General features: G+C 72.6%; 33 protein-coding genes and 1 tRNA gene. 16 read left to right on the top strand and 18 right to left on the bottom strand.

The window, feature by feature from the left end; all coding sequences use genetic code 11:
- Positions 1-354 precede the first annotated feature (354 nt).
- The 5 genes from KUM39_RS24450 (at position 355) to KUM39_RS24470 (ending at position 3830) form a co-directional block, all read left to right on the top strand.
- Entirely contained in the window at positions 355-645 is a 291-nt protein-coding gene (locus KUM39_RS24450) for a hypothetical protein (protein ID WP_217787929.1), read from the top strand.
- Between the two features lie 161 nt (positions 646-806).
- Positions 807-1307: a DUF5949 family protein gene (locus tag KUM39_RS24455; protein WP_217787930.1), complete on the top strand. Its 501-nt coding sequence runs from the start codon at positions 807-809 to the stop codon at positions 1305-1307.
- A 363-nt stretch (positions 1308-1670) separates the two neighbouring features.
- Complete coding sequence (locus KUM39_RS24460) at positions 1671-2183, top strand: hypothetical protein (protein ID WP_217787931.1); 513 nt, start codon at positions 1671-1673, stop codon at positions 2181-2183.
- 107 nt (positions 2184-2290) lie between these two features.
- Positions 2291-2980, top strand: coding sequence for a tyrosinase family oxidase copper chaperone (locus tag KUM39_RS24465; RefSeq protein ID WP_372455808.1), 690 nt, complete (start codon positions 2291-2293; stop codon positions 2978-2980).
- The gene (locus tag KUM39_RS24470) at positions 2964-3830 is read left to right on the top strand and encodes a tyrosinase family protein (protein ID WP_217787932.1); all 867 of its coding nucleotides are present in this window, start codon (positions 2964-2966) and stop codon (positions 3828-3830) included. Before KUM39_RS24465 ends, KUM39_RS24470 begins: the two co-directional genes overlap by 17 nt.
- An 86-nt stretch (positions 3831-3916) precedes the next feature.
- On the opposite strand, the gene KUM39_RS24475 is transcribed toward KUM39_RS24470, so the two are convergent.
- Complete coding sequence (locus tag KUM39_RS24475) at positions 3917-4186, bottom strand: chaplin (RefSeq protein ID WP_217787933.1); 270 nt, start codon at positions 4184-4186, stop codon at positions 3917-3919.
- Positions 4187-4377: 191 nt separating this feature from the next.
- Between KUM39_RS24475 and KUM39_RS24480 the strand changes: the two genes are divergently transcribed.
- On the top strand, positions 4378-7686 hold the full coding sequence (locus tag KUM39_RS24480; RefSeq protein WP_217787934.1) for a type ISP restriction/modification enzyme: 3309 nt from the start codon (positions 4378-4380) through the stop codon (positions 7684-7686).
- A gap of 26 nt (positions 7687-7712) precedes the next feature.
- On the opposite strand, the gene KUM39_RS24485 is transcribed toward KUM39_RS24480, so the two are convergent.
- A complete protein-coding gene (locus tag KUM39_RS24485) occupies positions 7713-8117 on the bottom strand; it encodes a hypothetical protein (RefSeq protein WP_217787935.1) in 405 nt (134 codons plus the stop codon).
- Positions 8118-8935: 818 nt separating this feature from the next.
- Between KUM39_RS24485 and KUM39_RS24490 the strand changes: the two genes are divergently transcribed.
- Both KUM39_RS24490 and KUM39_RS24495 read left to right on the top strand, forming a co-directional pair.
- On the top strand, positions 8936-10066 hold the full coding sequence (locus KUM39_RS24490) for an AbeC-like domain-containing protein (RefSeq protein ID WP_308288227.1): 1131 nt from the start codon (positions 8936-8938) through the stop codon (positions 10064-10066).
- Entirely contained in the window at positions 10063-10458 is a 396-nt protein-coding gene (locus KUM39_RS24495; RefSeq protein WP_217787936.1) for a hypothetical protein, read from the top strand. Before KUM39_RS24490 ends, KUM39_RS24495 begins: the two co-directional genes overlap by 4 nt.
- 70 nt (positions 10459-10528) lie before the next feature.
- Here KUM39_RS24495 and KUM39_RS24500 read toward each other — a convergent pair.
- A tRNA-Arg gene (locus KUM39_RS24500) sits at positions 10529-10601 on the bottom strand.
- Between the two features lie 273 nt (positions 10602-10874).
- Between KUM39_RS24500 and KUM39_RS24505 the strand changes: the two genes are divergently transcribed.
- The 4 genes from KUM39_RS24505 (at position 10875) to KUM39_RS24520 (ending at position 17544) form a co-directional block, all read left to right on the top strand.
- The gene (locus tag KUM39_RS24505) at positions 10875-12491 is read left to right on the top strand and encodes a dynamin family protein (RefSeq protein WP_217787937.1); all 1617 of its coding nucleotides are present in this window, start codon (positions 10875-10877) and stop codon (positions 12489-12491) included.
- Positions 12492-13016: 525 nt separating this feature from the next.
- Positions 13017-14882, top strand: a complete 1866-nt coding sequence (locus KUM39_RS24510) for a YfjP family GTPase (protein ID WP_443732243.1) — start codon at positions 13017-13019, stop codon at positions 14880-14882.
- Between the two features lie 367 nt (positions 14883-15249).
- Positions 15250-15804 (top strand): single-stranded DNA-binding protein, encoded by a 555-nt coding sequence (locus tag KUM39_RS24515; RefSeq protein ID WP_217787939.1) that lies wholly within the window; start codon positions 15250-15252, stop codon positions 15802-15804.
- Between the two features lie 324 nt (positions 15805-16128).
- Positions 16129-17544, top strand: a complete 1416-nt coding sequence (locus KUM39_RS24520) for a TQXA domain-containing protein (RefSeq protein WP_246620670.1) — start codon at positions 16129-16131, stop codon at positions 17542-17544.
- 136 nt (positions 17545-17680) lie between these two features.
- Here KUM39_RS24520 and KUM39_RS24525 read toward each other — a convergent pair whose 3' ends face one another.
- Complete coding sequence (locus KUM39_RS24525; protein ID WP_308288228.1) at positions 17681-18559, bottom strand: SGNH/GDSL hydrolase family protein; 879 nt, start codon at positions 18557-18559, stop codon at positions 17681-17683.
- A 350-nt stretch (positions 18560-18909) separates the two neighbouring features.
- On the opposite strand from KUM39_RS24525, the gene ettA reads away from it, so the two are divergent.
- From ettA to KUM39_RS24540, 3 genes are read left to right on the top strand one after another with little or no spacing between them, the layout of a single operon-like run.
- On the top strand, positions 18910-20574 hold the full coding sequence (gene ettA, locus KUM39_RS24530; RefSeq protein ID WP_217787941.1) for an energy-dependent translational throttle protein EttA: 1665 nt from the start codon (positions 18910-18912) through the stop codon (positions 20572-20574).
- 6 nt (positions 20575-20580) lie between these two features.
- Positions 20581-21000, top strand: a complete 420-nt coding sequence (locus KUM39_RS24535; RefSeq protein WP_217787942.1) for an acyl-CoA thioesterase — start codon at positions 20581-20583, stop codon at positions 20998-21000.
- A complete protein-coding gene (locus KUM39_RS24540; protein WP_217787943.1) occupies positions 20997-21677 on the top strand; it encodes a DUF8010 domain-containing protein in 681 nt (226 codons plus the stop codon). The genes KUM39_RS24535 and KUM39_RS24540 overlap by 4 nt, the downstream gene beginning before the upstream one ends.
- A gap of 99 nt (positions 21678-21776) precedes the next feature.
- Here KUM39_RS24540 and KUM39_RS24545 read toward each other — a convergent pair whose 3' ends face one another.
- Positions 21777-22184 (bottom strand): globin, encoded by a 408-nt coding sequence (locus KUM39_RS24545; protein ID WP_217787944.1) that lies wholly within the window; start codon positions 22182-22184, stop codon positions 21777-21779.
- Between the two features lie 80 nt (positions 22185-22264).
- Entirely contained in the window at positions 22265-23209 is a 945-nt protein-coding gene (locus KUM39_RS24550; RefSeq protein ID WP_246620671.1) for an acetoacetate decarboxylase family protein, read from the bottom strand.
- A 170-nt stretch (positions 23210-23379) separates the two neighbouring features.
- On the opposite strand from KUM39_RS24550, the gene KUM39_RS24555 reads away from it, so the two are divergent.
- The gene (locus KUM39_RS24555) at positions 23380-24345 is read left to right on the top strand and encodes a methyltransferase domain-containing protein (RefSeq protein WP_217787945.1); all 966 of its coding nucleotides are present in this window, start codon (positions 23380-23382) and stop codon (positions 24343-24345) included.
- An 18-nt stretch (positions 24346-24363) separates the two neighbouring features.
- Here KUM39_RS24555 and KUM39_RS24560 read toward each other — a convergent pair whose 3' ends face one another.
- The 12 genes from KUM39_RS24560 to KUM39_RS24615 form a co-directional block, all read right to left on the bottom strand.
- Positions 24364-25389, bottom strand: a complete 1026-nt coding sequence (locus tag KUM39_RS24560) for an FHA domain-containing protein (RefSeq protein WP_217787946.1) — start codon at positions 25387-25389, stop codon at positions 24364-24366.
- A 92-nt stretch (positions 25390-25481) separates the two neighbouring features.
- Entirely contained in the window at positions 25482-26816 is a 1335-nt protein-coding gene (locus KUM39_RS24565) for a vWA domain-containing protein (protein WP_217787947.1), read from the bottom strand.
- 248 nt (positions 26817-27064) lie between these two features.
- The gene (locus tag KUM39_RS24570) at positions 27065-28438 is read right to left on the bottom strand and encodes a PP2C family protein-serine/threonine phosphatase (RefSeq protein ID WP_217787948.1); all 1374 of its coding nucleotides are present in this window, start codon (positions 28436-28438) and stop codon (positions 27065-27067) included.
- 3 nt (positions 28439-28441) lie between these two features.
- Entirely contained in the window at positions 28442-30889 is a 2448-nt protein-coding gene (locus KUM39_RS24575) for a serine/threonine-protein kinase (RefSeq protein ID WP_217787949.1), read from the bottom strand.
- Positions 30886-32175, bottom strand: a complete 1290-nt coding sequence (locus KUM39_RS24580; protein ID WP_217787950.1) for a hypothetical protein — start codon at positions 32173-32175, stop codon at positions 30886-30888. Before KUM39_RS24580 ends, KUM39_RS24575 begins: the two co-directional genes overlap by 4 nt.
- A gap of 196 nt (positions 32176-32371) precedes the next feature.
- Positions 32372-33427 (bottom strand): glutamate ABC transporter substrate-binding protein, encoded by a 1056-nt coding sequence (locus KUM39_RS24585; protein WP_246620672.1) that lies wholly within the window; start codon positions 33425-33427, stop codon positions 32372-32374.
- 41 nt (positions 33428-33468) lie between these two features.
- Positions 33469-34818: a GlnX family signal transduction membrane protein gene (locus KUM39_RS24590; RefSeq protein ID WP_217787961.1), complete on the bottom strand. Its 1350-nt coding sequence runs from the start codon at positions 34816-34818 to the stop codon at positions 33469-33471.
- 520 nt (positions 34819-35338) lie between these two features.
- Complete coding sequence (locus KUM39_RS24595) at positions 35339-36331, bottom strand: N-acetylglucosamine kinase (RefSeq protein ID WP_217787951.1); 993 nt, start codon at positions 36329-36331, stop codon at positions 35339-35341.
- The gene (locus tag KUM39_RS24600; protein WP_217787952.1) at positions 36322-37587 is read right to left on the bottom strand and encodes a 6-phospho-beta-glucosidase; all 1266 of its coding nucleotides are present in this window, start codon (positions 37585-37587) and stop codon (positions 36322-36324) included. Before KUM39_RS24600 ends, KUM39_RS24595 begins: the two co-directional genes overlap by 10 nt.
- 8 nt (positions 37588-37595) lie before the next feature.
- The gene (locus tag KUM39_RS24605) at positions 37596-38489 is read right to left on the bottom strand and encodes a carbohydrate ABC transporter permease (protein ID WP_217787953.1); all 894 of its coding nucleotides are present in this window, start codon (positions 38487-38489) and stop codon (positions 37596-37598) included.
- 2 nt (positions 38490-38491) lie between these two features.
- Positions 38492-39433, bottom strand: a complete 942-nt coding sequence (locus KUM39_RS24610; protein WP_217787954.1) for a carbohydrate ABC transporter permease — start codon at positions 39431-39433, stop codon at positions 38492-38494.
- 2 nt (positions 39434-39435) lie between these two features.
- A partial coding sequence (locus KUM39_RS24615) for an ABC transporter substrate-binding protein (protein ID WP_217787955.1) occupies positions 39436-40710 on the bottom strand: 1275 nt, incomplete at its 5' end.

Below are 40710 nucleotides of genomic sequence, written 5' to 3' on the forward strand. Positions count from 1 at the left end.
CCGGGGGGGGGGGGGCCGGGGCGGTCCGGGGGGGGCGGGGGGGGGGGGTGGGGGGGGGGGGGGGCGGGGGGGGGGGGGGCGGTCGGGGCCCGCGTGGGTGGGTTGGTGGGTGCGGAGGTGCGGGGCGGGTGTGAGGGCCCGCGTGGGTGGGTTGGCGCGAGGCGGGCGAGGCGGGCGTGGCGGGCGTGGGGACGTGCGGTGGCGATGACGGTGACGGTGGCGGGGAATCTCATATGTCTTCTCGGTGCGGGGTTTCCGGCCGGTTCGGGCGTCGTTAGGCACGGCGTCACCGGCCGGACCCGGCAAGGGCGCCGACCGGTGACGAGTCGCCGAGTTGCCGAGGAAAGGAACCCGATGAAGTCCCTGAAGGCCGCCGCTGTCATGGTCGGCTCCGTGGCTCTCGCCGGTGCCGCCGCGCCCGCGTTCGCCCAGAACGCCGCCGAGCTGACGCCCACCAGCCTCAATGGCGCCGTCAACACGCTCACTTCGCACCCCCTCACCCTTGAGGACGCGATGCCGCTCCGGCACCAGTCCGACGCGCTGGACACCGAGAACAAGGACTCCGTGCTCAGCACCGTCAAGGGCACGACCACCGCCCTGAACCAGCACAACCAGCTCCTCGGTGGACTCCCGCTGCAGAGCTGAGCCCTTCCGGGGCCGCATCAGGGCCGGTACCGCACAGCGCGGGACCGGCCTCCGGTGTTTCCGGTGCCGCTTCGCTCGATCGTGTGGAGCGGCACCGGGCACTGGTCCGTAAGGGTGAGAAGCCGCCGGGGCCCGCGGCGCGCCGTCGATATGGTCGCGCGGTGACCTCAACCACAAGCGAAGCCCGCCCCTTCCGCCCCGCCGATCTCGGCACGCTCGTCGTCCTGGCCTGGAGCGGCGAGGCGCCCGACGGCACCGACATGCCGTACCTGCTGGCCTACTCCCTCGGGGACACCGAGGGCGGTCCGGAGGCCACCGGCGCCGCGGTCGAGCACCTGCTCACCAGCAACGGCCTGCCGGTCGGCGGCGAGCTGGTGGACGGCACCACCAAGCCCAGCCTGCCGGTGACACTGCTGGTCGAGGCCGGTCAGGCCGTGGTCAACATGCCGCAGTTCGTCGCGCAGGCCGACGCCCCGCCGGAGTGGCTCGCCGCCGTCGGCCGCCGCGGTTACGCCTACCTCGTCTTCACCACCCTCGCCTGGCCCGAGGGCCGCCCCGGCAAGGTCATCGAGGCCGGGGAACTCGCCGCGTTCGCCGGTGCGGAGGAGACCCTGAAGTCCGCCGCGCACATCGTCCTCCCGGCCCGCAGCCTGCGTTCCTGAGCGCCCTGAGTGCCCGGGACGCCCGGGCGCCGTGGGTGGTGCCGCGACCCCGCGGGCCGGTGCGTGGTCCGGGCCCGCGGGATCGTACGGGCCGATCGTCGCCTTGTCCGACGACCGTTCGTACGACGACCTTTTATGCGACCACCTTTCATGCGATGACCGTTCGTGCGACGACCCGCTGTACGACAAGGTGCTGTACGACGAACGAAAAGCCCATGAGTGATGAGTCGATGAACCGGTGGGCCGATGGACGATCAGCCGACGATTGCTGCGACCGGAGGAATTGTGAACGGGTCGCGTTTTCCGGCTCGTTGGGCGGTACGGACGTGAACCTCCCGCAATCCGAAAGGGACCGTACCTGACATGAAGTCCACCACCCGAGGAACCCTTGCCGCCGTCGTGACGGGCGTCGCGGCCACCGTGGGCGCCGCCGTGCCCGCCGCAGCCGTCGGTTCGGTGCCCGTCCCGGTGCCGCTGGACGGCGTCTCCCAGTCCCTGAACATGGAGGTGCCGAAGGTCGCCCTCGATGTGCCGCTGCTGACACCGGGCGCCCCCGACGGCCCGCGCTACGTCACCGGCCGACTCGTCCCGGACCGCACCCTTCCGCAGCTCCCGCTGACCGGTGCGCTGCCCGGCGCGGACGTGCGGGCGCCGCTGCCGCGCGTCCTCGGCGACGACTTCGACCACGTCGGCGTGGACGCCCCCGCCTCCGACCTGCACACCCTCGCCCCCGGGCTCTCGGTGGACGCTCCGCTCACCCAGCCGAACCCCGACAACTACGGCCTGCCGGACCTGAAGCTGCCGCAGGTGGGCGTGCTCACCCCGATGTTGCAGACGGTGCCGGGGGCGGACCTGGGCATGGGTCCGGGGCTCTGATCCACGGGCTGTTTTCGGGAGCCGGGTGACCCCGGCCGCTCTCCGCCGTTACCGGTACGGACATCCGGTTCCCCGCGACCGGATCCGTACCGGACGAGGAGTGAGACATGGGCGTGGGAACCGGTGAGGGCCCGGCGGTGACCGGTGAGGGCCGAGCGGTGACCGGTGAGCGGCGCGGACCCGCCGCCCGGCACGTACGCCGCCGGGAGACGGTGCGGGGGCTGCTGGCGGCCCTCGCCGCCCTGGTGGGCGCGCCGCTGCTCGGGGCCTCCCGAGCGGGACCGGCACGGGGGGCGGAGCCGGGGGCGCCGGACGTGTGGCCCCCACACATGGGTTCGTCCCACATGGGGGCGTCCCACATGGACGCTTCGCACATGGGGTCGTCGCACATGGGTGCCGGGGAGCACGGTGGTGTTCTGCCGGAGGGCCCGGAGCGGGCGGTGCCGTTCGAGGAGACCTACCGGGGCCGTCGGCTGCGGGGCGGGCCGGTGCGTGACGCCGCCGGGCGGTCCACGGACGAGGGCGCGTGGGAGATCACCGTGGACGGGCGCCCACTGCACCTGATGCGACGGGCCGACGGCACCTGGCTCAGCATGGTGGACCACTACACCTCGCACCCGACACCGCTCGGCGCGACGCGGGCGGCCGTGGACGAACTGGGGCCCGGCCGTCGGCTGCGCGACCTGATGTCCGGCCCGGCCGGGCACCGGCATGGGACGCCGGACACGGGCGGCACGGCGGCGACGGGCACGGGGATGACCAACGGGATGGGGGCGGACAGTGGCGTACGTACGTAAGAACGTGGGAGCGCTCGGCGCGAGCGAGCGGCGGCGGTTCGTGAACGCGCTGCTGGAGGTGAAGCGGCGCGGGGAGTACGACGACTTCGTGCGGCTGCACCTCGACCACTACACCTCGGACGGCGAACGCGGCCTGCGCAGCGCGCACATGACCCCGTCGTTCTTTCCCTGGCACCGCGCGTTCCTGCTGGAGGTGGAGCGCGCGCTGCAACGGGTGGACTCCTCGGTGACCATCCCGTACTGGGACTGGACCAGGGACCGTACGCGTACCTCGGTGCCGTGGACCGCCGACCTGCTCGGCGGCGACGGGCGGCGCTCCGACCGGCAGGTGACCACGGGGCCGTTCGCGTACGGCACCGGGAACTGGACGCTCACCGTCGGCGTCACCGACGCCAGGTTCCTGACCCGCGACCTCGGCCGCGCCGCGTCCCCGATCGAACTCCCCACCGAACCGGACGTGAAGACGGCCCTGGACGACCCGGTCTACGACGTACGCCCCTGGGACTCGACGGTGAAGAGCGGGTTCCGCAACCGGCTGGAGGGGTGGGGGACCGGCAGCGGCAGCGCGTCCTGGCGGAACCACAACCGGGTGCACCGCTGGGTCGGCGGCGCGATGATGGGCGGCGCGTCCGTCAACGACCCGGTGTTCCTGCTGCACCACTCCTTCGTCGATCTCCTCTGGCAGCGCTGGCAGCGCGCCCACCGCGAGCACCGGTACCTGCCCGCCAACCCGCCGCCGCTCGGCGATCTCCAGCACGGCCGGATCGTCTCCCGCCACGAGAAGCTGCCGCCGTGGGACATGACACCGGACCAGCTGGAGGACGTGGCGCGGATCTACCGCTACGCCTGACGTTCCGGGACGGGGGGAGCCCCGGCGCTTCGTGGCGCCGGGGCTCCCTTTTCGTACCGTGCGTCTGCCGCGCGAGTGGGGCGTGGTCAGCTGCCGTAGCCGTAGTCGCCCTGCTCGCCCATGTTGGCGCAGGTGTTGCCGAAGGCGGGGTTGAGCAGGCCGATCACATCGACCGTGTTGCCGCACAGGTTGACGGGCACGTTCACCGGGACCTGGACCAGGTTGCCCGAGCCGACACCGGGCGACCCGGCCGCCGCACCCTGGGCACCCGCGTCCGCGAGGGCCATACCGGCCCCACCGAGCATCACGGCACCCGCGCCGAGCGCGACGACGGCCGCCTTTGCGATGCGAGACATCACGTTCTCCTTCGTTACTGGAAAGCACGACGACAGGACCAGCCGCCGCGCTGCCCCTTCAACGGCGGGGTGTGGGGGGTGGTCACGGGGGAGGCCGGGCGGGCTTGCCGGGAGATCCGGCTCACGCGCGGTCTTCTCACGATGACTTTGCGTCCGTACGATCGCTGGTCTGACGCGATCCAGGGGGGAAGATGTCAGGGGGGACGGACGGCTGGCTTCTCGCCGCTGTCGCGGAGTTCGGGCGTGCCTGCAAAATCAAACTCGCCGGTGGGGGAAGCCAGGAAGCCGCGATCCGGGCTCCGCTGGAGGCGTTGCTGCGGGCGGTCGGAACGCATCACTCGCGGCCTGATGTCTCGTGGCACGACGAGTACGCGGTGCCCGATCTCGGAGTGCGCCCGGACTACGCGGTTCGCACGGGCGGCGAACTGACCGGGTACATCGAGCTCAAGAAGCCAGGACTGGCCGTGAATCCCGAGACCTTCGGGAAGGCCAACCGGGAGCAGTGGGAGAAGCTCAGGAATCTCCCGAATCTGCTGTACTCCAACGGCACCGAATGGCGACTGTTCCGGGACGGGCAGCAACTCGGTGAGGCGGTCTACTTCAGCGGCTCGCTGCGCACGGCGGGTGACAGGCTGGCGCCCGCGGTGCCGGAGGCGTTCGACGCGCTGCTCAAGCAGTTCCTTCTGTGGACTCCGCCGGACATCACCCGCGTCGCGCGACTCGTCCAGCACGTGGCGCCCCTGTGCCGTCTGCTCCGTGGTGCCGTACTCGAACAACTTGCGGCCGAGGCACGATCGTCGAGCCGGGACGACGACATTCATGCCCGTCCCTTCACCGGGCTGAAGAACGACTGGCGTCGGATGCTGTTCCCGTCGGCCGACGACGAGACGTTCGCCGACGGTTATGCCCAGGCTGTGACCTTTTCCCTGCTTCTCGCCCGTTCCGAGGGCATCCTCCGGAGCGGGAACGACGGCCTCCACGAGATCGGCCGACGGCTGGACGCCGATCACGCCCTCATGGGGAAGGCGCTGCAACTCCTCACCGACAATGTCAACGAGCGTTTCGGCGTCACCCTCGAACTCCTCCGCCGCACGATCGCCAAGGTGGACTGGCCGGCCATCCGCGCGGGCAACCGTGACGCCTACCTCCACCTGTACGAGCACTTTCTCCGGGTCTACGATCCGGAGCTGCGGCAGCGGAGTGGTTCGTACTACACGCCGCACGAGGTGGTGCTGGAGATGGTGCGCCTCACCGAGGACGTACTGCGCACCCGGCTCGGGCAGGAGGCGGGATTCGGCAGCGACGGTGTACGAATCGTCGATCCCGCGATGGGCACCGGGACCTTCCTCAGCACGGTCATCGAGCGAGTCGCCGAGCAGGCCTCCGACAGCTCCGGTCCCGCGATGGCCGCGGACGCCATATCGAGGCTCGCGCCCCGCCTGTACGGCTTCGAACTCCAGATGGGGCCGTTCGCCGTCGCGGAACTGCGTGCGTCCGACCTCCTCAAGCGGTACGGGGCCGTGCCGCCGGACGGCGGCCTCAACCTCTTCGTCACCGATACGCTCGACAACCCGTTCGTCGAGGACGAGTATCTGGCGTCCACGTACGGCGCGCTGTCCGATTCGCGGCGGCGTGCCAACGATGTCAAGGCCAATGTCCCCGTCACCGTCGTCATCGCCAACCCGCCCTACGACGACAAGGCCGAGGACCGCGGCGGCTGGGTGGAGAAGCGGGCCGACCGGCGGGATGTGCCGCTGCTGGACGCCTTCCGCCTTGCCGGGAACGGGCGTTACGAGCACGTACTCAAGAACATGTACGTGTACTTCTGGCGCTGGGCCACCTGGAAGGTCTTCGACGCGCATGACGGCGAACGGCACGGGGTGGTCTGCTTCATCACCCCGTCGGGCTGGGCGACGGGGCCCGGCGGGCGGGGGATGCGGGAGTATCTGCGGCGCACCTGCGACGAGGGCTGGATCATCAACCTGTCCCCGGAAGGGCACCGTTCGGACGTGGCGACCCGCGTGTTTCCCGGAGTCGCCCAGCCACTGGCCGTCTCGATCTTCGTCCGCAGAGCCGGAGTCGAGCGTGCCGACGACCATCGGGCGAGGGTGCACTACCGCGCCGTCGCGGGACGCCGGGCGGACAAGTTCGAGCAGTTGCGCGACATCGGCATCGACGACGGCGGCTGGCGCGAGGCCCACTCCCTGAGCCCGCGGCCGTTCACCCCGCGCAGCCAGTCGGGCTGGGAGGAGTTCCCCGCACTCCACGACCTCTTCCCCTGGGGGAGTTTGGGGGTGACGCCCAATCGGGCGTGGGTGACCGATCCGTCGATGGAGGTCCTGCGTCAACGGTGGACCACGCTGATAAGGACCGACGATCCGCTCGTCAAGGCGGAGCAGTTCAAGGAGACCCGCGACCGCGACATGCGGGCGAGGAAGGAACCCTTGCCGGGCCGGGCCGCTCATTCGGGCCCGATGTCCCAGGAGCGGGACGTCCGCCCGGACCTCATACGCACCGCGCTGCGCAGTTTCGACCGGCAGTGGCTCATAGCGGACCAGCGTGTACTCGACTATCCGCGCCCCGACCTCTGGGCCTCTCTTCAGCGCGGACAGATATTCCTCAACCAGCAGTCGGCGCACGAGATCGATTCCGGTCCGGCCGTGGTGGCCACTCATCTCATCCCGGACACCCATCACTTCAACGGCCGGGGCGGCCGCGTACTGCCGCTCCTGCACCCCGACGGATCGCCCAATCCGCCACCCGCGCTACTCGATCACGTGGCCCGTCATACCGGACAGGACTCCGTGACGCCGCTGGATTTCGCCGCCTACGTCATGGCGGTCGCCGGACACCGTGCGTTCACGGAGAAGTTCGCGGAGGAGCTGCTCACGCCAGGGGTACGTGTGCCGCTGACCTGCGACGGTGCTCTCTGGGAGCGGGCCGTCGCGTCCGGCCGGGAAATCCTCTGGGCCTCGACCTACGGCGAGGTACTCGCGGACCCGGCCGCGGGAAGACCTGCCGGGGACGTGCGGTTCCCGAAGGGGGACACGCGGCAGGTCCGTTACCTCACCCACATCGGCGGCGGGATTCCCGATCGGCTCGATTACGACCCCGCCACGCGGACGCTGCGTCTCGGAGCGGGGTCGTTCTGCCCCGTCCCGGAGCCGGTCCGTTCCTACGACGTGGGCGGGATGAACGTCGTCGGCAAGTGGTTCGGCTATCGCAAGGCCAGGCCCACCAGCAAGCGGACGAGTCCGCTGGACGACATTCACGCCGGGACCTGGCCGCACGAATGGACGACGGAGCTCGTCGAACTCCTCTCCGTACTGCGCCGCCTCACCGATCTCGCGCCCGTCCAGGCGGATCTTCTGGAGGAGATACTCGCGGGCCCGGTGATCACCGAGACGGACCTGATCGGGAGCGGGGCGCTGCCCGTGCGGGCCGCCGCGCGCAAGGCCCGGCACGCCGCCGCGTCCGACACCCTCTTCGGCGTCGTGTGAAGGACCGGCGCGTGAGTACGGGTGCTTCAGCCCCGGCCCAGGTCGGCGAGTGCCTCCGCCAGGGTGCGCGAGCCGTCCGACAGCATGCGGACGGCCTGCGCGAAGCCCGGGTCCTTCGCACCGCCCGCCTCGGCCAGTCGTGCCACCTCGCTCAACCTGAGCTCGGCGGCTTCGTACACGGCACGGAAGTGCATCGCGGCGCCCAGGTCGGTGAGACGGAGCGCCTCGCCCGTCACGACGACCAGTTTCATCCAGCGCAGTGTCGGCAGGGCGTCCCTGGCCAGGTCGGCGTCAGTGCCGTCCACGGCCAGCGCCCGGGTGAAGGCCGGACGGTCCGACGGGTCGGGGAGAGGGCCGTCGGAGAGGCGGGCCAGCAGTTGCCACTGCATGTCCGTCAGATCCAGGTGGGGCAGATGTGCCGCAGGGTGCATGAGGCCATGCCTAGCATGCCGGGCCGACAGCGGGCTGAATTCGGCCAATCCTCGCCAGGGTGGCGAGGTGCGCACGCCATGTCGTGTTGGTGATCTGGCCGCCGCCGTTGTTCACGACAATGATGCCCGCCGTACCGGAGAACGGGGGCGACGGCATGAGACTGGGGCGGGGGCCGGGTGTACGAGGGCGCGGGGAGAACGAGGCGGGAGGGTTTCCGGGCATTCCGGTCCAGGCGGGGCCGCCGACAGCGGGCGCCGATGGCGCGGACCAGGTGGATCCCGGTTCGTCGGAGGTGACCCGGCTGCTGTGCCAGGGCGTCTATGCCCGTCCGGACCGGGTGAAGCCACTCGGCGCATGGTGGCGCGCGATCCGGGGCCGAGGCGGACAGCCCGACAGGCCGCGCCGCAGCGCCCGCAGGCGTATCTATCTGGAGGGCAGTGACGACTGTCCGCCGCTGGGTGAGCCGATGGCCCAGTGGGTCGTCGATCACGTACTGCACGGGCCTCCGCTGCCTGTCCCGTCGTACGGGTTCGACGTGGTGCCGGTGGCCGCGCACGGGCTTCGCGCACGGCGTCGTCGATGGGCACGGCGTCTGGCGATGCTCCTGGTGGTCGTGGCCCTCGCCTACGCCGTTCCGTGGGCTGCCGCGGTCTGGGGCGGTGCCGTGCTCGTGGCGTTGCTGACGCGTTGGGCGGCGGCTCGGGCGGCACGTCGCCCCAGGAGATCCCGGTTGGCTCCAGCACCACGTGTCGCCTATCTGGCCCTGTGTGTCCCCTGGCTGTTGGCCGCCCTTCCCTTCACGCCGGTGGACGGCGAAGTGACAAGCCCACGAGTCGAGTTGTCGCTGCTGCCGTTCGCCCTGCTCGTCGGTGGCGCGCTGGTGTGCTCCGTGGACAGGCTCGCGGCTCGCACGGCCCTGAGCCGTCTGGCCGGGGGAGAGGTGGCGTCTGGCCGACTGCCGTGGACGGCCGGAAGGGGTGCGCGTCGGCTGGCTTTCCTGGCAGAGGCGCAGACCCGACCCGAGCTTCCCTACGACGATCCGGAGCGTTTCGTCGGCGCCGGGCGCTACGTGTGGGGCATCGCCGACATGAACGTCCCACTGCGGCCCAAGGATGCGGAGGCGTCGGTCAAGTCCTTCGAGGACGAGGAGTTGCTGCGCCGGATGGGCGTGGCGCTGCGCGACCTGGGCCGAGGCGCACGGGAGATCACCGAACCGCTCCCCGGTTTCTCGGTCGCTCAGGTGAAGGGCCTGCCGTCGGCCCTGTGGCTTCGCCGTACGCGGGTGGCGAAGCCGGCGGACCCGGATCTGCGGGGGCGCGGCCGGCTCTCGCCGTCGAGCGTGCCCGATCGGCTGTACTTGCGGGCGCAGTGCGTGAGCTGGGACGGGCAGGTCGTCGTCAGCGTCTTCGTCCATGCGGCGCTGGAGGCGGGGGAACTCCATCTGACGGTGCGGCCCCACGTCATGACCCCGCTGTACAACGAACTGCGTGTGACCGAGGCCCCGTTGGCGCGTCGGGGCGCCCGTCTGGCGGCCTGGCTCGGCGTGCAGTCGCTACTGGACGCCGCGGCGGGCCCCCTGGCGCTGTGGCGGTTCGCGGCCCGGCTCGGGCGGGGCCTCTCGGAGCGACCGGAGGAAGGCGGCGTCGGCCGGGGCGAGGAGAAGGACCCGGTGAGCGTGCGGGACCGCTACTCCGTCGAAGAGGTCACCGACATGCACCAGAGCGACGACGCGAAGAGACACGTCGTCCTCATGCAGACCTGCGTCTTCCGGACCGTCTCGGCGTACCTGGAGGAACTCGGTGTCGATACGGCGGCGTACGAACGTCAGGTGGCCGCGGTGATCACCAACATCCAGGTGTACGGCGACAACAACGCGCCGATCCAGAGCGTCGCGGGCAACAACATCGCCGGCGTGGGCCAGCACAACACTTCCCAAGGAGGACGATGATGATCGGTGGACGTCGCCCGGAGCCGATGCCCGGACACGGCTCGGGCACCAGCATCGGCGGGAACAACAACGCTCCCGTCCAGAACGTGGTGGGCCAGAACATCTCCCACGTCCATCAGTCGGCGTCGGTCCGTGGCACGACCGATGTCGAGGCCGTGCGCGGCCTGCTCGTCGCGTTCCGCGCCGACCTGGACCGCCACCGGGGAGCCGTAGCGACCGAGCCCGCGCTTCGCGGCATGACAGACGCGATCGACCATCAGCTTGCCCTCCCGGCACCTGAGACGAACGCCCTGCGCCAGATGGCCCGGACGCTTCCGGCGCTGGTGCTGGGGACGGTGGTCCAACAGGGCGGTGAGGCGCTCGCGGACGCGCTCACCGGGTGGCTCGGCTGAGAGTGCCGGGGCGACCGGCGAGACCGTCCGGACGACGAGAGGCCCTCCCGCCCGGGAGGGCCTTGACGCGCGCCCCCGGCAGGACTCGAACCTGCGGCCAAGCGCTTAGAAGGCGCCTGCTCTATCCACTGAGCTACGGGGGCCAGGTGCGGGACAAGGATAAGGGTCTTGGTTCCTCGGCCCTGTCGCTTCGCCTCCGTGGCTCGATGTGGAGGTTCGGTGAAGCGGTCTCGATAATCGCAGGCAGGTGCGAATCGCGCACCGCTTTTGGCCCGCGCGGCACAGGGTGTTGTGCACTCGTTACGCGCCTGGACTACGGGGGTGTCCCGGTCGCCCTTTAGGTCGGTTGTGTCCAATCGGCACGCAGAGATGTCCATATGCTTCAGAAATCCCCTAAAATTGGGCATTCTTCGCATGTGGTGACCTTGGACGTACGGCCTCAGTTGATCGACACACTCTCCGCGCTGCGCGACCGTGTCGCCGCCGCACGCTTTCCGCTGCCCCTGGCCGGGGCCCCACGCGCGCGTGCCAACCGCGACGAACTCCTCGCGCAGCTCGACGACTACCTCGTCCCCCGGCTGCGAGATCCGGGGGCGCCGCTGCTGGCCGTCATCGGCGGCTCCACCGGCGCGGGCAAGTCCACCCTGGTGAACTCCCTGGTGGGACGCCGGGTCAGCGAGGCCGGTGTGCTCCGGCCGACGACCCGTACCCCGGTCCTCGTCTGCCACCCGGAGGACCACCACTGGTTCAGCGACCTGCGCGTCCTGCCCGGCCTCGCCCGTGTGTGGGAACCCCGGCGGGACGGCGGCGACGACCTCGCCGTGCCGGGCGGCGACCGCGAGGAACCCGGCGGCGCGCTGCGCGTGGAGACCGCCGACAGCATCCCGCCCGGACTCGCGCTGCTCGACGCCCCCGACATCGACTCCCTGATCGCCGGGAACCGTGTCCTCGCCGCCGAGCTGATCTGCGCCGCCGACGTCTGGGTCATGGTCACCACCGCCGCCCGCTACGCCGACGCCATCCCCTGGCATCTGCTGCGCGCCGCCAAGGAGTACGACGCCACCCTGGTGACCGTCCTCGACCGGGTGCCCCACCAGGTCGTCGCCGAGGTCTCCCGGCAGTACGGCGCCCTGCTCACCAAGGCCGGGCTCGGGGACGTCCCCCGCTTCACCGTGCCCGAACTGCCCGAGTCCGCCTGGGGCGGCGGGCTGCTGCCGATGAGCGCCGTCGCCGCGCTGCGCACCTGGCTCGTGCACCACTCCCAGGACGCCCCCTCCCGCCGCCAGGTCGTCTCCCGCACCGTCTACGGCCTCCTCGACTCCCTGAAGTCCCGGCTCCCCGAGCTGGCCGCCGCCTCCGCCACGCAGTACTCGGCGGCGCTGCGGCTCACCGCCGCCGTCGAGGGGGCGTACGACGCGGAGTACGCCCGCGTGCGCGCCCGGCTCCAGTCCGGTGCCGTGCTCTCCGGGGACGCCCTCAAGCGCTGGCGTGCCTTCCCGCTCGACTGCACCGCGGGCGAACTGCTCGACGCGCTGGTGGAGTCGCTGGCCTCGCTGCTGGTCTGCTCGGTCACGGCCGCCGACGAACGGGTCGCGGAGGCGTGGCGGCACGAACCCGCCGCCGAGGCCACCGGACTCGCCGCCGGTGACGCCGCTCCCGAGACCGCCGAGCACCGCATCGGCCTCGCGGTACGGCGCTGGCGGCGCGAGCTGGAGGAGTACGCCGAGGACGAGGTGCGTGACCTGGAGCGCAGCACCGCTCCCGACGCCGAGGCCGTCGCCGCCCAGGTCGCCACCGCCCTGCTCGGCGGGCGCCGGGCGCGCGGCGCGGGCGAGTCCCTCGCCGACCGGCTCGGCGCCCACGGCGCGCTCCGGCTGCGCGACCGCGCCGGGCGCCTGCTGGACGACCTGGCCGACCGCGCCGTGCAGAGCGAGCGCGAGCGGCGCCTCGCCCCCATCGACGCCCTCGACGTGCACGCCGACCACCAGGCCGAACTCATCGCCGCGCTGTCCGTACTGCAGAAGGAGAGGTGACCGGTGAACGCCGTCACTGACCAAGATCACACGGATCACCCCGATCAGACGGATCACTCTGATCACGGGGGTCTCCCCGGGTACAGGGGTCGCCCCGATCACGAGGGTCGCCCCGATCACGAGGGCTGGGCGGATCACGGCGGCCGGGCGGATCAGGCGGGTCACTCCGATCGCCCCGCCGATCGCCATTCCGGGCAGCACGTCGAGCAGAAGTCACAGCAGTCACAGCAGTCACAGCAGTACCGGCGGCAACAGACGGGTCGAGCGGGTCGTATGGACGACATGGAACACACCGGGCGGGTGGAGCACGGCGCGGCGGAGGCCGGGGGGACGGTGAGTGAGGGGCGGCCGGGCACGGAGGCGGGCGCTCCGGGCGGCTCCGTCACGGCCGAGATTCCGGCGGGGCGGACGCCCATCTCCGCGGCGGCCCCGGAGCCGCGGGTTCCGTCGGCTCAGTCGTCATCGACGGTCCAAACCTCCCGAGGCTCTGAGATCACCCCGGTTTCCGGGGCCGGGGCGTCGGGGGTGGAGCGCTCCGCTCGGGGGAAGGGCGGCGACAACTCCGACACGCCGGCCGCTTCCCGTACGGGAACCCCTGAGAGCAACGGCACCGGCACCGGCACCCCCACCGGCACCGGCTCGGGTGCCCACGCCGGAGCCGAGGGGGCCGGTGAGGTCTGGGGCGACGGCCTGATCGCCCGCCGCGTCACCGAGAGCAGCGCGGCAGCCCTCGCCGCCGAGCGGGCCGCCGTACTGGAGACGCCGTCGCGCAGCCCCGTGGGCGTGTCGCCCGCGCCGCTCGCGTACGACGGGCCGCTGCGTTCGCGCCTCGACGCGCTGCGCGAACTCGTCGGGCTGTCCCGCGCGCGGCTGGACGGCCGGACGCTCGCGGAGGCCGGGCGGGTGCTGGACGAGGCGGCGGCCCGCCGCAAGCTCTCCGGACGGCACACCGTGGTCGCCATCGCGGGCGCCACGGGCAGCGGGAAGTCGCAGCTGTTCAACACGCTCGCAGGGGTGCCGATTTCGGAGACGGGCGTACGGCGTCCCACTACGGCCGCGCCGATCGCGTGCAGTTGGAGCGACGGAGCGGCGGGCCTCATCGACCGGCTCGGCATCCCCGGACGGCTCCGGCGCCGCCCCCTGCACAGCGCCGAGGGCGACGGACAACTGCGCGGCCTCGTCCTGATCGACCTGCCCGACCACGACTCGGCCGCCGTCGAACACCGCGTCCAGGTGGACCGCATCCTCAAACTGGTCGATGCCGTCATCTGGGTCGTGGACCCCGAGAAGTACGCGGACGCCATGCTGCACGAGCGGTATCTGCGGCCGATGGCCGGGCACGCCGAGGTCATGTTCGTCGTGCTCAACCAGATCGACCGACTGCCCGGCGAGGCCGCCGACCAGGTGCTGGACGATCTGCGGCGGCTGCTCGACGAGGACGGCATCGCGCTCGGTGAGTACGGCGAGCCCGGCGCGACCGTGCTCGCGCTGTCCGCCCTCACCGGCGACGGGGTCGGTGATCTCCGCGAGTCCCTGGGCGACTTCGTCGCGGAGCGTGGGGCCGCCGCCCGGCGGGTCGCCGCCGACCTGGACGCGGCGGCGGCCGAGCTGCGGCCCGTGTACGCCAACGGCCGCACCACCGGGCTGGCCGAGGAGGCGCGCGAGGAGTTCGCCGCGCGGCTCGCGGACGCCGTCGGGGCCACGGCGGCCGGTGACGCGGCCGAACGCGCCTGGCTGCGCAACGCCAACCGCGCCTGCGGCACGCCCTGGCTGCGGCTGCTGCGCTGGTACCAGGGCCGGGGCGAGCACGGCGGCACCGGCAAGATGGTGGTGCGGGCGCAGGAGGACGCGGAGACGACCGCCCGGCAGCGTGTCGAGCAGGCGGTGCGTTCGGTGTCCGAGCGGGCCTCGGCGGGGCTGCCCACACCGTGGGCGCAGGCGGTGCGCGAGGCGGCGACGCGGGGTTCGCAGGGGCTGTCGGAGGCGCTGGACGAACTGGCGGCCGAGGCGGGACTGCCGCCGGGCCGCCCGCCCCGGCCGGGCTGGTGGCCCGCCGCCGTACTCGTCCAGGCATCAATGACCCTGCTCCAGATCGTCGGCGGGCTGTGGCTGGCCGGGCAGATCGCCGGGGTGATGGCCCCCAACCTGTGGGTGCCGGTGCTGCTGATGATCTGCGGCATCGTCGGCGGGCCGCTGGTGGAGTGGAGCTGCCGGATGGCCGCGAAGGGGCCCGCGCGGCGGTACGGGCTCGACGCGGAACGCCGGCTCCGGGAGGCGGCGGCGAGTTGCGGGCGGGCCCGGGTGCTCGATCCGCTGGCCGCGGAGTTGCTGCGCTACCGGGAGGTCCGGGAGCAGTACGGGAGGGTGGTCCGGTCGGGGGTTTCGTTGTAGGGGGCGCGGTACGGGGTTTCCCGTACGGGTTCGCCGCTGTACGGGGCCGCCGCTCTACGGGTTCGCCGCTGTACGGGGTCTCCCTGCGGGTTCGTTGTTCCGGGACCAGGTCCGCCACTCGATCGGGTGGCGGACTTTTCCACAGGTACGGGGGTCGTCCACAGCGTCCGGCGCGATCGGCGGGGCCGGGGCACTCTGCATGCACGGCGACCGCGTCGGGGGTTCGTGAACCGGGGTGGCGTCGGCGGTGCGTGCGGTGGGTGTACGGGGATTCCGTGCGGGCCCGCGTATCGGAGCGACCGCCGTGCGGGAGGGGCCCGTGCGGGATTCCGCCCGGTGTTCGGGGCGGGCGAGGGAGGGGTTCGGGATGAACGAGACCGTGGTGTGTGTGGTGGGGAACGTGGCGACACCGCCCGCGTACCGGGATCTGCCCACGGGGCCGTCGGCGCGGTTCCGGCTGGCGGTGACCGCGCGGTACTGGGACCGGGAGAAGAACCTGTGGACCGACGGGCACACCAACTTCTTCACGGTGTGGGCCAATCGGCAGCTCGCCGGGAACGTGATGGGCTCGGTGGAGGTGGGGCAGCCGGTGATCGTGCAGGGGCGGCTGAAGGTGCGCGCGGAACAGCGCGAGGGGCAACCGGCCTGGGCCTCGGCGGACATCGACGCGGTGACGATCGGGCACGACCTGGCCAGGGGGACGGCGCTTTTCCGGCGGACGCCGCGGATGGACACGGTGGGGATCGGGGGTGCGGCTCCGGGGGTGGCGGGGGCGTCGGGGGTGGCGGGAGCTGTGGGTGCGGTGGGGGCTTCGGATGCGCGGCCGGAGCCGGTCTGGGAGACGCCCGCCGCTGCGGACGTGCCCGACGCGCCGCCGGGGAGGCCGGTGGCCGGGGTGGCGCGGGAACCCGTACTGGGGTGACGTGACGTGGGAAGGGACCGCGCGGGGAGACAGGGTGCGGGGGCGTGCCGGGGCCGGGGCCGGGGAGGAACCGTGGAGACCCTGTTACCGAACATCCTTACGGGGCAGTGGCTTTATCGACACCGTCGGCTCAAGTCCCGTCCTGGCGATAACGATTGCGGATCGGATCGTCCGTCGGATGATCCGACCGGCCGGGGGAGCTTGGGGTGGTCCATAGGATGCCGGTCATGCCCTGTGGGGCTGCTGATTCTGCTGGTGGGACCGCCCCCCACGTCCAACGGGTCCTGCTCGGAGGGGAATTCTGTGCTTACTGCGTTCTCTGGGTTGTCACGTTCCGTTCGGCCGGTCAGGGTCGCGGCCGTCGTGCTGACCTCCGGTCTGGTGGCCGCCGGGGTGCTGTCCGGTGCGGGTACGGCCGCGGCCGACGACGGGACGGGGACCCAGGACGGGAGCGGTGCCACGGCCACCGTCAACGGGCTGAAGACGTACGGCGAGGCCGTGTTCCACGAGGAAGGCGGAGCCGAACAGCGCCTACAGGCAGGGCTGTTCGAGATGTCCGTGGACGGCGGCGGCACCCTCCAGACGTACGGCGTGGATCTGCGCGCCCCCACCCAGCGGGACGCGCACTACCAGGAGACCGCCTGGAGCGGGACCTCGCTCGGCACCAACAGGAACGCCGGAAAGATCGGCTGGATTCTGCGGAACTCGTACCCGCAGGTGAACGACCTGGCGACGCTCGCCCGGAGGGCCGGGGTGAGCGGGCTGACCGAGCAGGACGCGGCGGCCGGTACCCAGGTGGCGATCTGGCGGTACTCGGACGGCGCCGACGTGGACGCGGTCGGCGCGCGCGCCGAGAAGCTCGCGGACTACCTGGAGAAGAACGCGCGCGGTTCCGCCGAACCCCCCGCCTCGCTGCGGCTGGACCCGCCGGTGCTCTCCGGGCGGCCGGGGGACGTGCTCGGGCCGGTGACCGTGCACACCAACGCGGGCAGTGTGACGGTGAGCCCGCCGGTGGACGCCACCGACGACGGGGTGCGGATCATCGACCGTACCGGCAAGGTGATCACGTCCGCGCGGGACGGCGGCCAGTTGTACTTCGACATCCCCGAGGACGCGGCGGCCGAGGCCGACGGGGCGGGGGCGGGGTCGGCGCGGATAGCGGTGCAGGGTTCCACCACCGTGCCGGTGGGCCGGGCCTTCGTCTCCGAGAGCCGCAGCCAGACCCAGATCCTGGCCGGGTCGAGCGAGTCGTCGGTGTCGGCGACGGCCGGTGCGACCTGGACGGCCGCGGGGACGGTGCCCGCCGTGTCCGCCCGGACGGACTGCGCCAGGGGCGGGGTGGACGTCACCGCCGTCAACACCGGTGACCTGCCCTTCACCTTCACCCTGCTGGGTGCCGAGCACACGGTTCCCGCCGGAGCGTCCCGGACGGTGCCCGTCCCGCTGGCGGAGGACCGCCCCTACGACTTCGCCCTGACCGGCCCCGGAGGATTCGACCGCCGCTTCACCGGGGTGCTCGACTGCGCGACGCGTGACGCGGTCACCACGAAGTCCACGCGGACCCTCACCGGGCCTGCCACCGCGCTGCCGGTCGTCTCCCCGGCCCCCCTGGACACCGACCTCGCGGCCACCGGCGGTTCCGCGATCACCCCGATGATCGCCGGACTGGCGATCGGGCTCGTGGTGATCGGCGGGACGGTGCTGGTGGTGCTGCGCAGGCGCGAGGAGCTGGGGGAGTAGCCGAGGGCCCGTCGGTCCGGAGCGGTGGCGGACCGGCTCCGGGAGCGGTGGCGGGCGTGGCTCGGGAGCCGGGCTGTCGCTCCGGACCGGTGGGACCCGTGACCCAGGTCACCGGCCCGGAGCGGGGACCCGTCCGCTACCAGAGGTGGCGGACGCAGCGCAGGGCGCGGTCCACGGCGGCGGACATGGCCTGCTCGCCCCGCGCGTTGGGGTGGGCGGGCGCGACCGGGGGAGCGGTCACCAGCGGCTCGATCCAGCGTCGGCCCTCGGGCTGGCACATGTCGTGGCCGATGCTCGGGGTGTAGGTGTCCACGTACCGGGCCCCGGCGGAGCGGGCCTGCCGCGCGAGCATGCCGTTCAGCTTCTTGGTGGTGTCGCGCAGGTAGGCGAAGTCGCCCATCGCCAGTGGCACGGTGCCGCTGGTGCAGCCGGTGCCGTCGTCCGGGAAGAGCGCCGGGTAGCCGACGACGAGGATCTTCGCGTGGGGCGCCCGGCGCCGCACGTCGCGCAGGACGGAGGAGACCTTCGGACCGGTCTGGTCCACCAGCTCGGCCAGCCGGTCGGTGCCGTCGGCCGTGAAGTGCGTCTTGCAGGGTGCGCCCGCCGGATCGGACGAGGTGAGTCCGGCGCACGTGGCGAGATCGTCCGTGAAGTGGATGTCGTTGCCGCCGATGGTCACGCTGACCACGTCCGTACCGGCGTTGACCGCGTCGAGCTGCGGCGCGAGCCCGTTCTGGGAGCCGGTCAGGTCGGCGGTCGTGGCCCCGGAGCAGCTCACGTCCGTCAGCCGCCAGCCGTGGCTCCTGGCCGTGAGGGACGGGTAGTTGCCGTCCGACCGTCCGCACGCCGCGTCCACCACCGAGGGCACACCGGGAGCGGCGGCGTACGAGTCACCGAGCGCGGTGTAGTCCACCGCACGCACCGACGCCTGTGCCGTCCCCGGCAGCCCCAGCGCCAGTGTCCCCGCCACCGTCGCCACCGCCCCGACGGCCAACCGCCTTGATCTGAAGCCCACGTGAACCTCCTGCTCGCCATGATGTGAACGGGCTGCGCAGACCCGCCTGTGACACGGGGACGGGGAGGGAAAGGTTCACACCACGCCGAGCCCCCCAGGAACCCCCCGGCCCACCCGGAGCCCCGGCACCCCGGAACCCCGGAGTCCCGGCCCCCCCCCGGAGCCCCGCGGACCACCCGGAGTCCTCGGACTGCCCGTCGGTGACCCGTGGCCACGGGTGGGCAGCAGGCCGTAGCCGCGCGGCCCGGTCGGCGGGCTCGGAACGCACGGGTTTCCCCCCAGCCCTGGCCGTCAGGCAAGATGGGGTGTATCTGCCCACTGCCAGATTTCAAGCTGCCGGACGGTTTCTCTTGGCTGAGTTCATTTACACCATGCGCAAGGCGCGCAAAGCGCACGGCGACAAGGTGATCCTCGACGACGTCACCCTGAACTTCCTGCCGGGAGCGAAGATCGGCGTCGTCGGCCCGAACGGTGCCGGTAAGTCCACGGTGCTGAAGATCATGGCGGGTCTGGAGCAGCCGTCGAACGGCGACGCCTACCTGTCGCCCGGGTACACCGTGGGCATCCTGCTGCAGGAGCCCCCGCTGGACGAGAGCAAGACGGTCCTGGAGAACGTGCAGGACGGGGTCGCCGAGGTCAAGGGCAAGCTCGACCGGTTCAACGAGATCGCCGAGCTGATGGCGACCGACTACTCGGACGCCCTGCTGGACGAGATGGGCAAGCTCCAGGAGGAGCTGGACCACGCCAACGCGTGGGACCTCGACGCCCAGCTGGAGCAGGCGATGGACGCCCTCGGCTGCCCGCCCGGCGACTGGGCGGTGCCGAACCTCTCCGGTGGCGAGAAGCGCCGTGTCGCGCTCTGCAAGCTGCTCCTGGAGCAGCCCGACCTGCTGCTGCTGGACGAGCCCACCAACCACCTGGACGCCGAGTCGGTGAACTGGCTGGAGCAGCACCTCGCCAAGTACGAGGGCACCGTCGTGGCCGTCACCCACGACCGGTACTTCCTCGACAACGTGGCTGGCTGGATCTGCGAGGTGGACCGCGGCCGTCTCCACGGCTACGAGGGCAACTACTCCAAGTACCTGGAGACCAAGGCCGCCCGCCTCAAGGTCGAGGGCGCCAAGGACGCCAAGCGGCAGAAGCGCCTCAAGGAGGAGCTGGAGTGGGTCCGCTCCAACGCCAAGGGGCGCCAGGCCAAGTCCAAGGCCCGTCTCGCGCGGTACGAGGAGATGGCCGCCGAGGCCGACAAGATGCGGAAGCTGGACTTCGAGGAGATCCAGATCCCGCCGGGCCCGCGCCTGGGCAGCGTCGTGGTCGAGGTCAGCAACCTCGGCAAGGCGTTCGGTGACAAGGTCCTCATCGACGACCTCAGCTTCACCCTGCCGCGCAACGGCATCGTCGGCGTGATCGGCCCGAACGGCGCGGGCAAGACCACCCTGTTCAAGATGATCCAGGGCCTGGAGACCCCCGACTCGGGCTCCATCAAGGTCGGCGAGACCGTCAAGATCTCGTACGTGGACCAGAGCCGCGCCAACATCGACCCCAAGAAGACGCTGTGGGCCGTCGTCTCCGACGAGCTGGACTACATCAACGTCGGCCAGGTCGAGATGCCCTCGCGCGCCTATGTCTCCGCGTTCGGCTTCAAGGGCCCGGACCAGCAGAAGCCCGCCGGGGTCCTCTCCGGCGGTGAGCGCAACCGCCTCAACCTCGCGCTCACCCTCAAGCAGGGCGGCAACCTGCTGCTCCTCGACGAGCCGACCAACGACCTGGACGTCGAGACCCTGTCCAGCCTGGAGAACGCGCTGCTGGACTTCCCCGGCTGCGCCGTCGTCGTCTCCCACGACCGGTGGTTCCTGGACCGGGTCGCCACCCACATCCTCGCCTACGAGGGCGAGTCCCGGTGGTTCTGGTTCGAGGGCAACTTCGAGTCGTACGAGAAGAACAAGATCGAGCGGCTCGGCGCCGACGCCGCCCGCCCGCACCGCGCCACCTACAAGAAGCTGACGCGAGGCTGATCCGTCTTGCGCCACACCTACCCCTGCCCCCTGCGCTGGGCGGACATGGACGCGTACGGCCACGTCAACAACGTGGTGTTCCTCCGCTATCTGGAAGAGGCCCGCGTCGATCTCCTGTTCCGCCCGGACCAGGTGTTCCGGCGGGGGTCGGTGGTGGCGCGGCACGAGATCGACTACAAAAGGCAGCTCGTCCACCGGCACACCCCGGTGGACGTCGAGCTGTGGGTCACCGAGATCCGCGCCGCGTCCTTCACCCTGGCCTACGAGGTGAAGGACGCCGACCTCGTCTACGTACGGGCCTCGACCGTCGTCGTGCCGTACGACTTCGAGGCGGCCCGTCCGCGCCGTCTCACCCCGGACGAGCGGGCCTTCCTGGAGAAGTACACCGAGGACGCCACGGGGGCCGAGGGGGCCGTCGCCGCATGACGGTGCTGCATCTCGCCGACGAGCGGGAGGCCGCCGACCTCGCCGCGTTCCTCACCCGGCTGCTGCGCTACGACCGCGCCGCCGCCGTACGGCTCCAGGCGGCCGGTACCGCCCTAGCCGTCTTCGGGCGGCCCCCCTCCTTCGAGGTGCTGGCCGTCCGCACGGCCGCCCTCGCCAAGCCGTACGAACGCGGGCTCGACGTCACCCTCGACGCGACCGTCTCGGCGGGCGAGCTGCTGGAGTCCCTGGATGAACGCGCGGCCACCGCCGCCGTACCCGCCGTCGTCACCGGACCACCCTGGGCCGGGGTGCTGCCCCCGCGCACCGGCTGGCGGCCCGAGCCCGGCCTGCCCGCACCGGACGCGCTGCGCGCGGCGGTTGGCGCCGCCGTCACCGAATTCCGGTCCCGCACCGAGGAGTTGGTGCCCGAGCAGCGGGGGCGGGCCCAACTCGACGCCATCGGGCGGGACATCTGGTCCCGTCAACTGGGCGGCACCCGGCTGCCGTTGCGGGCCGCGCACGCCGCGTACGCGCTCGGCTTCCTCCGCCCCGGCACCGGCCCGGACGACACCGGGCTGTACTCCGCCGGCCCCTGGCTGCGGCTGCGCACGCCCTACGGCTCCGTCGCCGTACGGCACGCGGCACCGGGACTCGGGCTGGGTGTCAGCGTGCGCTGAGCCCCGGCAGACCACGGCACCCCGGTCCGGCGGACGCGGCCCGCGCGGACCCGCGGGACGGATGCCCGGTGGCCTGCCGCCCGGCCCTGCCGTGCCGCCCTACCGCTCCGCTGTGTTGATCATCGAAGCCGCCGCGTACTCCAGGTAGTTCCACAGGGTGCGCTCGTGCTCCTCGGAGAGGGCGAGTTCGTCCACGGCCGCGCGCATGTGCGTCAGCCAGGCGTCGTGGGCGGCGCGGTCCACGGCGAAGGGGGCGTGGCGCATGCGCAGGCGGGGATGGCCGCGGTTGTCGCTGTAGGTGGTGGGGCCGCCCCAGTACTGGATCAGGAACAGCCGCAGCCGCTCCTCCGCCGGTCCGAGGTCCTCCTCGGGGTACATCGGCCGCAGCAGCGGGTCGCCCGCCACGCCCTGGTAGAAGCGGTGGACCAAACGGCGGAACGTCTCCTCCCCGCCGACCTGCTCGTAGAACGTCTGCTCCTGAAGCGTCCCGCGCCGAATCTCTTTCACCCGTCCATGTTCTCAGACGGGACGGCCCAGTACCGAGGTCCTAGGACCGCCCCGCATCAAGCCCCGGCCGAGATCTCCCGTCAGCTCTTGGGAGCGTCCGGGCCGGTGAGGATCTTGAGGTCGGTGACGGTGTAGGAGAGGGAGCCGCGGAAACCGGCGCCGGTGCGCTGGATGGCGAGGTCGGCGAGTTCCTCGCCGGGGACGGGGAGGAACTCGAGCTTGCCGGGGCCGGACCAGCACTCGGCGACGCGGGGGGTGTCCAGGATGGACATGGTCAGCTCGTGCACCGCCGGGTCGTCGTAGCGGCCGGCCAGCAGGCGGGGGAAGTGGCGCAGGTTGACGATCGGGCGGCCGAGGGCGGGCAGGGTGCTGATCGTGTGGTCGAGGGTGACCTGGGCCTGGGACAGCAGGCGTCCCGCGACCGACGCCGTACCCGCGAAGGTGCCGCCGGCCGCCACCGAGGGCGCCGCCTCACTGGGCACCGGGAAGGCGCGGGTCTGGTGGATGCTGCCGAGCTTCTTGGGGAAGCCCTGGAACCAGCCGCGGGCCAGGGCCGCGTCGTTGTCCACGTAGATGAACGGGCACCAGGCGACCGGTGAGCCCTGCCAGCGGGCGTCCAGCAGGATCAGGAACTCGGCGTACTGGCTGCGGACCGGGTCCAGGTACTCCTGGTCGCTGCCCGCGAACTGCCAGTCGATGAAGAGGGCGTAACCGTGACCCGCGGTGTCCGGGTCGGGCGTGAGGCCGGCGGGCAGCGCGCGGGCGGCCGCCTCCGGGGTGGTCCAGAACTCGACCCCGACCACGGTTCCGGCGTAGTGCCAGGGCGGTGCGCCGACGATGTTCGCCGTGCCGCGCGCGCTGAGCGGCAGGCTGTACCCCTTCAACTCGCCCGCGGGCACGAGATTCCCGGTGCCTGCGGGCCCTCCGGTGTGCTCCGCCGCGAACGCGGCGGGTGCCACTCCCGCCCCGGCCAGCGCCCCCAGGCCACCGGCGAGCACTCCGCGTCTTCCCATGTCCTTGGCCATCTGCTTCCGGTCCTCCCACTCGTCCCGTACCGAACCCGCACGGGCCCGGTGTGTCACCTTTTACACGGATGCGGCTCGGGCGGAGTTCAGGCGTACGGCGCGGTCCCGGCGTGCGGCGCCGGGAAGTCCGCCGCACCCCCCGGACACCCCGTCCCGCCTACGCTGGACCCATGACCCCCGCCCGCCCCGACCTCGAACTCCTCGCCGCCGAGGCGCGGGCGGAGCTGGTGCGGGGGATCGGGGGCGAGGGGGTGTGGGAGGGGGAGCCGGAGTGGCGGGCGGCGTTCGCGGCGGTCCCCCGGCATCTCTTCGTGCCGTACTACCAGGTCGGGTGCGAGCGCAGGTGGGGTGAGGACCCGGACGCCCGTGCGCGGGAGCGGTGGGTGCGGGGGGCGTACGAGGACGTGCCGCTGGCCACGCGGATACGGGACGGGGAACTGGTGTCGTCCAGCAGCCAGCCCTCGCTGATGGCGCGGATGCTGATCGCGCTGGACGTGCGGGACGGCGCCCGGGTACTGGAGATCGGCGCGGGCACCGGGTACAACGCGGCGCTGCTCGCGCACCGGCTCGGGGACGGGGGCCTGGTCACCACCGTGGACCTGGACCCCGAGATCACCGAGTCCGCCCGCCGCCATCTCACCGCCGCCGGGTACCGGCCCGTCGTCGTCACCGGCGACGGCGCGCGCGGGGTCCCCGAGCGGGCGCCGTACGACCGGATTCTCGCCACCTGCGAGCTGCCCACCGTGCCGCGCGTCTGGACCGCCCAGTGCGCGCCCGGCGCCCGTATCCTCGCGCCCGTCGCCACCGGGCTGCTCGACCTCGCCGTGGACGGCGGCCACCGCGCCGAGGGCCGGTTCCTGCCGACGGCCGCCTACTTCGTCCCGCTGCGCGGCGCCGGTCGCGCCACGGAGCCCGGCGAGCCGGGGGACGAGGTGCCCGCCGGGGTGCGCGAGCAGGACTCGTACCGCTTCCTGCTCGCCCTGGTCCGCGGCGCGCTCACGCCGCGCGAGGCGCACGCCCTGTGGGAGCGCGCGGGCCGCCCGCGCCGCGAGCGCTACGGCGTCACGGTCACCCCCGACGGCACCCGCGCCTGGCTGGACGCCCCGGAGGGGCCGGACACCTGGCCGCTGCCGTGACCGCCGGGCGTCCCGCCGTCAGCCGCGCCGGACCGTGATCGTCGTCCACGCCCCCACGTGCACCCGGTCCCCGTCCCGCAGCGGGACCGGGACGAAGGGCCGGATGGGTTCGTCGGAGCCGTTGACCGTGGTGCCGTTGGTGGAGTTCTGGTCCACCACCGCCCAGGAGCCGTCCGGCTGCTGTTCGAGTACGGCGTGCTGGTGGGAGACGCCGGGGTCCTCCGGGGGGACCGCCAGATCGATGTCGGGGGTGTCGCCGGTGGAGTGCCGCCGGCGGCCGATGGTGATCCGGTCGCCGGTGAGCGTGCGCCGCTGCTCGGGGGAGTAGGCGGGCAGGTTGAGGCCCGTCGCCTCCGGTCCGGAGCGGTGCATCATCGCTGTGAAGTAGTCGCGGTCCGGGCCGATGGTCGCGGTCCAGGTCACCGGCGCCTGCGGGGCCTGCGGGAAGCCGGTTGCCTGACGGCCGCCGCCCTGGGGGTGGCCGTAGTCGTTCTGGCCGCCGCCCGGTGGGGGCAGTTCCCAGTCGCCGCCGCCGTACCCCGGTCCGCCCTCGCGCGGGTACGCGGGCGGCACGGGCGCGCCCGCCTGCTGGTAGACGCCCTGCCCGGGAGCGCCGGGGCCGATCTGCTCCGGAGGGAACGGCGTCGGGCCCGAGGGCTCGCCGCCGAAGGGCGGGATCGGCTCGGCCCCGCGGTGCCTCTGCGAGGGGCGCGAGCCCTGGTACTCGTACGGGCCACCGCCGCCGTAGGTCGCGCTGGGCGGGTCGAAGCGCGGCTGCGGCGGGCGCGGCGCGGCCGGGGTCGGGGTGTTGGTCAGGTAGTTCCAGCGGCACTCCTCGCAGAAGGGCGCGCGGCCCTCGCGGGGCGTGCGGCACTGCGGGCACAGCTCGGGTTCCGGCGTGCCGGGGTGTGTGCCCTGGGGCGGGAAGCCGTAGCCGCCGTGCGGCGGGGGCGGCGGCGGGGGCACGGCACCCGCCATGCGGTGACCGCAGACCCCGCACCACTCCTCGGAACCCGACTGGTGTCCGTTCGGGCAGGTCGGCATGGAAGCTCCGCCCCCTCTCCTTCAAGGTCCCACTCGGTACGGCGCTTCGGCGCGCCGTCGCCCGGCTGTGAACCGGCTGTCACTTCGTCCTGTCACTTCGTCACGCGAACGGTCTTCGTGGAGCGGGTTTCGAGAGTCATCTCGTCGGCCTCCGCGACCTTCGCCTTCAGTCGCACAGTACCCGTCGCCGCATCGACCACGTCCACCACCTTCGCAAGCAGTTTCGCGGTATCCGCGTTCCCCGACTCCCTGGCGAGCTGGACCGCCCGTCCCAGTCTGGCCGTTGCCCCGTCGATGTCGCCCCTTTTGCGCAAATCGAGGCCCTGCTGGATCGCCCGCGACAGCTCGGCCTGGCCGGTGTAGTGCGCGACCTGCGGGTTGAGCGAGGTGGACGCCTCCACGTCCTCGGTCCACACCGCCCGTACGAGGCCCTGCTCGCCCAGGTTCCGCACCGTGCCGTCCCCCTGGAGGACGACCAGGGAGACGCGGGCGGCCAGCATCTCCTGGCCGATCCCGGCCGCCGGGACCTCCACGCACAGGTGGTAGTCGCGGGACTCGTCGCCCCAGGCGCCCGTCGGGTAGTCCCCGGTGCGCGGGCCCGCTTCGGTGCGGCGTCCGGTCAACTCCTCTACGGAGGGCGCTACTTGCTTGAGGAACCGGATGGTGGTGCCGTCCGGCGTCCACACCCGCAGGGAGACGTCGGCGACCTCCTTGCCCATCACGTTCTCCATCATCCGCGTGAAGTCGGCGGCGAGGTCCTCCGGATCGGCCACGATGTCGGCGGTGCCGAGCAGCGCGGACGCGATGCCTGTGACCTCTTTCACTTCCCAGTCGGTGCCGACGCCCCGCGCGTCACAGGTGAACCGGCCCGCGCAGGCGTCCAGCGCGGCCTTCAGGTCGGCGGGGTCCTCGTGCTCGTTGCGGCCGTCGGTGAGCAGGATGCCGTGCCGGATGGACACGTCCGCCCCGGCCAGCAGCGTGTCCGCGAGCCGCAGCCAGGTGCCGATGGCGGTACCGCCGCCCGCGCCGACCCCGCGCAGCGCGTGCTTGGCCTGCTCGCGTGTGGTGCCGTCCGCCACCGCGACCCGGCCGCCGCCCGGATAGACCTCCTTGGCGACGTGCGTGCCCGCGACCACCGCGAAGCGCGTGCCGTCGCGCAGCGCGTCGATCGCGGCGGCCGTCGCGTCACGGGCGTTGCGCATCTTGGTCGGCGGGTAGTCCATCGAACCGGAGGCGTCCACCATCAGCACGACCGCCGCCGCGGGCGCGGTGGCCGCGTTCCCGGCCCCGGTGGCGCCGACCGTGCCACCGCCGGTCGAGGTCACCGTGACGATCGCGTTGACCTCCCGGCCGCCCTCGGGCAGGTACTCGTTCTGGTAGACGTCCACCGCGAAGCGCGGGCCGTCCGGCTTGGCGAAGTTGGCCATGTGCGTTCACATCCCCCTCGGTGCGCCCCGCCGTGCGGGCCGCGCGTGCGGCGGACCGATCCCCTCCGGTCCGTGAAGCGGTGACACGGTGGCAACGCGGTGGAGCCACGATGCCGTGCTGCCGTATTGCCGTGCTGCCGTGCTGCCGTGCTGCCGTGAAGCGGTGTTGCTGTGAGGCCGTGCTGCCGTGCTGCCGTGCTGCCGTGCTGTCGTGAAGCTGCGGGAGCCCTGCCCCGGGGGGCGCGGGCTCAGGCCGATCCTGCCCCCTCCGGCGGTGCCGGGAACGGCAGGAGGGCCACTGTTACGTTGTCGTGGCCGCCGCCGTCCAGGGCGTGGCCGACCAGCACGCGGGCCGCGTGCAGCGGGCGCCCGGTGGCGTCGGAGGGGAGCACGGCCGCCATCTCCTCGGCCGTCTCCGCGTAGTTCCACAGGCCGTCCGTGCAGACCAGCACCGTGCCGGGACGGTCCGGCTTGAACGACGCGGTGTGCGGCTCCAGTTCGTAGGCGTCGGCGCCGAGCCAGCCGGTGATGGCGTGGGCCCGCTCGTCGGCGTACGCCTCCGCGTCGCTCATCAGCCCGGCCGCGACCATCTGCGCGGCCCACGAGTCGTCCTCGGTGAGCCGGGCGGCGGGCGCGCTCCGGTCGGCCGGTACCCAGTAGGCGCGGCTGTCCCCGACCCAGCCGACCACCAGCAGTCCGGGGGTGACGACCGCGCCGACGATGGTGCAGGCCGGGGAGTTCTGGTGCGGGGTGTGCTCGCGGGCCGACACCGGTTCCCCGGCGAGGGCGTCCACCGCCTCGGCGGCGGCCACGATCGCCTCGTGCATCGCCTGCTGCGGATGCGTACCGCGCGGCAGGGCGGCCAGCAGTACCTCCCCGGCGGTCCGGGCGGCGGCGGCGGACGCCTCGTCGGGGCGGGTCGCGGAGGACACCCCGTCGCAGACCACGGCCAGCGCGGCGGGCGTGCCGTCGGGCAGCGCGGTGTGCCCGATCGAGAAGAAGTCCTCGTTGCGGTGGTGCCGCAGACCCCGGTCGCTGACCGCCGCCACCGGGCCCGACTCCCGTTCCAGATGGTCGCGTTCGCGCGGCTGGGCGTGCCCGCAGTTCTCGCAGTAGCCGTCCCCGTCCACTCGGCCCGCCCGGCAGGCCACGCAGAGCAGCTCGGTGGGCACGGTGTCCGGGTGGTCCGGCGCCGACCGGGGGTCGGGGGCCTGGAGCGGGTACTCCTCGCCCGGCCCGGGGCGGTCGAACCGGACACCGGAGGAGGTCTCGGCGGCCTGCTGGGCGTGCGCGCCGCCCGCGAGCGTACGGCCGCCCGAGTCGGTACCGGCGAGATCGGTCGGCAGGTGCGCGGCCGGACCGGCGCTCGACGAACCCCGCTCGGCGGACGGCCAGCCGACCCCCTCACCGGCCGGTTCCGGCCCGGCCTCCGGTGTGGTCTCCCGCGCGGCTTCCGGCCCGGCCTCCATCGCAAGGGCGTCCCTCATCATCAGGGTCGCGTGGTCCTGCGGCCCGGCGGACAGATCGTGTCCGCACGCGCCGCAGAACAGGTCGCCCGGTTCGAGCGGCTCGGCGCAGCTCGGACACTTCGACGGTGCTGTCTGCTGGGGCATCTGCGACATCAACTACACCCACGTCCGGGGGCGGTAACGGTTGGCCCGTTCCACCAGCTCGATCCTCTCCTGGCCGCCGGGCGCCAGCCGGGCCAGCACGCGGTACGCGCGCTCCAGACCGAAGCGCAGGCCCCGCTCGTCCAGCCCGCTGCCGAGCAGGACCCGGCCGTTCCCGACGGGTCCCGAGGTGCCCCGGCCCCCGGAGAGTATCCAGTCCAGGGCGCTGCCGAGCACTTCGGTGGCCAACTGCTCGCGCCGCCCGGGGTCCAGACCGTACGCGTCCAGCGCCTCCACCTGCCCGGCGGCGGCCGTCAGGTCCGCCAGGAACGGTACGTCGCCCGGCCCCGCCGTACGCTGCCGCAGCCGGGCCCGTACGGCGGCGACCCGCGCCGCCGTGTAGTGGATGGACGACTCCGGCACCGACTCCAGGGTGCCCACCGCCCCCGCACGGTCCCCGGCCGCCAGCCGGGTACGGGCCAGCCCGAACGCGGAACTGACGAAGCTCGGGTCGGTCGCCCACACCAGCCGGTAGTACTCGGCGGCGTTGTCCAGCTGGCCCAGCACCTCCGCGCACAGCCCCAGCGCAAGCTTCGGCGCCACCTCACCCGGAAAGGCGTCGTACACCGCGTCGAAGGCCAGCGCCGCGCCCTCGAAGTCACCGGTGGCCAGCGCCGTCACGCCCCGGTACCAGACCACCCGCCAGTCCTCGGAGCGCGCCCCGTCCAGCGCGGCCAGCTCCGCGAGCGCCGCCGAATGCTCACCGTTCTCCAGCCGGGCCCGCACCCCCCGCAGCCGGGTCTCCACCGTCCGCGCGGGCGCCGACTCCAGCGCGGCCAGCAGCTCGGCCGGGGCCGAGGCGACCAGCCCGGCGAGGAACGCCGCGTCCGGGTCGGCCGGGTCCACCAGCGGCACCGGCAGCGCCAGCGCGGCGGCGGCCGTGTCCACCGGCCGGACCAGCGCGCCCGGCGGCAGCTCCGGCACCGCGGGCACGGACACCGCCCGGTGCGTCGGACGCGCCCCGAGCAGCGAGACGTCACCCGTCAGCCGGGGGAACAACTCCGTGTCGGTGACGCGTGCTTCGGGCCCGAACAGGGTGGACAGCGCGGGCCGCGCCCGGCCCGTCTGCACCGAGACCACCTCGCGCAGCACCCCGGTGAGCTGGTCCGCCATCTCCTGCGCGGAACCGAACCGGCGCGCCGGATCGGGGTCGGTGGCCCGCACCAGCAGCCGGTAGAACGACTCGTACCGCCTGAACACCTCCACGGTGTCCGGGTCGGGCAGCGAGTCCACGTGGATGCCGGTGTAGCCCTGGAAGTCGAGGGCGAGCACCGCCAGGGTGCGGCCCACGGTGTACAGGTCGCTCGCCACCGACGGGCCGACCTCGGCCACCTCCGGCGCCTGGTAGCCGACCGTGCCGTAGATCGCGGACGTGTGGTCGTCCACGCGGCGCACCGCGCCCATGTCGATGAGCTTCAGCTCGTCCTCGGTCTGGATCGCGTTGTCCACCTTGAAGTCGCAGTACAGCAGGTTGCGGCTGTGCAGATGGCCGAGCGCCCCCAGCGCCTCGATGCCGTACGCGCACGCCTGCGCCACCGGCAGCGGATCGCGCCGCCCGTCCGCCGTGCGGCGGCCGTTGGCGACCTCCTTCAGCGACTTCCCGCCGACGTACTCCATGACGATGTAGCCGTCGAGCGAGCCGGTGCGCTGGTCCAGGTGCTCCACGAAGTTGTAGATCCGCACGATGTTGGCGTGCTCGATCTCCGCGAGGAACTGGCGCTCGGAGATCGCCGCCTTGATCGCGTCCTCGTCCGCCGTGTCCAGCAGGCCCTTGAGCACCACCCACCGGTCCCCGACCGCCCGGTCCACCGCGAGATAGATCCAGCCGAGCCCGCCGTGCGCGAGACAGCCCGCCACCTCGTACTGCCCGCGCACCACGTCCCCGGCCGTCAGCTTCGGCACGAAGGAGTACGGATGCCCGCACTTGGTGCAGAACCCCTCGGTGCGGCCCGCCGTGCTGCCGCGCGAACGGCCCACCGGCGCACCGCAGTCGGAGTGCGAGCAGAACCGCTTGCGCTCGGCGACCTCCGGGTTCTCCAGCACCATCGCGCACGGGTCCGGACGCGGCACGCGCTCCACCGTCACCAGGCCCGCGCCGAGCCGCCCGCGCGTGGACGTGCCCGAGGACGCGCCGGAACTGCGCACCGACACCGACCGGCCCGCCGTCCCGCCCGGCACCGACCGGGACAGCCGCCCCGACACCGACCGGCGCGAGCGCGCCGACTGCGCCGAGGTCCTCGTGCTGCGGGCGCTGCGACCGCTCGCCCCGCCCCGCTCACCGGACGGGTCCGCTCCGGCCACCGGCGCGAGACCGCACGTGCCGCAGTACAGCTCACCCCCGCCGACGTCCTCGTACGACCCCTCGCAGCCCGGCCGTCCGCAGCTCTGTTCCGCCTCGCTCACGCGTGCTCCCCCTTCCGGTCCTCGGGTCCCTGCCCGCCCGACACCCGTGGCCCGCCCAGCAGTTCGGCCGCCGCGCGCTGATAGCGCAGGACGGCCTGTTCGGCCACCCTGAGATCACAGGGGGCGCTCCACAGCATCCGGCGGGCCGCGTCGTACCGCTCGATCAGCAGCGGGTCCTCGGCCAGCCCGTGCCGGGACACCTTCGCCCGGTACGCGTCCAGCCGCCCGCGCAGCTCGGCGCGGACCGCGAGCGGCGCGGTCACGGCCGTCAACGACTCGCGGGCGCGCAGCAGTTCGTCCTCCGCCTTGGCCTCCAGCGACTCCAGCAGCGGCGACAGCCGGTGCCACTGGCCCTGCCGCCGGTACTCGGCCGCCGCCGCCAGTTGCTCCTGGAGCACGGTCGGCGGACCGCTCACCACCGGCACCTCGGTCGCCGCGATCTTCGCCAGCACCTCACCGCGCGCCGTGCGCGCCTCGGCCAGCGTGCGGTCGGCGCGCGAGAGCACGTCCCGCAGCCGCACCAGCCGGGTCTCGGCGTCCTGCCGGACCGTCAGCACCGCGTCGATCTCCCGGCGCACGTCCTCCAGGGCGCGCGCCTCACGGTCGTACACCCGCGTGTCCGGGCGGCCGCCGCCGGGCGCCGAACTGCCCTCGGCGGGCACCCAGAAGCCCAGCGGGTCGCTCACCACGTCCTCGCGCAGCCGGGTCAGGGTGCGGGTGATCCGCGCCAGGTCGTCCCCGGCCGGATGCTCACCCGGCCGCACCCCGACGGAGTGCGCCAGATCGCGGGTCCGCTTCAGCTCGGCGGCCAGTAAATCTATCCGCGCGGGCAGCGCCGACCAGACCGCGTCCGCCGTGACGACCATGTCCAGCGAGGACGCGTACAGGTCGTTCATCCGGTCCACCAGACCGGCCAGGGAGTACGCCTCGGCCAGTCGGCTGCCGCCGGTCACCGTCACCGACTCCCCGCGCAGCAGCTCGGTCAGCTCCGCCAGGTCCTGCTGGCTGGACCAGCGGCGCCGGGAACGGATCTCGCGGGCCTGCCGCAGTGCGGCGGCGTACGCGTCGAAGCACGTCCACAGCAGGGTGATGGCCGCCTCGGTGGCCGCCCAGCGCTCCCGGGTGGTCCCGGTCAGCTCGGCGCCTTCGAGGAGCCTGCGGCCCGCGTGGTCCTGGAGGGCGAACAGCGAGGTCTCGATCGCCTCGTGCTCCGCGCCGAGCCGCGCCAGCGCACGGTCCACCTCGTCCCGGTCCATCACCGGCCCGGCGGGGTCCGTGACGCCCATTCATCACCTCTCGCTGCTCGTGTCGCCGCCCGCTGGGCCGCTGTCCCGCTCTCGATGTCCCGCGCCGTCGCGGTGTTGTCGTCCGGCCCCGTCTCCCGGCGCCGCCCTCCGGTCCCGCCCTCCGGTCCCGCCCTCCGGTCCCGTCCTCCGGCGCCGTCCTGCCGTTCCGGACGCGGGCCGCCCGGCCGGGTGGTCGTCAGCCCGCCGCGCCCAGATACTTCGGCGCGGGCGGCTTCGAGGGCCCCGAGTCCTCGCCCAGTGTGGCCGACAGCCACTTGTCGTACGACGCCTGCCAGCCGTTGTCCCGGTAGTCGGCCAGCACGCGGTTGACCCGGCGTACGAGATCCGTGGCGCCCCGCCGCATGGCCACACCGTAGAACTCGGTGGTGAACGCGTCCCCCTTCAGCTCCAGCGTGGGGTCCTGCGCGGCCTGGCTCGCCGCGAGCGCGCCGTCGGTGATCACCACGTCCGCCTCCCCGAGCTGGAGCCGCACCAGGCAGTCCAGCTGGTTCGGCACGGTGACGGCGGTCGTGCCGCCCGGCAACCGGCCCGCGTCCAGGTCGCCCTTCAGCTTCGCGTACGCGGTCGAACCGGACGCCACGCAGATCCGCCTGCCGTCCAGCGAGGCGGCGTTGTAGCCGGTGACCGCCGCCGACCTGGGCGCCAGCAACTGCTGCCCGGTCCTGAAGTACGGTGCGGAGAAGGCGACTTGCCCGAGCCGGTCGCAGTTGATGGTCATCGTGCGGACCACCAGGTCCACCCGGCCCTCCTGGAGTGCCGAGATCCGCTGGCTGGTCGGGATCGCCTTGAACTGCACCGCGTCCGGGTCGCCCAGGACGTCGCGGGCGATCCGGTGGGCCAGGTCGATGTCGAAGCCCTCCAGTTCCGCGCCCGCGCTGTTGGGGTTGCGGTAGCCCCAGCGGTAGCTGTTCTGGTCCACGCCGACGATCAGCTTCCGCTTCGCGCCCGTACGGGACTTGATGGCGTCCACCACCGCGCCGTCCGCGCCGGACGGGGCGGGGGTGAGGTCCTGCGCGTTGTCGTCGGTGCACTTCTCGGCGCGCGTCTGGCGCCCCTCGGCCACGCCCGTACCACCCGCGGCCCCGGCGCGCGCGCCGGTGTGCGCCCCGGCCGGTGCCTGGGTGCGCGGCAGCAGCAGGGCGAACGCCAGCGCCAGCGCGCACAGCACCGCCATCGCACCCACTCCGCCCCAGCCCCGCAGGGCGGCGGCCCGTGCACGTACCCCGTACATCGTCCTGCCCCCTGTCGCCGGACTCCCGATCCTGCCCTGTGTCACCGGTACTCCGAAAGCCTGCGCCCGATGCCGACGACCGCGCCCGCCGCGCCCAGCACCGCGAGGACGGCCACCCCGACGGGCAGTCCGCTCATCGCGTCCCGGCCGTCGCCCGCCGACCGCTGGAACTCGGCCTGCTCGTGGCCGATGGCGCGGGCGAGGTTGTCGTCCACGCTGTCGAAGCAGGCGCCGGTGGCGTCCTTGTCGCCGATCACCATCTCCAGCGCCTGCTGGAAGTTGCCGTTCTCGTCCTGGTCGCGGGCGGCCGAGTGGCGCTGCTTCCACACCGCCATGTCGCCCTCGGCCGCCTTCACCGGCTTCGCCCCCGCGCTGTCGTTCGCCAGCCCGGCCGCCTCGGTGAGACCGGCGCCGAGCCGGTCCATGTCCTTGTCGAAGTCGTAGTAGTACGCGTCGTACGACTTTCCGCCGACCGTCACCGTCTCCGCGCCGCGCGAGACCAGGCTCAGGTTCTCGTTGCCGCGCGCCTTCAGCGACGCGATCCGCGCGTCGTGCAGCACCTTCAGCGAACGCACCCCGTGGTCGTACGACCCGTCCAGCCCGGCGCGGGCCACCGCGTGCCCCACCACCAGCCACAGCAGGGCCACCACCGTGAACGAACTCGCCACCACCAGCCCCCGGTTGAGGACGCGGTTGGTCCGGCGGTAGTTGCGGCGCTGCGCCCAGCCGAGCCCGGCCAGCGTCAGCACGCCCAGTGCGATGGCCGCCCACGGGTACGGCGTGGCGTCGCCGTAGTCGGCGTCCAGCCGCTTGTTCTCCGTGGTGTACAGATCCTCCGCCGCCGGGAGCATCTCCTTCTGCATCTTCTCGTTGGCGTACCGCAGATACGCCCCGCCGACCGGATATCCCTGCCGGTTGTACGTCCGCGCCCGCTCCACCAGGCCCTTGTACTCGGGCAGCAGCTGGTTCAGCCGGGCGATCGTCCGCTCCGAGGCGGACCCCGGCTCGGCGTTCGCGGCGGCCGTCACCAGGCCGGAGGCGGCGGTACGGATGTCCTTCTCGTACCGGTCCCGCGAATCCGCGCTCTCCTGACTTCCCGCCAGGAAGCCGCTGGACGCGGTCGTGTTGGCGTCCGCCAGCGAGCGGTAGATCCCGGCCGCCCCGGAACTCAGCGGCTGACTCCGGCGCAGCACGTCATCGGCCGCCGCCGCCCGGTCCGCCGCCTGCCACGCGGTGACCGCCCCGAACGCCACGACCAGCACGGCGAGTACGGCGCCGATGAGCCGCAGTCTGCCGGGCTCGGTGACGACGGCTTCGCGGGCGCGCGTGACGCCTTCGGCGAAGGCGGTGCGGCGGGCGGGCGTGGGGGAGGGCGCGGGCGCGGGCGCCAGGGGGCGGCCGGGCGCCGGGACCGGCGCGCGCTCCGTGGCCCGGGTCAGTGCCTGGGCCGGCGTCTGCGCGTGGGTCGGCGTCTGCGCGTGGCTCTGCTCCCGCGCGGGGGTCTGTGGCACGGCACCCCGGTTCTGCTCGGGCACACCGCCGCCCCCCACCGCCACCGCCCCGCTCTCCGACGGTCCTCTCACCTGACCTCCCCCAGGGTCACCCATTCGCCGCCCAGTATCACCGCCCCGCCGCCCATCCGCACCAGCCTTCCCCGATCTTGATCGGATCACGGCCCGGCGGGGGACGCGTGGCGGGTGCTCCCCTCTGAAGGAATACGCGGGGGGGTGGGGGAACGGTTCCGCGGAGTTGCTGCCCGCCGGTCGGGGCAGGCGCCGACGAACTTCCGCGATTCCGCTACATCCCTAGGACGATCAGGCTCTCCTTCTTGGCGATGACATGTCCGAGGGGGAGCGGACTCCCGGAGTTTCCGGTCGGTGCACTCACTCCGGCAGTGGCAGTGAGCCGTTCTCAAGCCGGGCTGTTCTCTCGTTCCCAGAACCCCCGCGCCACCCCCTGAGCCCCCGCACCCGCGCCCACCCGGTCCAGCCCGAGGAGTACCGCGCCCAGTACCGGGCGGGCCTTCACCACGTGGATCTCGGCCTTGGGGGCGTGTGCTGTGAGCAAGTCGCGGATGTCGCGGTTCAGTTGGGGGTGGCCCGAGGTCAGGACGCTGCCGCCGAGGAGGACCGGGGTCTGTTCCGTGAGGAGGTCGAGGCGGGTCAGGGCGACCGTGGCCATCGTGGTGACCTCCTCGGCCAGGCGGTGGATCAGGGAGCGGGCGACCGGGTCGCCCGCTGTCGCCGTGGCGAAGAGGACCGGGGTGAGTTCGTGGCGGCGGGCCGGGTCCACGTGGCCCAGGTGCAGGGCCTCGATCAGGGCGTACATCGTGGGGAGGCCGAAGTGGGACGGCAACGCGCGCATCAGCGCGGTGGGTCGGCCCCGGCCGTCCTCCGCCCTCGCCGCGTGCCACAGGGCCTCCTCCGCCAGGCCCCAGCCGCCGCCCCAGTCGCCGGAGAGGCGGCCGAGGGCGGGGAAGCGGGCGGTGGTGCCGTCGGGGCGCATGCCGACGCAGTTGATTCCGGCGCCGCAGACGACGGCCACGCCACGGGGGTCGGGGACGCCCGCGCGGAGGATGGCGAAGGTGTCGTTGCGGACGTCCACCGAGGCACCCCAGCCGCGTGCCGCCAACGCCGCGCCCAACTCCCTTTCCTCCACCGGGAGATCCGCGTTGGCCAGGCACGCCGAGACATGGGTCGCGCGGGGCACGCCCGCTTCCGTCAGGGCCCGCTCCACCGGGTCCGCCAGCGCGTCCATCGCGGCCGGGACGCCCACCGCCGGGGGGCGGAAGCCGCCGCCGCGTGCGGTGGCGAGGACCTCCCCGGCGGCGGTGACCACGGCCACGTCGGTCTTGCTGTTGCCCGCGTCGATGGCGAGGACGGTGTCAACGGAGGTCAGGCCCACGCCAGATGCTCCCTGTTGTGGGCGATGAGCCGGTCGGTCAGGGTCTCCGCGTAGGCGTACTGCCCGATCAGCGGGTGGGCGAGCAGCGCGCCGAAGACACGCTCCCGGCCACCGCGCAGGGCCGCGTCGAGGGCCAGGTTCTCGTACGCGGTCACGTTGGCCACCAGGCCCGCGTACAGCGGGTCCAGGGTGGGGACGGGCAGCGGCACCGGGCCGGAGGGCCCGACCGACGCCTGCGTCTCGATCACCGCGTCGTCGGGGAGGAACGGCAGCGTGCCGCGGTTGAAGGTGTTGACCACCTGGTACGGGCTGCCCGAGCCGCCGAGCAGGGCGGCCACGAGGTCCACCGCGGCCTCCGAGTAGAAGGCGCCGCCGCGCTTGGCGAGCAGCGCGGGCTTCTCGTCCAGCGCCGGGTCGCGGTACATCTCCAGCAACTCACGCTCCATCGCCGCGACTTCGGCGGCGCGGGACGGCTTCGTACGCGACTCCGCCACCACCTCGTCATGCGCGTAGAAGTAGCGGAGGTAGTACGACGGGACCACGCCGAGCCGGTCCAGGAGGGTGCGCGGGAGGCGCAGGTCGGCGGCGATGGCGTCGCCGTGCCCGGCCAGCAGCTTGGGCAGCACGTCCTCCCCGTCCGGGCCGCCGAGCCGTACACCCGTCTCCCAGGTGAGGTGGTTGAGGCCGACGTGGTCGAGGTGGACCGCGCCCGGCTCGGTGCCGAGCAGCGCGGCGAACTTCCGCTGGAGTCCGATCGCCACGTTGCACAGCCCGACCGCGCGGTGCCCGGCGGTGAGCAGCGCGCGGGTGACGATGCCGACCGGGTTGGTGAAGTCCACGATCCACGCGTCCGGGTTGGCCCGGCGGACCCGCTCGGCGATGTCCAGGACGACCGGGACCGTGCGCAGCGCCTTGGCGAGGCCGCCCGCGCCGGTGGTCTCCTGCCCGACGCAGCCGCACTCCAGCGGCCAGGTCTCGTCCTGCTGCCGGGCCGCCTGCCCGCCGACCCGGAGCTGGAGCAGCACCGCGTCCGCGCCGTCGATGCCGGTGTCCAGGTCGGAGGTGGTGGTGATCCGGCCGGGGTGCCCCTGTCTGGCGAAGATCCGCCGGGCCAGCGCGCCGACCGGCTCCAGCCGTTCGGCGGACGGGTCCACCAGGACCAGTTCCGTCACCGGCAGGCTGTCCCGCAACCGGGCGAAGCCGTCCACGAGTTCGGGCGTGTAGGTCGAGCCGCCGCCGACCACGGTCAGTTTCATCGCTTTCGTCAACCCTTCACTCCGGTGAGCGTCACGCCTTCGACGAACGCCTTCTGCGCGAAGAAGAACACGAGGATCACGGGGGCCATGACCAGCACGGTCGCGGTCATGGTGAGGTTCCAGTCGGTGTGGTGCGCGCCCTTGAACGACTCCAGGCCGTACGAGAGCGTCCAGGCGCCGGGGTTCTCCGAGGCGTAGATCTGCGGTCCGAAGTAGTCGTTCCAGGCGTAGAAGAACTGGAAGAGGGCCACCGCCGCGATGCCCGGCCGCGCCATCGGGACGACCACCCGCAGCAGGGTGCGCAGGTCGCCGCAGCCGTCCACCTTGGCCGCGTCCACGTACTCGTCCGGGATCGTCATCAGGAACTGGCGCAGCAGGAACACCGAGAACGCGTCGCCGAACGCCATCGGCACGATCAGCGGCCACAGCGTGCCGGAGAGCCCCAGTTGCTTCGCCCAGAACAGATACATCGGAATGATGATCACCTGCGGAGGCAGCATCATCATGGAGATCACCAGCATGAGTGACAGATTCCGGCCCCGGAAGCGGAACTTGGCGAGCGCGTACGCCACGGGGAGCGAGGACAGCACGGTGAGCACGGTGCCGAGTCCGGCGTAGAGCAGGGTGTTGCGCCACCAGGTCAGGAAGCCGGGCGTGTGGAACACCTTGGCGTAGTTGCCCCACTCCCAGGGGTGCGGGAGCAGATCGCGGCTGAGTGCCTGCGCGTCGCTCATCAGCGAGGTCAGGAACACGAACACGAAGGGCAGCACGAAGAAGAGGGTGGCGGCCACCCCGAGGGAGTGCACCCCGATCCACTCCAGCAGCGCCCTGCGGCGGGCGGTGCGCGCGGCCGGGGAGACGGGCGTGGCCCGCACCGGACGGCGCTCCAGTACCTGGGTCATCGTCAGTCACCTGCCTGGATGAGACCGCCCCGGCGCCGCATCAGCAGCGCGGTGAACGCCATCGAGAGGACGAACAGCACCAGCGCCACCACGCACGCCGAGCCGTAGTCGAAGGTCTGGAAGCCGAGGTTGTAGACCAGTTGGGGAAGGGTCAGCGTGGACTTGTCCGGGTAGCCGGGCTGGAACTGGGTGCCCGCGCCCTGGATCACCCCGGAGGCGACCTTCCCGGCGATCAGCGGCTGCGTGTAGTACTGCATGGTCTGGATGACCCCGGTGACCACCGCGAACATCACGATCGGCGCGATGTTCGGCAGGGTCACCCAGCGGAACCGCTGGAGCGCGGACGCGCCGTCCAGCTCGGCCGCCTCGTACTGCTCGGTGGGTACGTCCAGCAGCGCGGCCATGAAGATCACCATCAGGTCCCCGATGCCCCACAGCGCGAGCAGGGTCAGGGCGGGCTTGGACCAGTCGGGGTCGTTGAACCAGCCCGGCGCGGGCAGCCCGAGCCCCTCCAGGATCGAATCGACCGGTCCCGTACCGGGGTTGAGCAGGAAGGCGAACGCCATCGTGGCGGCCACCGGCGGCGCGAGGTACGGCAGGTAGAACAGGGTGCGGAACACCCCGGCCCCCGTCTTGATCCGGGTGATCAGCAGCCCGATCCCGAGCCCGAACACCACCCGCAGGCTCACCATGACCACCACCAGCCACAGCGTGTTGCGCAGCGCGGGCCAGAACAGCGGGTAGTGCGCGAAGACGTAGGTCCAGTTCTTGCCGCCGCTCCAGGTGGGCGGCACGAAACCGTCGTAGCGCATGAAGGAGAAGTAGACGGTGGACAGCAGCGGGTAGGCGAAGAAGACGGCGAAGCCGATGAGCCAGGGGGAGAGGAAAGCGGCCGTGCGGAGCGCCGCCCTCCGGCGCTTCGCGGCGAGCGTGACGGCGGCCACCGCTACTTCGCCTGCGCTATGTCGGTGTCGATCTGCCGCGCGGTGTCCTTCAGCCCGGCCTTCAGGTCGGTGACCTTGCCGCTCTCGTAGTCGTAGCCGAACTGCTGGATCGTCACCAGGTAGGCGCCGCCGTTGACGGACGGGGGCGTGGTCGTGGAGCGCGGGTTCGCGGCGATGTCCAGGAACGTCTTGAACCGGGGGTCGTACGTCAGCTTCGGGGACTTGAGCGCGGCCAGCGTGGAGGGCACGTTGTGGATGTCGTTGGCGAAGCCGACCACCGCGTCCGTGTCCGTGGTCATGTACTTCACCAGTTCCCAGGCCGCGTTCTGCTTCTTGCTGGTGGCGGCGATGCCCGCGATGGTGCCGGTGATGTAGCCCTTGCCGTAGGTGTCGGCCTGGTCGTCGGGCACGGGCAGCGGGGCCACGCCGATGTCGAAGCCGGGCTTGGCGTCCTCGGCCATGCCGAGCCGCCACTCGCCGTCGAGCTGCATCGCCACCTGGCCGGTGTGGAAGGGGTGCTTGGGGCCCCACTCGTCGCCGAGCGTGGAGCGGAACGTCTCCAGCCTGCGGTAGCCGCCGAGGTCGTCCACCAGCTTCTTCTGGAAGGCGAACCCCTTCTCGAACGCCGGGTCGGTGGCCACCGCCGACTTGCCGTCCTTGCCGAAGTAGGTGGGCGAGAGCTGGGCGAAGAGGTGCTCGGTGGTGGACTCCCAGCCGTGGTAGTTCGGCATGAACCCGAGCTGCCGGTAGCTGTCGCCCTTGCGCACGGTCAGCTTCTTCGCGTCCGCCGCGAACTCCGACCAGGTCTTCGGCGGAGCCTTGATCCCGGCCTTCTCGAACGCGGTCCTGTTGTAGTACAGCCCGTACGCGTCCCCGAGCAGCGGCACGGTGCAGCGGTCGCCGTCGTACTGCGTGTACTCGTTCATCGCCTTCGGGAACGTCGTCTCCGGGTCGATGCCGGACTTCTGGAAGAAGGGGTTCAGGTCGATGAGGGCGTGCGAGACACAGAACTTGCCGACGTTGTTGGTGGTGAACGACGAGACCACGTCCGGGGCCTTGTCGCCGCCGGTGCGCAGCGCCTGGTTGATCTTGTCGTCCGTCATGTTGCCGACGACGTTCACATGGATGTTGGGGTGCGCCTTCTCGAACCCGGCGACCAGGGACCGGACCGCCTTCACCTCGTTCGGCGCGCTCCAGGCGTGCCAGAAGTTGATCGTCGTCTCCTTCGAGGCGTCGTCCGTGGCGCCGGAGGACGCCTGCCCGGTACAGGCGGTGGG

This window comes from Streptomyces corallincola (assembly GCF_019104725.1).
In the GTDB taxonomy this organism is placed as follows: domain Bacteria; phylum Actinomycetota; class Actinomycetes; order Streptomycetales; family Streptomycetaceae; genus Streptomyces; species Streptomyces corallincola.

Bases quoted from the DNA above. Each gene is read 5' to 3' on its own strand.
- KUM39_RS24450 (WP_217787929.1), top strand. From the start codon at position 355: ATGAAGTCCCTGAAGGCCGCCGCTGTCATGGTCGGCTCCGTGGCTCTC.
- KUM39_RS24460 (WP_217787931.1), top strand. From the start codon at position 1,671: ATGAAGTCCACCACCCGAGGAACCCTTGCCGCCGTCGTGACGGGCGTC.
- KUM39_RS24465 (WP_372455808.1), top strand. From the start codon at position 2,291: ATGGGCGTGGGAACCGGTGAGGGCCCGGCGGTGACCGGTGAGGGCCGA.
- KUM39_RS24475 (WP_217787933.1), bottom strand. From the start codon at position 4,186: ATGTCTCGCATCGCAAAGGCGGCCGTCGTCGCGCTCGGCGCGGGTGCC.
- KUM39_RS24480 (WP_217787934.1), top strand. From the start codon at position 4,378: ATGTCAGGGGGGACGGACGGCTGGCTTCTCGCCGCTGTCGCGGAGTTC.
- KUM39_RS24485 (WP_217787935.1), bottom strand. From the start codon at position 8,117: ATGCACCCTGCGGCACATCTGCCCCACCTGGATCTGACGGACATGCAG.
- KUM39_RS24495 (WP_217787936.1), top strand. From the start codon at position 10,063: ATGATGATCGGTGGACGTCGCCCGGAGCCGATGCCCGGACACGGCTCG.
- KUM39_RS24515 (WP_217787939.1), top strand. From the start codon at position 15,250: ATGAACGAGACCGTGGTGTGTGTGGTGGGGAACGTGGCGACACCGCCC.
- KUM39_RS24540 (WP_217787943.1), top strand. From the start codon at position 20,997: ATGACGGTGCTGCATCTCGCCGACGAGCGGGAGGCCGCCGACCTCGCC.
- KUM39_RS24550 (WP_246620671.1), bottom strand. From the start codon at position 23,209: ATGGCCAAGGACATGGGAAGACGCGGAGTGCTCGCCGGTGGCCTGGGG.
- KUM39_RS24555 (WP_217787945.1), top strand. From the start codon at position 23,380: ATGACCCCCGCCCGCCCCGACCTCGAACTCCTCGCCGCCGAGGCGCGG.
- KUM39_RS24560 (WP_217787946.1), bottom strand. From the start codon at position 25,389: ATGCCGACCTGCCCGAACGGACACCAGTCGGGTTCCGAGGAGTGGTGC.
- KUM39_RS24565 (WP_217787947.1), bottom strand. From the start codon at position 26,816: ATGGCCAACTTCGCCAAGCCGGACGGCCCGCGCTTCGCGGTGGACGTC.
- KUM39_RS24570 (WP_217787948.1), bottom strand. From the start codon at position 28,438: ATGTCGCAGATGCCCCAGCAGACAGCACCGTCGAAGTGTCCGAGCTGC.
- KUM39_RS24580 (WP_217787950.1), bottom strand. From the start codon at position 32,175: ATGGGCGTCACGGACCCCGCCGGGCCGGTGATGGACCGGGACGAGGTG.
- KUM39_RS24585 (WP_246620672.1), bottom strand. From the start codon at position 33,427: ATGTACGGGGTACGTGCACGGGCCGCCGCCCTGCGGGGCTGGGGCGGA.
- KUM39_RS24600 (WP_217787952.1), bottom strand. From the start codon at position 37,587: ATGAAACTGACCGTGGTCGGCGGCGGCTCGACCTACACGCCCGAACTC.
- KUM39_RS24605 (WP_217787953.1), bottom strand. From the start codon at position 38,489: ATGACCCAGGTACTGGAGCGCCGTCCGGTGCGGGCCACGCCCGTCTCC.